Below are 46,976 nucleotides of genomic sequence, written 5' to 3' on the forward strand. Positions count from 1 at the left end.
ACTGGTGCAGCAGGAGCAACAGGAGCGGTAGGAGCAACTGGTGCACAGGAGTAACAGGAGCGGTAGGAGCAACTGGTGTGGCAGGAGCAACTGGAGCAACCGGAGTCGGGCTTGATGGACAAATTGCATTCAATCCCTTGTCTGCGTCGACGTATGTCACAGGGCAAATAGTTACCTATGCGGGCAGCATCTACATTGTTACGGCTAGCAATCCAACCGGTTTACCCTCCGATTTGACCAGCTACACATTGATTGTTTCTAAAGGAGCCACCGGAGCCACGGGAGCAATGGGAGCAATGGGATTCACCGGAGCTACTGGAGCACAAGGAGCTACCGGAGCACAAGGAGTTACAGGAACTACCGGAATGCAAGGAGCAACAGGAGCGGTAGGAGCACAAGGGGCTACCGGAGCACAAGGAATACAAGGAATACAAGGAGCCACAGGAGCAGCAGGAACTGGAGGTGCAGCAAGTATTATTCCATTCTCTTCAGGGTTGCCGATTAGCATGACTACCACTGCAGGAGGATTAACCGGCGACATTGCACTGCTCGGATTTGGTAATTCATCTATCACTACAAGCTCAGGTGGAATAATAGATACTAAGGGTGGTCCAGGAGTTTCAATTAACCAGGCGTTTGTCGTTCCGCGTTCAGGTACTGTTACTTCAGTAAGCGGATTTTTCAGTACAGCTTCAAGCTTATCCCTGCTTGGCTCATCTATAACCGTTTATGCACAACTCTATAAAGCGAGTGTAGGTAGTAACTCTTTTGAATTTGCTCCGGGATCGCAAGTCAACTTATCTCCTGGTTTTGCTGGGGGAATTTCAACTGGAACAACAGCTTATGGCACAATCTCCGGACTAAGTATCCCGGTTGCTGCCGGTGAACGTCTGTTGTTAGTATTTTCTTCGACGGCTACAGGTCTTACTCTAGTAAACACAGTGAGCGGCTATGCGAGTGCGGGAATTAGCATTCAATAAATACAGAGAAGAAGTATGAACATACCATTTTGTTCGAAAAGGAAGTGATTGAATATGGCAAGGAATTTAGTTCCAATAGGGAAAAAATGTTTAATCGTCGTGTTGGCTGTTACACTTCAAACGGTTAGTCCGTTCATTGTTTCGAGTTATGCGGAAGGCGTCTACACTGAAGGACATGCACTGGTGGAAGCGCCTGATCAGTTAGCGGTCAGCGGTACTACCTCCTCGAGCATCAGTCTGACCTGGCATGCAGTAGCGGGATCATCTGATTCAAATGTCAGTTATAAGATAAACATGAGCGATACAGTAGGCTCCAGTGTATACGGATATGTCTACAGCTTTGACTCAGCCGGATTAACGCAATATACAGTTGATGGGTTAATTGCTGACCAAAGCTATACGTTCACGGTGCAGGCGATGAATGCATCGGGACCTTTGTCGAAGCCAAGCAGCCCGATAATCGTTAGCACGCTTCCCATTGAAGCAAGGCCTCCGGGAGCTGGGGTAGTGGTGCTGCCTCTAGTCGATCTCGAACCTCCGAGTACCCCTGAGCTAAATTTTGCCGATCGTGCATCGGACAGCATCAGCTTGGTATGGACTCCGTCCGTGGATAATGTCGGAGTAACCGAATATACGATCTACAAAGACTCTGCCGTTGTGACTGAAGTGACGTATGGCACAACAGCTTTTACTGTTCAAGGTTTGAATGCCGGACAGTTTTACACCTTTACGGTACAAGCCAAAGATAAGTCAGGGAACGTATCAAAAATTAGTAACGAGTTGAAGGTTCGTACGCTTGCTGAGCAAAAGATCAGCTCGACTATGAGTATGGGCACCGGACATGCCTTCCATACGCTAGAGGTTCAACCAGATGGCACAGTATGGGCTTGGGGAAATAATGAAAAAGGCCAATTAGGCGATAACACAGTGATTTATCGTAAGAAGCCTGTTCAAAGCAAGGGCTTGCCTGCGATTAGCGCCGTGTCGGTTGGTCAAGACCATTCCCTTGCCCTTGCCAAAGACGGAACGGTATGGACGTGGGGAGGCAATTCTGCTGGACAATTGGGCGATGGCACGTTAGACAAGAAGCTTGCTCCGGTACGTGTGCCTGGATTGACCCATGTGGTAGCCGTTCAAGCGGGGGAACAACATTCGTTGGCTTTATTGGCTGACGGAACGGTATGGGCTTGGGGACTTAATGTATACGGCCAGCTCGGAGACGGATCGACTGAAAACCGAACGTTGCCCGTGCAGGTTGCAGGTTTGGATTCCATCGCAGCGATTTCAGCAGGAGTCTTCCATAATGTTGCGGTTAGCCGTGATGGCAAGGTATTTTCTTGGGGCTTTAATGCTTATGGTCAGTTAGGCGATAACACAACGACAAACCGCACGAGTCCTACGCTTGTTAAAGAGCTAAGCGGTGTAACCTCCGTTTCGGCCGGATTCTATCACAGCTTGGCTTTAAAGAACGATGGTACCGTATGGAGTTGGGGGACCAATGTGAAGGGGGTATTGGGCGACGGTACATCCGTTAACCAGTTTACGCCCATACAAGCGGCAAACCTTAGTTCAATTGTAAGTGTGTCCGCAGGCGCGCTACATAGTATGGCGCTGAAGGATGACGGTACCGTATGGGTTTGGGGAGCTAATAACGAAGGTCAACTTGGCGGCGGAGCGGAAGCTGAGAATTCATTCCCAGCTAAGCTGGCAATTAGCAGTCGTGTAGCCTTCATAAGTGCAGGTTATATGAGTGGCAGCGCGGTTAGCGAGGAAGGGAACCTCTTGACTTGGGGCTATAACGGGTATGGTCAGCTTGGCAATGGCACACAAACCAATGCTGTACATCCAGTTACGATTAAATTAGAAGAATCCAATTAAATCAGAAACTTGTTTTGAGGAGTAGAGAATTCCATGCCCAAGTGGCTGTGAATTCTCTATTTTCTTTTTTGACCCATGCCCTTTTTTAAATAAGAAGGATAAATGTCAGGTCGCCAATGCTTTCCTTAGCCATAAAATAATCAGGAGAATTGACAAGCATGGAGGTATGGAAGATTCCTAATTTTGCAACCTACTTTCTAGTATTTATGGGTAGTCAAATAGAAGTAATGAGAGGGAAAAAGCATCCAAGCTTTAACAGCTGGACGCCTTTTTAGATATGCAGATGAGATAGTTTAGTTTACGGCATGCTGGGTACTAATCGTTTTTGTTTCCTCTGTTCCTCTAAAAGATGGGCCATATAGGCCTGAATATCTCTCGTTTCCAGTGTGGCAAAAGCAGGATGTGCCAGGTTGTACGTTTCGAGCGGATCTGCCGTCAAGTTATACAGCTCATACTCATCAGGGACTGGCTCGGTTTTAACCGATTCGATGTAGTAGCTAGGCTGAGGAGAGTGCAGACCATCATTGGAATCTGCTAGAGGTTGAAGGGTAACATCTTTGTTGCCTGGATGGCTCCAAAACTGAACGTTATCAAAATAGCGGGAATATTTCCACAATTCTTTGGTGTTGTTCCTATAGAGGCTGACTATTACGGTTTCGATATGGTTAGGCTGCAAGACGGATGGATAGGGTATTCCCAGTAGATTGATCTGATTCTGTCCACGCGTAACATCGTCGTCGATCATAAAGTAGATCGGTTCCTCGATCGATTCGGTTGGTTGCTGCCCTAGAATAAAGGGAGAGAGGTCACGGCCTACGAAGGGATGGACTTCGCTAAAGCTATGTCGCAAGCGGTTTTGGATATCAGCTACATCGGCATTGGCAAGCCCCAAAAGGGTGGGAACTAGATCGAGATGGCTTGTAGGTATATCGACATGCTGATTCTGCGGAAAAAGCTTTTTGTTATGAATGAGAAAGGGAACATGCAGCATTTCTTCGTACGCACAATAAAATTTTTGATGAAGATCACCATGAGCCCCAAGCAATTCCCCGTGATCAGAAGTAAAGATAACAATTGTATTTTCATAGAAAGAAGAGCGGGTAAGTGCATCAAAAACTTTATGTACTTCCTGATCAGCATTTTTTTGCAGCTGATAGTAAAGCTTTCGGTAGTGGGATTGGTTGATGATGGGTTGCAGGGCTCTCGGATAGATGTGCTGATAGCTGGCTTGACAGCGCGGCTTGGAAGTTAGAGGTTCGTTGAAGGTAGGCGGAGGAGGGACCAGAGGCATGGGTTCCACATCAAAATTAAAAATAGGCAGATGTGCAGTAATTGCGCCGTACAACACAATATCATGCGGATTTACAAATGAAGCTACAACGAACCATGGTTTGGCATCTTGATCTAGGTCCTTCTGACGGTCGAGAGACTCGATAAGCTGGGCGACTTCCGAAGCATAGACGATATCTCGGCCACTTAATCCAACAGCAGCGGAGGATGCAGAGTTTCGCGGGTTTTTACCATGGGGTTCTGGACCTATCCAACTGGAAAACCCGAAGCTATATAAGGGGTCGGCATGCAGGTACAAATCTTCTTTTTGAGAATCAGGCACACCCGTCATGGGATGATAGCTAGGGACGCTATTGTGCGTACCGGGCATAGTGATATCGTCATTGGAGACATGCCACTTTCCTTTATAATAGGTTTGATAGCCTGCCTCACGAAAATAGTTTCCTACAGTAGGAACCGTGTTTCTATTCAACCAATACATATCGGAGTCAAAGGTTTCCTTCGCGATGCCGTTGGTTTGGCTGACTCCATGGAGAGAAGGATATTGACCGGTCATTAAGGTAGCTCGACTAGGACAGCAAGCGGCGCTACCAATGTAATGTCTGTGGAATTCCATACTATTCGATTTCAAAAGTTCGTGTGCAATGAGGTTTTGGCTGCGCCATTTTTTCATTTCTGTATTTTCATAAACCGGAGGATATCGTTCCTCATCTACGAGGATCACAAGGATATTTGGTTTTTCGCATTTGTTTGAAAGCTGTTCATCCTTCAATGCATGCACCTCCTGGTTAGCTTTTTTATCCTAGATTATGTGGCAAAATTTTAAAAAAGAAGCTTCCATGAAAAGTGTCTACAGCACAAGACAACGCATAATGGAAGCTGCTCTGACTAGCCCCCAAAAACAACACCCATTAAAAATGGAAACATTTCCCAATTGGTGTTGTTTTTTTATTTTTTCAATAATAAATACATAAAATATGGAGCACCGATTAGCGCCACCATAATGCCTGCCGGGATGCCATTGGGTTCTACGATATTGCGTCCAATGGTGTCTGCCAATACCAATAACCAACCGCCAATAAGAATGGCGACGGGAATAAATAGTTGATGACGAGGTCCTACCAAGGCTATTGCAGTTAAAAGTAATACAACGCGTTCCTTTTCAACCAAGACGCCCACGCTGATAGCTATAGGATCACCCATGCCAAGGAGGTTCAGACGGTTTGCTTTGTATAGACTAAATGGAATGAGAACGACTAACCACGTAAGGATGGCCCAAATAAAAGGCCATTCATCCCCCATATATTCCCCGCTAACCATTTAGCGATGAAATCGACCTTCGAGCGCTCTGCCGATGAGATAATGACAATCATGATGCCCAAAGTGCCATAGAGAACCCAACCCCAATGAGAACTAATCTTAAGGGTTGAAGGTCTACTGTTCGTCCCTATGATACCGGGGTCAGCCAGTGTCAAAATCGGGAATGTGATCAAGTTCTTGTCATTGAGTTTTGCCAAGAACTTGATCACATAAAATTATCCTTGATAAGTTTAATCGTATTTCCAAATTAATTGTCCCTTTCTCTTTTTTGCTATGTAATTTATTAGCCCTATGCGATAATGATTTCTCTTACCATCTGTATCATCAGGTTTAGTGCTGTTGTCTGATTATTTAGAGCAATATAAGCTAGCTGAGGCATATCAGCAAACGGTTGAGATAATAACAACTCCGTATGAGATTTTAAGTGTTCAAGGTACGAAATAAATTTCAAACGCTTCAGTAGATATCAGTCAGGAACCTTCTGGGGTCGTCCAAACTTCACGCCTTCATGTTTGGTAACTTCGATTCCTTCTGCTTGGCATTGCCGATTTTTTTTGGCGTTCCTGCCGGCTACATCGGAAATCAGGCATTATCACAATTGGGCGTCTATCATGTTCCAAATACAGGGCTTTTATCATAATGTAATAGTGCCTAATTAAATATTGAAACCAAATATAAAGGAGTGTTTATTTTGTCCGTAACTTCTACCCGCGATATATATGAGTACCCTAATCCAATGCATCAAGCTGGACAACATTTTGTGATGGCAGAACACTTTGAGCGAATGAAAATGGCATGCGCCGGTAATCCGGCACTATTTTATCAATATGCCGAACACGAATACTATCACAAAGCACTTGCGCACCGATATAAAGGGATAGCCGCAGCAGGAGGTATGTAGTCCACAGAGGCTTTAAATTGCTGCAAGCGGAATTGCAAGAAAATGATAGTTCTATTAACCACCGCCTCATAATAAGGCGTTTTTCGTGCGCCTCACAGTCGTACAATCTAAGTGGTTCAAATCCACTCGGTAACTTTACCCTTTAAAGTGCCGTAGCCGAACATGAGTAATAACTTTCCTTTCAAACGTGAAAGCAGCATCAGGAGCAATTGAACCAATTAATAAATCTCCCTTGTTTTTTACATCAAGACTAGAAGCGACCATCTCACCCATTATTAAATGCATGAACCGAGAACCCATAAAATCCCTACTTATTGATCCGATTAATTAAAAAGCCCGCGATTTACGCGGACTTGATTCGGACTATGTTCTAGTCATCCGACACCAATCCATGTTGTAAAAAAATAAAAAAAGACGTATATTTAATTGAGAATGATAATCAATAACATTCATCGATGAAGGAGTGAACGGAATATGGAGCAGCAGGAATTGTTTGATGTGACAATAATCGGAGGAGGACCGGCGGGTCTTTACTCAGCTTTTTATAGCGGACTTAGAGAAATGAAGACAAAGCTAATTGAGTTCCAAAAACAACTGGGCGGTAAGATCCATGTATACCCCGAGAAGATGATTTGGGATGTTGGCGGACATACGCCCCTTCCGGGAGCGGCACTTATTGAAAAGCTCGTAGAGCAAGGTTTAACGTTTGATCCGGAAGTGGTGCTGAATGAAAAAATAGAGTCGATCACACGGAATGAAGAAGGCATTTTTGTATTAAAAGCTGCCTCCGGCCAAACGCATTTTTCAAAAACGGTCATCGTTGCAGTGGGAGGGGGGATATTAAATCCACAGAAGCTGGAGATCGAGGGAGCAGAGAGGTATGAAGTATCCAATTTAAATTATACCGTGAAGTCTTTACAGCGCTTCAAAGATAAAACGGTGATTATTTCTGGTGGGGGCAATTCTGCCATAGATTGGGCAAACGAACTAGAGCCAGTCGCCAAAACTGTTTATTTAACCCATAGGAAAGAGGCCCTAACCGGTCATGAATCACAAGTAAAGCAACTATTGAACAGCTCTGTCGTTTGTTTTCTTCGTACATCGATTACAAAGCTAATTGCCTGTGAGAACCATGAAACCATTGAGCGTGTGGCATTGACGAATCATGAAACAGGTGAGGTTTCCTATTTGCTAATCGATGAAGTGATTATTAATCATGGCTACGAGCGTGATAAGACTTTACTTGAAAATAGCATGCTGGATATTACGATAGCTGATAACTACAATATTGCAGGTAGTGCCGCTAGCGAGTCTTCGATAGAGGGACTTTATGCTGCGGGAGATATTCTGAAACATGATGGGAAATTACATTTAATCGCGGGCGCTTTTCAAGATGCTGCTAATGCGGTTAACAAGGCCAAGCAATATATCCAGCCTGATGCGGATAAGAATGGCATGGTATCCTCGCATAATGAGGTCTTTAAAAAGCTCAATCGCGAATTAGTTAAACAGATGATGAGCTAGGTTGATCTATGAAACATTTTTTTTGCGGAAATGAATTCCGCCTATTCCTAAAGAAATAAAAATAATGAACAGGGATAATATATCTAACGAAGTTAAATGCTCATTTAGAAAAAAAGTTCCCAGAATGACCCCGAAAAGGGGAACTAAGTAGTTGTTGAGTGAGGCAAATACAGCGCCGGATCTATGAATAAGCATGTTATAAAGCATGTACACCACACCGGCGTGAAACACCCCCAGAACAATCAGAGCAATGGATTGTTGACCACGCACATGCACGTCCACAGGATTTTCAAATATAAAGGCCAGAGGAATTAATAAAGCGGCAGCGATGGCTAACACATTCCTCATAGCGAGCAGAGGTGAGACGGCAGGAAGCCGGTTTATTAAGATTAACGATCCCGCAAAGCTAAGCGCAGCTCCTAGAAGAGCTAAAGCCCCCCATATATTGGATTCCACTGCCGAAAAAGAAAGATCCGGTACGATGAGAACCAGAATACCGATAAACCCGCATACTACACTGATCCATTTTAAAGTGTTTATTTTTTCTTTCGGGACGAAAATAGCTGCCAGTATAATGGTGAAAATCGGCACAGTTCCCATGAGAATTGCTGAAAGACTGCTATTGATCCGCAGCTGCCCCCAACCAATTAAGAAAAAGGGAATCACCGCTTCGAATAAAGCTATCCAAAAATAAGACAGCCATAGCTTACTTGACGTGCGTGGCAGGGATTGACGTGAATTGCCCTTGATGAAAAAGAATATAACACCTAATGAGCCTGCGCCGAGCAAGGCTTTGCATGCAGCTAACGTAAGTGGAGGCACGTCAGCAATGACGATTTCCACAAAGAAGAATTGAGAACCCCAGATGACGCCTATGGCAAGTAATAAAGCATAATTTATCCAGCGCATATAAGTCAGTCTCCTTTTCGCATGATTTTATTATTTGTAGAGGGCTTATTCTTCTTGACATAGAGTTGGGCGCAAAGAATACCGCCAATTATCAAGATGGCTCCAATGATATGATAATAATGAAGCTGCTCGTTCAAAAATACTACCCCCGCAGCTATCGTCATTAAAGTGGCTAAATTACTGAATACGCTCATTTGTGAAGCCTTCATAATCGATAAAGCATAGTTAGAAAGCAATGTGGTTCCCAAGGATGAAAGAACGCCTAAATATAAAATGGCAAGTAAGAAATGATAATTTGCAAAGGGCTGGAAATACTGGGTTAGTGTATGCGCAGCCTGATGCTGAACCAGAGCTGTTGAATTAAATACAAGAAAGCCAAAGAACAGCATGACGTAGGTTAGGTCGAACAAGGAATAAGACTTGGTAAGCTTTTTGGCAAGCACATTGTACCCCGCGGCTGATAAAGCGGATAGAAGAATAAGAATAGCGCCCAGAAAGCTTGAACTCGTCAGATTGAAGCCTTTCATGGCAAATATATAGATGACGCCGCCTGTTGAGATGCATGTAGCCAATTTTTGTTGGAACGTTGATGTCTCGCCTAATACGAAAGCGGCTAACACGAGCGTGAAAACAGGAATACTGGCCTGAATAATTCCTGCCTCAGAGGATGAGGAATAAGCGAGTCCGAAAACTTGAAATACGAAGAAACTTGTCGGATAGAGGAGAGCAAGTGGTACTATAGTCAATAAATGTTTCGGTTTAATGGTTAATTTTATTTTCTTCATCGCGATCGGGATTGAGGCGGCAAGTAACGATAGGGTAAAGCGATGCGCCAAGGTATCGATCGGACTTGCCGCTGTCAGGGCTATTTTGACAAACATGAATGAAAACCCAATGATGCAAGTATAGAGCAGCGCCGCGGCGTATGCTTTTTGTGTTGTTGACATAAGTATTCCTCCATTTGCTGTTGTTCGACTGTACAGCTATCGTAAACGTCTAAGCGAACTGGTACAATGAGAAAAAACAGCATCTGTACCGGTACAAAGGGGGAGAAAACATCTATAAATTTGTAAAGATTGCCCATGATGTAGAGCAAAACATTCGAACAGCCGTCTACAAAGAAGGTGAAAAGCTCCCGTCGATTCGCGCCTTTTGCAAGCAATATCAATGCAATAAAAGTACGGTCATTCAGGCACTTCAAGACCTTGAGAATCGACAAGTCATATACGCGGTTCCGCGCAGTGGTTATTATGTGTTAAAACGAACGTTGAAGCCATTATCTGCGGAAAAAGGCGTATATGATTTTGCGAATGCGGCCCCAGACTGGAATGAGTTTCCCTATGCAGATTTTCAGCACTGTATCCGTAAAGCCATTGATGCATATCAGCAGGACTTATTTCTATATGGAACGTCGAAGGGGTTGCTATCTTTGGTTAGGGTGGTCCAGCGACAGCTGGAGAATACTCAAGTATTCGCCAAAGAAGAACAGATTATCGTGACATCCGGTGTCCAGCAGGCGCTCTTTATCCTGCAAGCGATTGCCTTTCCGAATGGCAAAGAAAAGATCGTGGTGGAGCAGCCAGGCTACCATATATTGATTGATTACATCAATCAATATGGACGCAATGCCGTCGGCATCGAGCGAACGGCTCAAGGCATTGATTTGAATCGGCTTGAGCAGATTTTCCAACAGGGAGATATTAAATTTTTTTATACGATGCCGCGATTTCATAATCCACTGGGAACGTCGTTTTCCAAGGAAGAAAAGCTGGCTATCGTTAAGCTTGCCGAGAAATACGATGTTTATTTGGTCGAGGATGATTTCTTGGCGGATTTTGAGCAGAATACAAAAGCAGACCCCTTGTATGCTTATGACGAGCATGATCGGGTGATCTATTTAAAGAGTTACTCCAAAATCATGTTTCCCGGCCTGCGAATTGGGATAGCGGTTGTTCCGCAAGCATTAACGGAGGCTTTTCATCAATATAAAAAATATATCGATATTGACAGCTCTATGATTTCGCAGGCTGCTTTAGAGATTTATATAAAAAGCGGTATGTTCGATCACCATAAGTTCAAAATTCAAGCACCGTATATCAAACGTTCCCAAGCCCTTAATGATGCGATAAAGACATATATCGGGGAAACGTTGCAGGCAGCCGGCTATATTCATCAACCAACCTTATGCATGCATACGCACATTGTGCTGGATAAAAGGGTGAATTTGAATCAACTGCTCTTACATGCGAAAAAACGGAAGGTAATCATCGAGACGGCGGATCGCAATTATTTGACGGGGTTCCCTAGGAGAAAGATAGTCAAGCTTAATGTATCCCACATTGCAGAGGAACAGATCAGTGTCGGTGTAGAGAAAGTTGCAGAAGTCATTAAGGCCAGCATATTCACGTGAAGAAACGTGCTAGTCGGATTAGAGTCACAGAATAGATTTGTAGCTTTTGCTATCCGGTTCATGTTGATGCTAGACTAAATAGTAGAATCCACTGCACTTAGCTGCAGCGCGCAAGAGGCTAGCCAATTCGTATGAGGCAAGGAGGTCATGTGTATGTCGATCGTCCCAAGTTTATTGGAGTTTAATAAAAATTTCGTAGAAGAGAAGCGATATGAGGATTATTTAACGGGCAAATACCCGGACAAGAAGGTAGCGGTACTGACTTGTATGGATACGCGATTAAGCGAACTGCTTCCGAAGGCAATGGGCTTTAAGAACGGCGACGCCAAATTTATCAAAAATGCGGGAGCCATCTTAACCCAACCGTTTGGGAGCGCCATGCGTAGTATTTTGGTAGCTGTCTATGAACTGGAAACACGCGAAGTCATTGTAATCGGACATTACGGCTGCGGGATGACAGAGATTGATCCGAAGGGGATGGTCAGTAAATTCACTGAGCATGGGATCGATCCGTTAGTGATAGAGACGCTAGAAAATTCCGGAATTCGTATGGATAGATTTCTGCGCGGCTTTGATTGCGCGGAGGAAGGCGTTATGCACAGCGTTAAGATGATCCGCAGGCATCCGCTTTTTCCGCAGGCGATTCCTGTCCATGGTTTTGTAATGGACCCTGAAACGGGAGCCATCGATGTCATTGTCGAGGACTACAGAGACGAAACATAGATTTGTTTACATGCTAAGTTCAAGATCAGTAACAAAGTTAGAGCCGATGTCCTCATTTGAGAAAATCGGCTCTTTGTGATTTTCCATCAAGCTTTGAGATATTCCATAAAGAAGATCTTTTTGAGAATGGCGAGCCAAAGGTCAATCCGAGCATCGCCGATTTCAACAACTTTATGGCTCAGGCTCATGCTAAACAATAAGGTGGCAGAAGAAGCAGCTGCATAGGAACTGACTAGTGTACGGTCAAATAAAAAATCCAGCAACGACCCTAGCCCAAAGGCTCAGGTTGTATGCTGGATTTTGTTTTAAAACCTATTTCAGAAGGGTATAAAGAATAAATTAAATGATGCCATGTGCGATCATGGAGTCAGCTACCTTAATAAATCCGGCGATATTAGCGCCTACAACAAGGTTACCGGAATGACCATATTCTTCAGCGGCTTGAACGGAATTTTTGTAAATGTTTTTCATGATTTCGTGGAGTTTATCGTCAACTTCATGGAATCTCCAGGAATAGCGCATGCTGTTTTGTGACATTTCGAGCGCAGAGACAGCAACGCCTCCCGCATTTGCCGCTTTGGCAGGTCCGAATAAAACATCTGCTTGCAGGAACACTTCAATTGCTTCTAGCGTTGAAGGCATATTCGCACCTTCACCAATCGCTTTGACACCATTGGCTACAAGAAGCTTGGCCGAAGTTTCGTCGATTTCATTTTGCGTTGCACAAGGAAGTGCAATATCGCAAGGGATGGACCAAATGTGTTGGCAGCCTTCCACGTAGATCGCTTCAGGATGCTCAGTTACATATTCTTGGATCCGTTTTCTTTCGACTTCCTTCAATCTTTTTACGGTTTCAAGGTTAATGCCGTTAGGGTCGTAAACATAGCCATTGGAATCGCTGCAAGCGACAACCGTAGCGCCGAATTGTGTCGCCTTTTGCATCGCATAGATGGACACATTGCCGGAGCCTGAAACGACAACCGTGCTGCCTTCAAAGCTTAAGCCTTTGGATGCCAGCATCTCATTAACGAAGTAAACAGCACCGTAACCAGTAGCTTCTGTACGAGCCAAGCTGCCGCCGTATAGAATGCCTTTCCCTGTCAAAACGCCGGATTCATAGGAACCGCGGATTCTTTTGTATTGGCCAAACATGTAGCCGATTTCTCTGGCGCCCACACCAATATCACCAGCAGGTACGTCAGTGTCGGGGCCGATATATTTGTAAAGTTCAGTCATGAAGCTTTGCGTGAAACGCATAACCTCGCCGTCGGATTTCCCCTTCGGATCAAAATCAGATCCACCTTTTCCTCCACCAATCGGTTGTCCCGTCAAGGAGTTTTTGAAGGTTTGCTCAAATCCGAGGAACTTGATAATGCTGGCAGTTACGGAAGGATGGAATCTTAAGCCACCTTTGAAAGGCCCAATTGCACTATTGAATTGAACGCGGAAGCCACGGTTAACTTGTACTTTTCCGTGATCGTCCACCCAAGGTACCCGAAATGTAATCAATCGTTCAGGTTCGACCATGCGTTCCAAAATACCGTGTTCTCTGTATTTCGGATGCTTGGCAATAACAGGAACTAACGATTCCAGAATTTCTTTGACAGCCTGATGAAACTCGCTTTCGTGCGGATTACGCTGAACAACGGTCTCGTATACGTGCTGCACATAGGCGTGCGCAGACGTTTCCTCGGCATTTAAAGTTTGAAGTTGACTCACTTCTTTCATCATCCTTTTCGTGTAGTATGGATAGCTTATCATGCAGGTAAATCCCCTTTCTATTTTTACACAGGATGAATCAAGTGGCAACAATTATTAACAAAGGATGTTAGGATTTATTTGACTTAAATGGGATGTTTTTTACAAAAAATCAGTCTAGCAAGGAATTTTAAAACTGGTAGCAGAGAGATGATGCTTTCCTTTTAAACGGCTATTTGATACGATAAAATGGTATCTCAAGATTAACTAAAATGCTGCTGAAACGGATGTCCTATAATGAAGCATAGTTATTTGAAGATTAAAGAAGAGCTAGAGAGACAGATGCATACGGGAGAGCTGGCTGCAGGCGAGAAACTGCCTCCTGAAATCGAAATGGCCAAGACGTTCGGCGTCAGCCGGGAAACGTTCCGCGCAGCAGCCAAACAGCTGGAACGTGAAGGCAAGCTGCGGGTACGCCACGGAGTTGGTCGTTATGTGATGCGTCCTCAGGATGCTATTCCAAGCAGCATAGAATATCTAAGCTCGACCTCAGAAATGATTCGCTCCTCCGGTGTAAAGGAAGGAGAGCATCAAGAATCGATTCGAACGGTTCCGGCCAAAGAAGAATGGGCCTATTTCTTAAACGTGGCGCCAGGAGAACCTGTTATCGTAAGCGAGCGAATACGCACAGCTAACGGTGAGCCAGTTTCGTTCAACATCAACATATTGCCGTATACGCTAGCAGGGGAAGCCTTTGAGAAGAACAGACTGCGCGGGTCGCTGATTAAGTTTCTGGAAAAGGAATGCGGTATTCGTATCGTTAGCGCAAACACGGAGCTGATTGTGCCGCTTCCTTCCGATGAATATGCCAATAAGCTGAGGGTAGCCGAGCATACACCTGTGCTTCTGCTGAAACAAACGCATTATGATGAGGACAGCCTGCCCATATTATTTTCTTACGATTATTTTCGCAATGATATATTCAAGTTCTGGGTCAAACGGATGCGTTGACCCACGTAATAGGAAGTTCTGGATCGCTTGCCGATGCCAGGACTTTTTTATATTTCTGCCTAATTTATTTACCATTTTTTCACACGTGGATGATACTAGCTTAATAGTCCACATCCATAATAAGGGTATTGATGTCTAGACAACATCAATACAAATAGGGAATAAGGGTGGGAAAAAATGAATAAAACATTGAAAGTTTCTACAATTTGCCTTATTGCTGCAACACTTTTAGCTGGCTGCGCAACTACGCCTACAGCATCGACCAAGCCTGCTGAAACTCAGAATGCTAGTCAACCAGTGACAGAGACGAAGAAAGAAAAACAACCGCTGCAAATCAATGTTGTGACAGCAGGCGATACGAATATGACAGAGCTTCAAGAGAAATCCATTGTGGATGACTTTAAAAAGGCAAACGGAACATCAGAAATTAATGTGGTAGGCACGGGGCCTGGCGATGCAGGCTCATTGAAAATTTTTGAAAAGCTGAAAGCACAGAAGGAAGCCGGTAAAAAGGAATGGGATATCGACGTAGCCGTTGTGCATCAAAATGTCATGAAGGATTTAATCGATAACGATCTCTTGGAAAAATGGGTGCCGAACTCGGCTAACAAGGCATTTGTCACTTCGCCGGACAGCAAAAACAGCTTGGGTACTAACGTAGACGGTTACGTCATTCCATTGTTCCATAGCCAAGTTGCCGTCGCTTACAACCCCGATAAAGTCAAACAAGCTCCGGGTAAATTTGATGATGTGGTTGCGTGGATAAAGGCTAATCCCAAAAGATTTGGTTATAACGGCATGAAGAACGGCATGAGCGGCGTTGCTTTTGCTACAGCCTATGCGTACTGGAAAACGAACGATTACAAGGCACTCACAGAAGGTCCGTATAATGCCGATCTTGAGAAAAAATGGCCTGATGTTATGAAAGAGCTAAAGGCGCTTCCTGCAACGATCACAAATGGAAATAACGGTACATTGGATATGTTGAACCGTGGAGAAATCGACATGGGGCCCGTTTGGGTAGATATGTTTTACCTCTGGATAGACGAAGGTCGGATGAATCCGAATATGAAGTTGAAAGTGGTCGATCCGGGATTACCGGGTCAACCGATGTACGTGGTCATCCCGAAAAACGCTAAAAATAAAGAAGCAGCATTGAAATATGCGGATTTCTTAACTTCACCGGAAACGCAAGCCAAGGTTATTGTAGAGAAAAATAGCTGGTACCCAGGTATTGATGCAAATGCCGTGCTGCCTAAAGCTAGCGATAAAGCCAAAGGCAAACTGTTCAAAGATATTACAGCTGAGGATTTAAATAAGCGCGGATTATCGTTCCCAGTTTCCCAATTCTTCACCAATCTGCAAGCATCTTACGAAAAAAACTGATTTCATTGGAAAGTGGATGGTGAAGCCATATGCGGATAGTCCGCAATAAGGAAGTAAAGATCATTCATCCGGCGACTTTGAAATGGCTGGCAGGTGCGGCATTAGCTGCTCCTGCCGTTTTCTTGGTCGTCGTGCTGTTCGTTGTGCCGTTTGGTCATTCGGTGATGACCAGTTTACAAGCCGCTAATGGCGAGTGGACGTTAGTCAATTATATGACCGCCTTTGAGCTCTACACAAAGGATATCTGGTATACGCTTTGGGTTTCTGCTTTGAGTTTAGCTGTTTTGCTCCTGCTTTCCGTTCTGATCGGAGGATTGCTGCGGCTTAAGGGGCGGCCAGTGATTGAATTTATATTTAAAATTCCATTGTTTGTGCCTTTCGTCGTGGTTGGACATGCCATGCGTGTTTTCCTTGCGCCTCACGGCACGTTGAATTCGACATTGCTCTCTATCATACCGTTTGATCCGGATGCTGTTCCTTCGATCGCTTTTACGACGGCGGGCTTGGTTATTTCATTAGTTTGGAAAAATATCGGGTTCTCGCTGCTGCTTATTCTCGGGTCCTTTCGTTCGGTCAATCAAAGCTACCTAGACGCGGCACGTAACGTAGGCGCAGGAAATCTGCGATTAATTAAAGATATTATGCTGCCGATGAGCTACGGTTCTATTGCCGTTGTTTCGGTGCTGACGTTTACATCCATGATGGGCAGCTTCTCCATTCCGGCCATGCTTGGGAACGGGGACGGCAGTCAAATGATTATGATTGATTTGTATTATCAGATGGTGTATCAGCATAACAATGGGGTGGCGAATGCACTGGGTGTCATATCCTATCTCATCTCTATGGGAGCTGCTATCTATTATGTGAGGAGGGTATCCAGCGTATGAATTCAACGCCGTCGGTTACAGTGCGGGAGCTCCCTGCCGCTGGGACAAAGCAGAATCAATTCCGTTGGGGGCGTATTACGCTTCGCTTAGTGGCGTATACGGCCACCTTGTTTTTTGTTTTCGGACCGTTAGCCAGCTTGCTGCTCTGGTCGTTAGCTGAGAAATGGTTCTGGCCTCACCCTTTTCCAAGTCAATGGGGGCCCCGCTATTGGTTGAAAGTATTTGAAGGTAAAATGATGCATTCTCTCACGCTAAGCTTTGAGGTAGCTATCATGGTGACTCTATTATGCATAGTAGTTACTGTGCCTCTGTCTTACATGATAGCCCGGTATCGTATTCCGGGCAGATCGCTGCTGCTGCTTTTATTTTTGCTGCCGCAGGCATTTCCTCAACTGCCAGTATTTACGAATGCGATGGTTTTGATGTACAAGTGGGATTTGGTCGGCACGCTAACGGGTGTTGTGCTGATTCATCTTGTGGGTGCGGTCGTCTTCTCGGTATGGACCATGGTATCGGTCTTTCAGTCCATTTCTCCTGCGTTGGAGGAAGCGGCTGTCATGCTGGGAGCTTCAAGGGTCCAAACGTTTTTTCATATTGCACTGCCTTTGGCGCTGCCGGGCATGATTGCCTCCTCGCTGCTCGTGTTTCTATACTCGCTCGATGAATTTACAGGCAGTCTTCTGATGGGAGCGCCGTTCAAAATAACAATGCCCGTCTTTATGTACAACGCCGCGATGGGCTATGAAATGCAGGTAGCGTCTGTAACGGCCATTTTATTGATGATTCCGGGTATGCTCTTGCTGCTGCTGCTCCAAAAGTTTATGAAGTCCGAATATTTAAGTGCCTTCGGGAGGGTGTAACGAACGATGCAGATACATATAGAGGAATTGACAAAAAGCTACGCCAACAGCCGCGGCATTACAGGCATTAACCTTTGCTTGCCCGAACGCGGGCTTACTGCCATAGTTGGCCCCAGCGGCTGCGGCAAAACGACGCTGCTGCGCACACTGGCAGGCTTCCTTCAACCTGATTCTGGCCGGATTCGCTTCGGAGAAAGAGAGGTTACCTACGCGACACCGCAGCAGCGCGGAGCTACGATGGTTTTCCAAAACTACGCGCTTTGGCCGCACATGTCCGTTTTCGATAATGTGGCCTACGGCTTGAAGCTGCGCAAAGTTCCTGCTCAGGAAAGAGAACGCCTCGTGCTGGAGGTATTGGCGCGTGTGGAAATCGATCTGAGCGATATCAAAAAGCGGCGCCCGCAGCAGTATTCCGGCGGACAGCAGCAGCGTATCGCCTTGGCGAGAGCGCTTGTGGTTCAACCGGACCTGCTGCTGATGGATGAGCCCTTATCCAATCTCGATGCCAAGGTCAGGCAAAGGCTGCGGGTGGAGATAAGGCGCATTCAGCAATCGTTCGGCATTACAGCCCTGTACGTTACCCACGATCAGGAAGAAGCCTTGTCGATGGCAGACTACGTGGTCGTGATGAACGAAGGGCGAGTTGAGCAAGCGGGTACGCCTGAAGAGGTCTATCGGCAGCCTATCAGTTATTTCGCTGCCCACTTTCTGGGCGAAAGTCATACGCTGCAGGTGAGTCGTGGAGGGGAACCGCAGCGGCTCGTCCTTCGCTCTAATGATGCGCGTATTGGAGAGCGGTTGGAGGCGGCGGAACGGGACAAGGGCGAAACAGAAACAGTAGGCAAGAGCGTTGAGGATTTAGAGGCGTACGCTATGCAAGCGGAAGGAGGACTTCCGCAAGTTTATGAAGACAGCGAAGGCTGGTATCTATATGGTGAAGTACAGAACCATCTATTCGTAGGAGCTGTATACCGTCATTTGGTATCGGCATTTGGGCAATCTTGGTTCGTGGATGCAGAGTCTGCAAAACCATTTGGCACGTATTGTATCCGCATTCCGCGGGAGAAAGCATACTGGTTCGCAGTAGATCTGATGCAGCCGGATGGGGAGGCTGGGATGAAGGCAACTGCGGGTACAGCAACGAACAGAGAGGAGCAGGCAGTATGAAGGCGAGCGTCCACTTTTTAAATGTAGGTTGGGGGGATGCTCACTTCATACGTCTCCCCTCTGGCGCATTGACACTAATTGACGGAGGAGAGGAGGATTTACCTGAATCATGCGTTCCTCCAGAAGCTTGGATGGAGCGGCAGGGAGCGACCGAGTTAGCGTGGATGCTGTTAACGCATTTGCATGGCGACCATGTAAACGGGCTTTTGGAGGTTGCTAGGCGTTTTAAGGTTAGGCGAGCTGTACTTCCCTATGAGCCATTCGTACTTCCCATTGTATCGGCACAGCGGTTAGAAAACGATAGAAAGCTAGCTATTGTGTTCAAGCTGTTAAATCGTTACCTAGAGCTCGTTCAACTGCTTGAGCAAGCAGGAACGATCATCACATGGCGGCATCAACTCGGAAGCGAGGGACATGACTGCGTATGGTCAGAGGAAGGCTTCACGCTTAAACACCTGTATCCTTGGCACGACGATCCGCTTCCTGCCCATGTAGAATTAGGGAAGGCCTTAGAGGCTCTTACGCTTTCGGAAGAAGAGGGCTGCGTACGTTTAAAAGAATTCTACGAGCTGTCGAATCACGATAGCTCTGTGTATCGTCTTACTGCGGATAAGCAGCAGGGGCAGACCGAAGGGCTTGGCAGCGTGCTCTTCGGAGCCGATCAGCTTGAACCGGGCTGGCGCACGCTAGCGGCGCGTCAAGATATTCGCAGCCATGTATGGAAGGCTTCGCATCACGGCATGACCGATGGCGTGAACCCTCAACTGCTTCAGTTGATCCAGCCGCAGCATACGGTTATCCCGATCAGCTTGGAGCGAGCGGAATCGGAATCCCTCTATCCTCACTGGGAGCGGCTGAAGGAGCAAGGGGTGCTTCCAAGTTATTTTCTCACAGGCGCAATAAAGCCCGGAGAAGCTTTGGAAATCCCGGATCAACAGGGGATTGAAGTGTGGGTGGAGGGCCGGCTCACAACCTAATAAAGATAGCACCAGGTTATTAGCCGGGTGCTATCTTTATTGTAATTAAAAATCAAAATGATCCGGATCCGGGCCAACTCGCAGATTCTGATTCAGGTTATCGATTCGGTTCATATCAGCTTGGGTTAATTCAAAGTCGAAGACAGCGACATTCTCCACGATCCGATGTTCTTTGGTAGATTTCGGAATCGTGACGATGCCATGCTGCAAATCCCAACGGACAATCACTTGCGATATCGATTTGCCATATTGATCTGCGATTTCCTGTAAAACAGGGTTATCCAGCAATTTGCCTTGCATAAAAGGCGACCAAGCTTCCAGTTGAATGTTTTGTTCTTTGCAGAAGGGCATTAGCTCTGGCTGTATGAGATAGGGGTGTAATTCCACTTGGTTGACCATAGGCTTAAATTCAGCATCTTTCATCAGGTCCTCTAGGTGATGGATTTGGAAATTGCTTACCCCAATGGCTTTTACTCTTTTTTCTCTATAAAGTGTTTCAAGTGCTCGCCAAGCTTCTTTATATTTGCCTTTGACAGGCCAGTGAATGAGATATAAATCCAAATAGTCTAAACCCAGTTTATCTAGACTGGCTTCATAGGCAGCAAGTGTGGATTCATAGCCAAGATCAGCATTCCAAACTTTAGAGGTTACAAAAAGATCCTCTCTAGCGATATTATTTTCCGCCATAGCTTCTTGTAAACCTTGGCCCACACCTTTTTCGTTCCCATAAATGGCCGCTGTGTCGATACTCCGATAACCATGTTGAATGGCTGTTTTTACAGCATCCACTAGTTCAGAGCCTTCCTCGACTTTAAATACGCCAAGCCCCAACCAAGGCATTTGAATCCCATTGTGTAAGGTAGTTGTATCTTGTAAATGTTTCGCTGTCATCATGAATAGCCTCCAATAAAATGTTTAATAAATTACAAAGCAGCAGCCTGATCAGAGATGGACTGATCGGTCACGCCTTTTTTCTCTAAAGCGCGGCTCCAGCCTGTTAATAACACGGCCCCGAATACCATGAGAGCACCAACCCACGTTGTGTGTATAAGACCCATCTTGTCCATAATGAGACCACCCAAATAGGCACCAATGGCTATGCCCGCATTAAACGCGGCAATATTGACGGCAGAAGCCACATCTACTGCCTTTGGCGCATAGCGCTCCGCTAATGTCACTACATATACTTGTAAGCCAGGGACGTTCATGAAGGCGAATAAGCCCATAAAAAATATTGTGATTAAGCCAGCAACTGTATAAGGTGCAGTAAATGTCAAAATAAGAAGAACAATGGCTTGTATAGCAAACATATAGAACAAAGCTGTCAGCGGATTGCGGTTGGCCAATTTCCCTCCAATCACGTTTCCAATGGCTATAGCGATACCGTACAAAAGAAGAATGGCTGCTACGGTAGATTCCTTAAAACCTGTGATGTCGTGAAGTAGCGGGGATAAATAGGTGAACACGACAAACGTACCGCCGTAACCCAAGGCTGTAATGGCGAAGGCTAGCAGCAACCGACCATTCGTAATAATTTGCAATTGGTTGCGAAGCGGCGTTTGCGCAGCCTTTCGCAAGTTGGAAGGGACCAAAAACAGATTCGAGATGAGCGCGATAATACCGACAATAACAATCGCGATAAAAGCAGCGCGCCAACCCAAATGTTGACCCATATAGGTGCCTAAAGGCACCCCTGTTACTGTTGCGACGGTGAGCCCGGAGAACATGATCGAGATAGCACTTGCTCTGCGGTTCTCGGGTACGATATCCGCGGCGATGGTTGAACCGATGGACATGAAAACACCGTGTGCGAACGCGGAGATAACGCGAGCGATCAGCAGCAGAACAATCCCATCAGACAATGCTGCGAGTGTATTACCAATAATAAAAATAAGCATGATCCAGAGCAGCAAGGTCTTGCGAGAGACCCTCGATGTCAAGGATGTCAGAATCGGGGCTCCTAGTGTAACCCCTAGTGCGTACAAAGTGACGGTTAATCCGGATGTGGTAACAGATATGTGTAAGTCGTCAGCAATAAGGGGTAACAATCCCACGCTGATGAACTCCGTTGTCCCAATGGCAAAGGCACTTATGGCTAACGCAAGGAGGGCTAAAGTGCTTCTTTTTTTATCCAATAGCATTGTTTCACCCCTCAAGTATGGTAATGACCGGCCGGTAAATGCTATTATGAGGTATTCGATTATAAATGCATAGTACGTACTTTAAAGTACTATAGGTACTAAAAAGTACTGTAGGTAAGGTATTGAATATGTACGGGAGGAACAAATGATGATCAAAAAGAAATACAATATTTCCGTGGAAGCGACATTGGAAGTCATCGGTGGCAAATGGAAGTGCGTCATTCTTTGTCATTTGACACATGGCAAGAAACGTACGAGTGACCTAAAACGTATTATGCCCGCGATTACGCAAAAAATGTTAACGCAGCAGCTGAGGGAATTGGAACAGGCTGATATTGTGAATCGCATCAGTTATAATCAAGTTCCTCCCAAAGTAGAATACGAACTAAGTGAATATGGCTGGAGTTTAAAGCCGATATTGGATTCTCTTTGCGCTTGGGGCGAAACACATATTATCAAGGAATACGGCGATAAGTTTGCCGTTCTGGAAAATAACGGATTAAATAATCACGACACCGAAATATGGGCAGAAGAGGAGTCCAATGTGCTGGTGTAGCTACTGTTAAAACCGTGAAGTTGCCTTGCTTTCATAAAAAGAATCTGGGACAATGTAGAATAAGAATGTGTAAGCTGCGGCTGATTTATGAAGTCATCATTTTAAAGATTTGAAAAGAGGATAGCTAATGAAGAAGGAATCCATTTATGGATTGACGTTTGAGCAACTGGTAGCATGGCTGGGGGAACGCGGACACAGAAAATTCCGTGCCTCACAAGTGTGGGATTGGCTGTACAAGAAGCGGGTCAAGGATTTTTCCGCAATGATCGATGTAAATATAGACTGTATACAACTATTAGCTGATCACTTCGTTTTTCATACTATGAATGAACATGTGAAGCAGGAATCTGCGGACGGCACAATTAAATTTTTGTTCAAGCTGCAGGATGGTAATTTAATTGAAACCGTCCTGATGAGACATAAGTACGGCTTGTCCGTTTGTGTGACGACTCAAGTCGGTTGTAACATTGGCTGCAGCTTCTGTGCAAGTGGGCTATTGGCCAAAAAACGTGATTTATCCAGTGGCGAAATTGTCGAACAAATTATGAAAGCACAGCAGCATCTTGATGCTAAAGAGCTGGATGAACATGTGAGTCATATTGTTGTCATGGGGATTGGGGAACCGTTCGATAATTTCGAGAATATGGTCAGCTTCATCCAAGTTGTTGTGGATCAGAAAGGCTTAGCTTTAGCAGCCAGACATATCACAGTTTCGACAAGTGGTCTTGCTGATAAAATTATTGAATTCGCCGACATTAATTTGAAAGTTAACTTAGCGATTTCCTTACATGCGCCCAATAATGAACTTCGAACGCGGATTATGAAAATAAACCGTGGCATTCCTATCGAGAAATTAATGCAAGCGATCGATTACTATCTGGAGAAAACAAACCGAAGAATTACGCTGGAATACATTCTGTTGAAGGATGTTAATGATCAAAAGGAGCACGCGCTGGAACTCGCCGAACTTGTGGGACATAGACGGCAGCTGGCTAATGTGAACTTGATTCCGTACAATCCGGTGGATGAACATAGCCAATACCAAAGAAGCGAACGGGAATCCGTGCGAGCCTTCTATGACACTTTGAAAAAGCAAGGGGTCAGTTGCAGTGTTCGTCTTGAGCATGGAACAGATATAGATGCGGCTTGTGGGCAATTGCGAAGCAAGCAAATCAAAGAGTCCAAGGATCAGGCTGTCGTCGGGTAAAAGAAATACCTTACGAAGGATACCAACCAAGGACGCCAACTTTTTGATAGAAACAGATTTGGATGCTAATCCAGGTCTGTTTTTTCGTGTGCGTAGGCGTCGCAAGGGTGTTGCTCAAGCGTTAATGGCAGAGCTTGAGCGATTAGCGACTGAATTTGGATATACTAGTATCAAGCTGCAGACGGGTCCAGCTCAACCGGAAGCAGCAGCGCTCTACGAACGAGTGGGATACTACAGGATTCCTCGCTTTAGCGGGGATTGGGAGCTTGTGTTAGCTTTTCAGAAAGATTTGAAATAAGCAGTCCTTCCCTACAAGGCCTTCCTGAAAATTGGTTCATTTCTCTCCGTATGCGTTACTACCTAGATAGATGGATCAATGGGAAGGAAGGCAGCTTATGAAAGATGTGCACACACTTAAAAAGAAGCGAAAGAAGCGATGGCTGCTAGTTATTATAGCTTTTATCATGTTGTATGCAGCTGTCATTGTGTATCAAACGCATAAGCCTTTGCCTGCAGGTCTTTCGATGGAAGGCCCCATACATCGTGTGACAGATGCGGATATAGAATTCCTTTCGGATCTGACTTATAAAGGAAAATTGCAGGACCGAATCAATCAGGAACAAATGATTTTCGATCATATCTATCAAGCGATTGAAGCTGCGCGGCAATTTGTCGTTATCGATATGTTTTTAATCAATGGCTACTACAAAACAGGACAATCGTTCCCTCCACTTAGTCGTATGTTTATCGATAAGCTCATCGCCCAAAAAGAGAAGTATCCAGATCTGGACATGGTAGTTATTACAGATGAAATCAACACCTCTTACGGTTCACATGCCTCACCGGAGCTTGAACGCTTAAAAGGCGCCGGTATCCGCACTGTGATTACGAATGTAGATGCACTGCGTGACTCCAATCCGCTGTATTCGGCCGGGTGGCGTATCTTCGTGCAATGGTTTGGACAGTCAGGTCGAGGTTGGCTGCCGAATTCGATGTCCGACAAAGCCCCGGATATGACACTGCGTTCATATATGAAGCTGCTGAACGCCAAAGCCAATCATCGTAAGGTCATCGCCACGGAGAAGACACTGATCGTACCTAGTGGCAATGCGCATGATGCCAGCTCCTATAACTCGAACAGCGGCTTTGAAATCAAAGGGAACATCATTGGCGACGCTTTGGAGAGTGAGCAGGCTGTTATGAACTTGTCGGACTCGCCGATGCAATTGCCCACATACAACCGAATAGGCCAAGAAAATGGGGACATAGAGGTACGTCTTTTAACTGAGGGGAAAATTTTGAACCATTTGCGGAATGAAATAACAGAGGCCAAATTAGGAGATACGTTGTGGATGGGTATGTTCTATCTGGCGGATCGAGAAGTGATTCAGCTGCTTTTGCAAGCAGCCGATCGTGGCGTTCAAGTCAAACTCATTCTGGATCCGAATGAAAGCGCGTTTGGCAACGGTAAAATCGGTATCCCCAATCGACCTGTAGCTTCCGAGTTATTAGAGAAATCCCATAACCGAATTGAAATTCGCTGGTATCATACGACGCAGGAACAATATCATACGAAGTTGATGTTGGTTGAGCATGAAGGACGTGCCGTCATACAAAATGGATCAGCGAACTTTACAACGCGTAATCTGGCCGATCTAAATTTGGAAACGAATATCGAGGTGTCTGCTCCTCTCACAAGTAAGCTAGCGCAGGATGTTCAACGGTATTTTTTGAAAATTTGGCGTAATGATGGAGCAGAGTACACCTTGGATGCCAGCTCCTATAAAGATAAATCGATAGGGGTGAAACGTGTCCTCTATAAGCTGCAGGACTGGCTCGATTTTACTACGTTCTAGATGTATAAAAAAAGAAAAGCACCCAGACCTGATGTCTAGATGCTTCTTTTTGGTTGACTAACCTAGAAAAACTTAACCAATTGCTCTTTAATTTCATCATTCGAACCGCCTACGACGGTTTGGAACTGTTTTTTATCGAATAAGGCCTGAATTTGTTCGGGGTAAGTCTGTTCAATATCGCGTAGACGAATGGATTCGTCGAATTTAGCCGGATGGGCTGTCGAGAGTGCAACCATGACCTCGCCATCAACCGCAAGCTTGTCGGCCGCGGCTACACCGCAAGCGGTATGCGGATCAAGGAGATAGTTATAGTTCTCATAGTAGGTACTAATTGTATCTAGGCACTCTTCGTTCTGTACGCCATACGCCGCGAAGTCCGCTTGCACAGTCTGAAGCTTGTCGGCAGGAATCGTGACCCGACCCTCAGCTTTGAATTGTTCCATGATTGCTGTAACGGCCTCCGCGTCTTCACCATACAGGTAAAACAAGTAACGTTCGAAATTGCTGGCAACCTGAATGTCCATAGAGGGACTGTGGGTTCCCCGGAAAGCGCCTGGTTGGTAGACACCTTCATGAACGAAGCGCTCCAGAATGTTGTTCTCGTTCGTTGCCAAGATGAGCTTATTAATCGGAAGTCCCATCTTCTGAGCAAGGTAACCGGCGAAAATATCCCCAAAGTTGCCTGTCGGCACACTAAAGTTAACTTTTCCGACTTGTTCTTGATCAGCCAACCGGAAGTAGGCATAGAAGTAATAGACGGTTTGCGCCAAAATACGGGCGATATTGATTGAGTTAATAGCACGCAAGTGGTAGTGGTGCTTGAACGCTACATCGGCGAATAGCTCTTTGATGATGCGCTGACAGTCATCGAAAGTACCTTCAACGGCAAGATTCAAGACATTTGCGTCTTCTACGGTTGTCATCTGGAGCTCTTGCACCTTGCTAACCTTCTGGTGAGGATGCAGGATGCAGATACGAATTCCTTCTTTACCGCGCACACCTTCAATCGCTGAGGCTCCTGTATCTCCGGAAGTTGCTCCGAGAATATGGATGATCGAATTGGTCTTGCGGGATACGTAGGAATAGAGGTTGCCTAGGAATTGCAGGGCAATGTCTTTGAAAGCAAACGTTGGTCCGTGGAACAATTCCAGTACATACATGCCGTCATGCAGGCGACGTACAGGTGTTACGGCCTCATCACGAAACGTCGCATAGCTGTCGTCCACCAACTGCTTCAGATCCTCACGCGGGATTTCGTTGTTCACGTAGAGAGAGAAGATTTCTAGCGCTAGCTCTGAATAGGAGAGCTTCTGCCAGGCTTGAAGCGTATCTGCTGATAGTTGCGGAATATGCTTGGGAACAAGCAAACCGCCGTCGTCAGCCAATCCCATCAGGATGGCATCGATGAAGCCAATGGCTTCTACTTTTCCTCGTGTGCTAATGTAGTCCATATCCATTAAGTCCCCTTATAAGCGAGTGAATTTTCAGTTATTGTAACAAAAATAAGGCCATTTGGACAGTAAAGGAGAAATTCTTTTCCTGCTAAATCATAAAATAAGACCTTGTTCCATGTCTACCCAGGTAGATGGAACAAGGTCTTTCATGCATGACTACTCGGCTTTATCGCCAACGACGATTTTCCAAGCGTGCCGATAGGCGGCAAGCTTTTGGTTAATACAGGTTTGTAGAAACCTATGACTTGCGCTCCCTTAATTAACGCGCTTTTCTCCAGAACTTCACCATCTTTGTTAATCAGGGAAGTATCTTTGTTCAGGTGAAGGACAACTTCGTTAGGCGTCTGCTCATTTAATCCTGCCCCTTTGATGTGGACACTCACATTACCTTGATCATCTTGCTGTACTTCTTCGATCAGTCCAGATGTGCCCAGCATATCGGTTTGTCTGTTGGTGTCCAGCACTGTAATTCGGTACGTTGGTGTTTGTGGCGGCAAGCTGAGTGTGGCGATTTCAGAATGCTCGGCAGAAACAGTTAAGCCTACATGAAGATCGGAGAGCTTCAAGGCTGTGTCATCCAACATGCGGTACGTCGTATCTTTGCCCACATTAAGGACGATTCCTTCAGTTCCCACGCCTTGAATGTGAATGGAGGCATAGTCAACTGATTGATTGATGGAGGTTATCACGCCCGTAGTTTGAACATGCTTGACCTGCTCGGCAAGCTCGATGGAAACGGCGCTTCCTTTAGCAGCAACAGATCCATGCAGCACTTCGCTGACGAAGGAGGCAGGCACGTAAAGCTTGTTATCGACCAGTTCAGGAGCCACCCCGAGTGAAGTAAACATTTTATTGATGACATAGCGATCTTCGCCAGTCTTGACGGTTGTAAAGGTGTTATTTTTCTTCAGATCGACAGACATCGTTTCTTGATTCCAAGTAAGGTCGAAGCCAAGGGTTTCTGTCACAGCTCGCAAAGGAAGCATGGGCTCTTTACCGGCTGGTTTCTGATAGCCATGCTCGGCAATCGATTGACCATTGACTTGAATGGTAATCGCTTGTGAAGAGGCTTGAGTAACGACAGGCAATACGGAATTTGTTGGGACTGCTACAGCATCATTGGTTGCGGCGTAAGCTGCCCCGGTTGTCATCATGCTAGAAAGGGCTAGAACGACTAGGCTTTTTTTCATTGTGGGTTTCATTGGTGTATGTCCTCTCTGTATGTAAATTGGATTTGTGTTTGTTTCCTATTCTCTTTAACGAAATGAAGTTGAATAATGTTGCAGCAATTGTACATGGATCGTTGATCTAAAACGCGGATCCTTCCGTAGTGATCGGGTCTTCTTTTTGTCCGGAAGCATGGCGCATGAGGATTTTGCTGAATCTTGTCAGATTTAACAAATCGTTTACATGCCACTAATACTGGTCATAAAGTCCAGACGTATAATGATGACAAACCCATGCTGAGATGAGGAGAAAATATGACATCCGATCAAATTTCCCAATTTGAAAAGAAAATGATTATTCGTACCATTGAAGCAGCCGATATTCCCAAAATTATAGCCTTGCAGGACATTTGCTTTCCCAATATGAATCCTTGGAAAATAGATCAAATGGAAAGCCATATCCGTATTTTTCCGGAAGGGCAAATCTGTGTGGAGTTGGATGGCGATATCATTGGCTCTTGTTCCAGTCTGATCGTAAACTTCGATGACTATTTGGAACAACACACTTACTCGGAGATTACCGATAAAGGTTACATTCGCAATCATAATCCCCGTGGTGAAAGCTTATACGGGATGGAAGTGATGGTGCATCCTGACTATCGACGAATGAAAATTGGCCGAAGGCTGTATGAAGCACGCAAGCGTCTGTCCGAAAAGCTCAACTTAAAAAGCATCATCGTTGGTGGTCGTATTCCCGGCTATCACAAATATAATGACAAAATGTCACCACGAGAATATGCGGAAGAAGTGCTTCAGCAAAATATTTACGATCCGGTGCTTACCTTTCAAATGATGAATGGTTTCACGTTGAAGCGGATTATCACCAATTATTTATCCGATGACGAAGATTCGATGAACTTCGCGGCTTTGCTCGAATGGAACAATATCGACTACAAACCAAGCAATAGTAAGACGCATTATAAGCTCTCTTTTCCCGTGCGTATTTGTGTCATTCAATACATGATGAAGAAAATCGATTCCTTTGAAGAATTTGCCACACAATGCGAGCATTATGTGGATGTATCGGCCGATTATAAGTCGGACTTCGCCGTCTTTCCGGAAATGTTACGATGCAGCTGCTCTCGTTTCTAGAAGAGCGTTCCCCAAGCTTGGCAGTGCGGAAACTAAGCACATTTACGACCCAATATATGGAGCTTTTCACGGAATTAGCGGTCAAATATAATGTAAATATTATCGGAGGTTCGCATTTCGTCGAGAAAAACAATCGCATTTATAATGTCGGTCACCTCTTCCGACGGGATGGTACAATTGCGCAGCAATATAAGCTTCATATTTCTCCGAATGAACGGAAATGGTGGGGAATTAACGGCGGTTCGAAGCTGGAAGTCTTCGATACCGATTGCGGCAAAATTTCGATCCAGCTGAGCAGTGACATCGAGTATCCGGAGATCTCGCGTATTGTAGCCGAAGAAGGGGCACAAATCATTTTCGTGCCTTTCTGTGCGGAGGATCGTCAAGCCTTTCTGCGCGTGAAATATTGCGCGCAAGCGCGGGCGATCGAGAATCAGGTGTTTACCGTCACCTCAGGCACCGTTGGGAATTTGACTCATGTGGATAATGTCGATATTCAATATGCCCAGTCCGGTGTCTATACGCCAACGGAGTTCTCGTTTCCACGTGATGGAATCGCCGGAGAATGCAGTGAAAACACAGAAACGGTCATTATGGCCGAGGTCGATATGGAAATTTTACAGCGTCATCGTAAGTCCAAGGATGTGTTGACGTTTCGGGACCGCCGAACGGATATTTACTCTCTGCAAATTCGTTCGTAGAAAAGGGAGCTGCTCATGAACCATCTTATCGTTGCCACTGTCCAGTACGGACTTTCAGACATACAGTCAGAAGAACAATTCTGGGCGGGACTAGCCGCCAAACTGCACGAGGCAAAAGAGCACGGGGCGAATCTTATCGTCTTTCCTGAATATGTCACGGCGCATATGCTCAGCTATGAACCGGTTATGACACATGAAGCCGCATGCAGGCAATTGGATGGTCATACGGAGGCCTATATCTCATTTTTTCAAACATATAGTCGTGAATTAAATATGATCATTCTCGGTGGTACTCACATTTGCAAGGAAAAGCAAGGGTTTGTTAATAAAGCTTTCCTGTTTTTTCCGGATGGTCGTATAGAGGTGCAAAACAAGCTGCATTTGACACCGGAGGAACGAAACCGCTGGTCACTCACGGAGGGAGACAAGCTGAATGTCATAGAAACCGAGTGGGGGCTTCTAGCTATTCTCACTTGCTATGATATTGAGTTTCCCGAACTTGCAAGAATGGCAGCTGTGCAGGGTGTGGAAATGATTTTATGCCCATCGTACACAGATACGTCATTTGGCTACCATCGCGTACGTCATTGCTGCCAAGCTCGAGCCATTGAAAATCAACTTTTTGTTGTACTCAGCGGTATGGTAGGATCTCTTCCCGAGGATCGTCCTCAGGTCGATGAAGGGTATTGCCAGGCGGGCGTTTTTACACCATGTGATCTACCTTTTAAAGAAGCGGGAATTCTGCAAACTGGCGAGCTAAACCAAGATATGGTTGTCATGGCGGAGCTGGATTTCTCCGAACTGGCTAACAATCGTAAACAGGGTGTTGTGTCGCCATTTTATGATCGCCGACCAGCCCTGTATGAGCAGGCAATGGAAAAAATGTTAATAGGGGAGCGCTGAAGCAATGGAATATTCAACGTACGGGCGTCATGTTGCTGTGGATGCATGGGGCGTTTGTTTTGATCGTCTGAATGATGCAGACCTGTTAAGCAAACAAATGGTTCAAGCAGCTGAGACGAGCGGAGCAACCATCCTTTCCATACAGGCTAAGCAATTCGAACCGCAAGGTGCGACGGTGCTCATTTTATTATCGGAGAGCCACATGTCGATTCATACGTATCCGGAAAAAGGCTTCGCAGCCCTGGATTGCTATACGTGCGGCGAAACCGTTGATCCGAATGTAGCGATTGATGCCATGCTCGCCTTCTTGCAACCGAAATCGACTGCTCAAGTTAAGATAACCAGAGGCATGGGGGCCCTGGACGTGACTATCTCTGAACCAGAGGCTGCTGAAGCTTCCAAGCTCATTTCAATCACGAAAAATGCTCGATAATAAAAAGGCGTTCTCCTCGTCACTTTGTGACAGAAGGGAACGCCTTTTTCATTAGAAAGTATATGTCTATCCACTTGCTGCGCATCTACCTCGACAAACTCGCTCGTCCTTGAAGGACGACGAAGTCGTATATCCCAGTGGGGATATAGACTATTCGTTAATGCTTAGAAGCTTACTGACTCCTGCCGCATAATCGGTTTTAAACACGGCTGCATCATCTTCGCTGACACTTCCAGCGGCTACGTAGGCATTGATATTTTCGTTCGCGTGAGCCAACAATTTATAGAGCAAGGAATCGGAATCGGTTTGAGCCGCTTTGGCCAAACTTTGACCTTGTGCTACAGATTTGGTCAAATCAGCAGCTTCGATATTCGAAACGGCAGCGGCATCATTAATGATACGGTCCAACCGTTCTGCCAAGTAGCTTTTCGTATCAATCGGGATCTTGTAGCCTCGTATGCCGATGGCATTACTCAGCTGAGCATAAGCATCTTGTTCCGTTGCCGTTTTATCAGCGGCATTCAACCAGCCATTTGTAACCGCAAGGTTTAAGTAGTTATCTACTCTTGATTGCAGCACGCTGAGCAGCTCGCCGTCTGCGAGGTTGGTTGCCTCTACCAGAGATTTTCCTGAATCTAACGCAGCCTGCAGATCACCTACAGAAGAACTGGTGTATCCGGCGCTGTCGCTAATGATGGATCGCAAGCTCTCAGCAGCGATGTCTTTGTTGCTGGTGCCGCTCACGCTCTGTCCGTATCCGCTTTGTGTAATGGCGGCATCCAGTTGTTTGGCAGCACTTTGTTCGAGCTCGGTGGCTAATTTAGCTGAAATATTGCCGGCTTGCCATTCGGTTTCAATCCCCTGGTTTACGTTGCTCGTTAATTGGGAGAGTAGGTCGTCATAGGTCAGCCCTGATGCTGAAACCAAGTCTTGCCCAGCGCTCAAAGCGTTGGTGATATCGCTAAGGTCTTTACTTGCGAAGATAGCGGTTGTTTGAATCGTCGTATCCAATTTATCAGCAAGAACGGACTGTCCGTATTTCTCCATCCAACTCGTTGTTGGTATATCGTAACCTTCCTCACTGACAATCTTTTGCACAGCTTCAGCCCCAGTTTGCTCGGTTTTATCGAGAAGGTCCGCTTGAAGCTGACCGGTTGTTACAGCCGCCTGCAGGTCACTATTCAGTAAGGCTGTCAAAGAGTCCGTTAATGTGCCGGCGTCAATCCCTGCAGCTTCCGCTAAGCTTTGCCCATTGCGAAGGGCTGCTCGCAGTTGAGAGGAGTTCGTATCTGTTGCGATCCCTACTGTGTCCGAGAGGATGTTTTGCAGGCGATGATGAATAATGGCAGATCCATTATCATTTATAGATGTTGTAAAGGCCGCTTTGCTCCAATTTCCAGAAACGAGATTATTGATTTGAGAAGTGGCAAGCTGTTGAAGTTGCGTGGATTCTTTCTGTGTGAGATCACCTTCTTGAACCTGAGAAGCAAGATCTTGGGCTAAGGAATCGGACAGCTTTGAGACCAAATCAGACTGATCTAGTCCAGAAGCGGCTGCCAGGCTTTGATTATTTTCAAGTGAATTACGCACATCGTCTGTCTCTTTGCCTGATGCATCGGCGGTATATTCGTCTAGTTTGCTAAACCAGTTGTTTAATACCAAGGTAGGATAATCAACAGTTACTGCTGAAGCCGCATCTAAAGTTGCTGCTGCCTCTTGTGCCTGACTGCCAGTCGTCTGAGCATCACTCGCGTACGCTGAATGTACCGGTAATACAAGGCCGCTTGTCGAAGTGGCCAGGACGGCTACCCCCATTAACACTACAAATTGCTTTTTCATAAAACACGCCTACCTTCCGAATAATTTTGCCAGTTTTTTCTTCTGGTCTCTACAAATTGAAGTATAGATTTCTCACCTGAATTTGGTATGAAGGAATCCTGAAAAGCAGCTTATTTTCAGCTGAATTATTTCTGAGTGAATGCTGAGGAAGTGCTGAATCTAAAATCGATGCTAATGGAGCGGAAATTTTCATTTTAAAATAAATTGGCGTAGACTTGATGACACGTAATCTATAGAATCAATTGTGCACACTATTGAACAGAAAGAGGTGGGAGTTTTGTCTTTTGTCATGAAGTTGCGGTGGTTTTTCAAATGGAGATGGGGACATTACGCGTTAGCCATCAGTTTACTGATTGCTGTTAACTTATTGTCAACCATACCACCCAAAATGATTGGGAATACGATTGATCAAATTCGTAAAGGTAATCTAACGGCAGAGAACCTAAGTCAGACGGTATTGCTGCTTGTAGGTCTTTCTCTTCTTCTATATGGAATGGCTTATGTGTGGATTACGACGTTATTCGGAAACTCGGCGTTAATCGAGAAGGTGCTTCGTGGACGGTTATTGGCACATCTGACGAAAATGTCACCTGGTTTCTTTCAGCGAAACAGTACGGGGCAATTAATGGCGCTTGCTACCAATGATGTGCTTGCTATTGGTCAAACATCCGGCTATGGTGTGATGACACTTGTCAGTACCCTAGTTGGAGCGTCGGTGGTCATTATTACGATGGTTTCTCTCATCAGCTTCAAATTGATGCTTGCCGCGTTAATTCCGCTGCCTTTTTTGGCCTTGGTCATTAGCAAGCTTGGTAAAAAAGTGCGAACTCGGTTTCTTGCGGCGCAAGCTTCCTTCGGACATATGAATGAACATGCGCTGGAATCTATTTCAGGAATTCGCGTCATTCGTTCCTATGTGCAGGAGGATGCTGATCTAGTGGCTTTTGATCGCGTAACTTCGGATGTAATGAATAAGAATAAACGGGTTTCTATGCTGAATGCTCTTTTTCAGCCACTCACTTCGCTGATCGTTGGGGTGAGCTATTCCATCGGGATCGGATACGGCTCGTATTTGGTTTTTCAAGGCGAAATTACGCTGGGCCAACTGATTTCTTTCAATATCTACTTAGGCATGCTGATCTGGCCGATGATTTCCTTCGGTGAATTTATTAATGTGCTTCAGCGTGGCAGCGCATCGGCGGATCGTTTGGACACCGCTTTAACACAGAAAGCAGATATTTTCGATGCTGAAGCGACGATTGCGGTGAAGGTGCCGGAACGTATCGAGATGAAGGGATTAACATTTACCTACCCGACTGCCAATCATGCGAGCTTAGTTAATGTTTCCTTTCAATTAGAGCGAGGTCAGACGCTAGGCATTGTAGGTAAAACGGGCAGTGGAAAGAGCACGCTGCTGAAGCAGCTTCTGAGGCAGTACCCGATTGATGCAGAGAAACTGCTGATCGCGAATGTGCCGATTGAGCACATCGCTTTGGATCAGGTGAAGCGTTGGGTGGCCTATGTTCCGCAGGAACACCTGCTGCTTTCGAAGTCCATTCGCGACAATGTGGCGCTAGGTAAGCACGATGCTTCGCCGGAAGAAATTGCGAGAGCCATCGAGATGGCCTCCTTCACCCAAGACGTGGAGCAAATGACGGAGGGTCTATCGACCATTGTCGGCGAGAATGGGGTCATGCTGTCGGGGGGGCAGAAGCAGCGTCTCGCAATTGCGCGTGCACTTCTTATCGATTCGGAAATTCTTCTTCTCGACGATTCTCTCTCTGCTGTAGATGCGCGTACCGAAAGTCGGATTCTCCAGCATATTCGCAAGGAACGAGCAGGGCGGACGACTTTAATTACTACGCATCGGTTATCTGCGGTAAGTCATGCCAATTGGATCCTTGTCCTGGATGAGGGACGGGTTGTAGAGGAAGGTACCCACGAAGAGCTGATGCTATTCGGCGGTTGGTACCGGGAGCAGTGGGAACGACAGCAAATGGAAGCTAGTTTGGAAGAATGAAGCGAGTAAAGGCGAAGGAGGATCCGATTATGCACAAACCGTCCACGACGAGAAGACTACTCGCGTATGCTCTCGTCTACAAGTTCAGAATCATCGGTGCGCTGCTCATTCTTTGTTGTGCGGTAGGCGCCGAGCTGGGCGGACCTTATATAACCAAAACGATTATCGATCAGCATCTGTCTCCTGACACGCGTGATCTAACGCCTGTCCTGCAATTGCTTGGTTTGTATATGGGCCTTCTCCTTACGGCTAGCATCTGCAATTATGCGCAGGCTTATTTACTTCAATCCACGGCATTGCAAATCATTAAAAATATGCGCATGGACTTGATGCGTCACATTCAACGCATATCGTTGCGCTATTTCGACAACACACCAATTGGGCAAGTGGTATCGAGAATTGCCAATGATACAGAAGCGGTGCGGGATTTATTCATGAGCTTCATGGCTACATTCGTCGTGAGCATGATGCAGTTAGCCGGTATATTTGTGGCCTTGTTCATCTTGGACTGGCATCTGGCTGCCTATTGTCTCGTGCTGCCGCCGATCTTTGCAGTTATCATGACGATTCATTTGAAATATTCGAAGATTTTCATTACCATCATGCGAGCACGGCTCAGCGATATGAACGCGATGATTAATGAATCGATTGTCGTGATGCCGATTATTCAGGCTTTTCGTCGGGAAAAAGTGACGCTGGAGGAATTCGAAGTACTCAATAAAGACCGGTATGTGAACCAAATTAAGCAATTTAGAATCTTTTCCTTATCCTCTCGTAACATTGTAGGTACGATTGGCAGCTTAGTCACAGCGATGGTCATTTGGTATTTTGGCCGCGAATCACTGCAAACCCTTATTTCCTTCGGAGTATTTTATGCATTTATCGATTATCTGGGCCGGATCTTTCAACCCATCATCGGAATTTTCGATCAGCTGACGAATGCGCAAAGAGCGTTTGTGTCCGCGGAGAAAGTGTTCACGATTCTTGATATGGAAGGTCAAGAGGTAGAAAAGACGGACCAAGTCAGCCGGCCGGAAGGTATTGTGAAATTCGATAACGTTACGTTTGCTTATAAAGAAGGAGAACCTGTGCTGAAGCACATTTCTTTCGAGGCTCGCAAGGGAGAGACGATAGCGCTCGTTGGTCACACAGGTTCAGGCAAAAGCTCGATTATGAACCTGCTGCTTGGTTTCTATGAAGCTAATGAAGGTTCCATTACGATTGATGGCCGCGATATTACAACGATGTCCAAACAAGCACTGCGCAAACATATGGGTATTGTTTTACAGGATCCATTCTTGTTCGCAGGGGATATTAAATTTAATGTAGGTCTGTACAATGAGGGAATTTCGCTGGATCGTGTAAAAAATGCGCTGAAAGACGTGGGCGCGGCGCCGTTCATCGAGCAACTGCCGAACGGTTACGATGAGCAGGTTGTGGAGCGGGGCAGCACGTTATCCTCCGGACAACGACAGCTTATCTCCTTTGCCAGAGCATTAGCCTTTGATCCTTCCATCCTGATTCTGGATGAAGCGACAGCCAGCATCGACAGCGAGACGGAAGGGCTGATCCAGAAAGCGCTGAAGGTAGTTAGCGAGGGTCGTACAACCTTGGTTATCGCGCATAGACTGTCTACCATTCGAGATGCGGATCAGATTCTGGTGCTGCATCGCGGCGAGATTGCTGAACGAGGTAATCATGAGGCGCTCATGGCGCTGGGAGGTCGATACGCAAAGATGTATCAGCTGCAAAAAGGGGATCCTGCTATTTCCAATGCAGCGGGCTGATTCAAGTCATCGGCATCGGCTTCCTGCACCATTTCCATTTTAGGTTTAACTTTAACAAAAGATCGTCTAAGCCTTAAATAGGCCCAAACGATCTTTTGTTCAATAAGGCACCTTTACCACGTACGTACGTACGCGTACGGTACGTACCACGAACTTTGTAGAAGATAGCAACCTCTTGAATCAAAAGTGATTAGAAGGGTGCACGGATATTTTTTTTATTTTAATTGTAACAATCGTTCAAGAACTATAGCCATTTGCGCACGAGTAACGAAATCGGAGACAGCAAGATAGGTCGTCCCCTTCTCATCCGATTTGCCGCGAATAAGGCCCATGTAAGCTACGGCAGCCCAGTCGTCGGTCCCCGTATCTTTATCAGCAAAAGCATCCAACGATTTCTTGACGTTGTCGCTCATCTGCGGGTATTTATCGACAGCAATAATAGCGTTAGACATCAGTATGGCCATTTGTGTACGCGTTAGCTTGGCGTTCGGATCAAGAACGCCTGCCGCGGAATCAACAGCCGCCGAAGCTGCCGATGACGTTAGACTTACCGCTTTGCTCAATGCTTTTGCGAATTCACGAACAGTGACAGTTTGATCAGGCTGGAACTGCTTGCTGCCGTCGGCAGCCCCCGCAATGTTCCTATACACCATATCCGTTATTGCATAGACGGCTTCGAACGATTGTCCGGATAAGTCGGAATAAAGGTTATTTGGGATATTTCCGGAAATTTGGATCCGTCCTTCTACTTTTGGAGCTACGGTTCCCTTTTGCTGGATATAATCGGCAACTACCTTGGAAAGAAGCGGACCTGCATCTTTATCCAATAACACCTTCGATCCTTTGAAAACATCATAGCCGTCACCACCCTCGGCGACAAAATCAACTACTGCAATCGTATAATGCGCTTTGCGGTCGAGCTGCTGACCATTTACCTTTACGTCAAGCAAACGAGCCCCGGGAAGGAGCTTTGGGTTATAGGAAAACTGAATGCCGCTCACTTGCGGGTAGCGCCCTGCGCCGCTTTCGATTAGGCTAACCCCATTCTCTAATGCTTGATACAGCTGATCTCCTGTAATATCCAGCTTTTCTACGTAATTCGCAAAAGGCATTGCATCCATGATATCCTTCTTGGTCAACGGCCCCGCTGGGAATACACGTTCGGCACGGATGCCTCCTCCGTTAATGATCGCCATGTCCGCTTTCGTATAATCTTTCATTGCATCCGCTACCAGATCGCCGATCGCCGTTTCCATTTTGCGCTGGGAGGCTTTCATGACGTCCATTTCGGTCTGACTCGTACCGATTTGCACTTCAAGCTCTTTGCTGAGCTTCGCATTATAGCTATCCATGACAGCTTTGACATTCGGATCAGGCTGATAGCCTTCCTTCGCCACATCGGTTTTCAAAGCATAGCGGTGATAATTGAAATCCGCTACTTTTCCATGATCAAAGTTGAAATTGATTTCCCCAAGATAAGTAAACTCATCACCGATAAACCAGAGTAACGTATTATGGATTTTTTCCGGGCTATCGAAGGCAAAAGCCGCATGGTCGCCGACGATCAAATCGATGCCATCCACTTTCTCTGCAACTATCCGAGCATCAGGGCTGGCGAGGTGAGAAGAAACGATGATGAATTGGGCGCCCGCAGCCTTCATTTCCGGAATAATCGTTTTCATGGCCTCCACTGGATTCAGAACGATGGCATCCGGTCCCATGGAAGTAATTTGGGGCGCTTCCTCGTTAATGAGCCCTGTGATCCCGATTTTCACACCGCCGACTTCTTTGATGATAAACCGTTTCGCACCGGCTTCCTTGGCGAAAACATCCCCTGTACGTTTGTCCACCGCATTGGCACTGACCCATGGGAATTGGCTCGCCTTCACTAACTTTGTCAGCTGATCGGGCCCCATATCAAAATCATGATTGCCGTATGTATCGACATCTAGCTTGCCAGCATTAAATGCATCAACGATAGGCTGTCCTTGAAATGAAGACGAAATTACGGAGGTCCCTAGATCGTCGCCATTACCGATGAATAACGAATTGGGGTTCGCGGCTTTAATCTTGTTCGCAATCCCAAAGTAATTAGCAATGTTATTGGGTTCTTTCGGATTGCCGAAGTTGCCGTGAAAGTGAGTATCATGAATGATGGTAAATGATACATGGGATAGCGGATGTTGAGATTTTTCAAAGGTTGGTCCTACAAATTGCGACTGAACGGGGCTAGAATCGGCAGATCCACTGTCATGGGCAAATCCTACTGTTGGAATAGAGAGCAAAAACGTACCGGCCAGCGCTGCGGCTACTCCAGTTTGCCGAATAAAAACCAAATTTTTCATGGTTTACCTTCCCTCCACATTTGAATAAGATCTTATATTATTATAACATTGGATTATTTTCCCATTATCTAAAAAATTGTAAAGTATCCGTAAAATAGTAATAGTTCAATTATGAAACTGCTGTTCAGTTTCTTTGGCTTTCTGTAAAATGCAAAATAAATTGCCCGCTTGACAAATATCTCAAAATCGTATATCTTTAAATTAAGATAATACGAATCAAGATGATGACGACGTCGGAAAACGAGGTGGATACATGAGCGCATCGCAAAATGATTCCTTAGATCTTTTTATTGCACTATCCAGAGCCAGTGAATGGGTGAATGCACATGCCGACCGCGATATTCGTCAGCGGGGGTTGAACCGGACAGAGTTCGGAGTGCTTGAATTGCTTTACCACAAAGGTGCGCAGCCTATTCAGCAGATTGGCAGCAAGGTGCTGATGAGCAGCGGCAACATTACTTATGTGGTTGATAAGCTCGCCAAGAAACAATTCGTTACGAGAAGGGCCTCTTTGGAGGATCGTCGTCTCATATACGCAGAGATTACGGATCAAGGCCAACAATTCATTGAAGAAGTATTTCCTCAGCATAAGACTGTGATTGAGGAATCGGTAGCAGGCCTTTCACCAGAGGAAAAGAAGCTAGCCAGTCAACTGCTAAAGAAGCTCGGCAAACATGCTCAACAACATTTTAAGTAGGCAATTCTTTTCAAGGGAAAGCTGCCTATTTTTTACCACATAAGAAAGTATAAATTTTCGGTTCCCGAAAATCGCTTTCTTATTGGCGATAAAACCAACATCTAAACGCGGTCGCTCATCATTGAATGGCCTCGATAGAGGTTTTCTCATCAAATATCTTAAAATAAAGATTCTTAATATACTTATACTCAGGGGGAGTTAACGATGAACCTTACTAACGAACTAAGCACACTTATCAAGGGGCGCAGATCTGCAAATAAATTTATGACCAATGTGAATCTACCGGATGAAGAACTGGATGACATTTTTAATCTTGTGAAATTTGCTCCATCCGCCTTTAACTTACAGCACGTTCATTATTTGGTTATTAAAGATCCGGCACAAAATGAAAAAGTTTATGAAGCAACTGGTAAACAATATAAAGTGAAAACCGCTTCTGCTTCGATAATCGTTCTAGGAAATTTGGAAGCTTACAAGGATGCTGCTCGGATTAACGAAGGTTTGCTTACACTAGGTGTCATAAACAAGCAGGAATACGATATGACAGTTGCTTCTGTGACTGATTTCTATGAGGGTAGAGGCGAAGCCTTTAAGCGGGATGAAGCCATACGGAACGCGAGTTTATCCGCGATGCTCTTCATGCTCATAGCGAAAGAAAAGGGCTGGGATACGTGCCCAATGATTGGCTTCGATCCGGAGACCCTGTGTTCTTCATTAAATATCCCAGATCACTACGTACCCGCAATGCTTATTACAATCGGTAAAGAGGATACCAGCAGTCAAAGACCCCGCGGCTACCGCAAACCGGTTCGTGAATTTGTAAGTTATAACTCGTTTTGATCCGTAAGTAAATCATATAACCAATAAGGGAGACGATGACGATGTCACAACAACAAACACAGGCATTCACCATATTACAGCTTTTGTTCAAAATGCACAGGAAACCGTTGATTTTTACGCCGGTATTTTAGGACTAAGAATGATCAAAAAAACAATTAACTTCGATGCTCCGGAAGTGTACCACCTTTACTTTGGCAACGAAATGGGGAGTCCGGGCACAATCATCACCTTTTTCCCATGGGCGAATTCACGTAAAGGCCGCATAGGCGGCGGACAAGTGGGCATAACCTCTTATGCAGTTCCAACTGGAACTTTGCCTTTCTGGGCCAAACGTTTAGAACAGTTCGCAATTTCCTATGAAAAAAGCGTTAGATTCGGTGAGACTTCTCTTCAATTTGAAGATCGGGATGGTTTAAAACTTGAAATTGTAGAGCGCGAAGACGGCCCGCTCAGTCAGTGGTCATTCGGCGGTGTTCCAGCGGATAAAGCCATTAAAGGTTTCGCCGGTGCCGTACTTTACAGCACAGCTCCGGATAAAACGGGGGAACTGCTGGTACAGGTGATGGGTCTTCAAAAAGTAGGTCAAGAGGGAGCTTATGCGCGCTTTAAATCCTCAGGTAATTTGGGGAATATTGTTGATATCAATGTCACTCCGATGCCTTATGGCGCTGGGGGAGCGGGTACTGTGCATCATATCGCATGGCGGGCCAAAGATGACGCGGAGCATGCGCTGTGGAGAAGCCATATCGAGAATAGTGGCTTTCACCCGACACCTATTGTCGATCGTCAGTATTTCAATGCTATCTATTTCCGCGAAGAAGGCGGCATTCTGTTTGAGATTGCAACAGATCCTCCGGGTTTTGCACGTGATGAGCAGCCGGAAGCGTTGGGTGAAAAGCTGATGCTGCCCGAATGGTTTGAAGAGCACCGTTCGCAAATCGTGAGCAATTTACCTCCTATCGAAGTACGCGTTTTGGAGGCTGATCACTCATGAAGCATATCTTTCAGCAAGGAACAGATGGGGAAGCGCCGGTACTTGTCCTCTTTCACGGAACGGGAGGAATGGAAAACGATTTGCTGCCATTGGCACAAATCATTTCACCGGCTTCCTCTGTGCTAAGTGTTAGAGGCAACGTCCTTGAGAACGGGATGCCACGGTTTTTCCGCCGCTTGGCCGAAGGTGTTTTTGATGAAGAGGATCTTATCTTCCGAACTAAAGAATTGTCAGATTTTCTGGATATTACAGCTGAGGAGCATGGATTTGATCGTCAAAATCTCGTAGCTATCGGCTATTCCAACGGTGCAAATATCGCCGGGAGTCTGTTGTTTCATTATCCTGGGGCTCTGCGAGGAGCGATTCTCCATCATCCGATGGTACCGCGGCGTGGTGTAGTGTTGCCGGATTTGTCGGGTGTGCCGATTTTCATAGGAGCCGGAGAAAATGATCCGATCTGCTCTCCGCAGGAGACGGAAGAGTTACAAACCTTGTTGCGCGAGGCTGGAGCGCCCGTGGAGGTGCATTGGGAACGTGCGGGGCATCAACTGACCCGTTCTGAGGTCGATGCGGCGGCAATGTGGTTTAAGCACAATTTTGCGTAAAAAGTTCCCTTCAAAGAAGAACAAAAAGCCAAAGTACGAACCGATTGTTATCGTCGGTAAGTCTTTGGCTTTTTGTTTATTAACATTGTGTTAATCAGCTTTTTTACATAAAAAATTATTTTAAAGTTTATTGGGCTCAACCTCGAAACTAGTGCTTAACGTTTGGCGCAACATCTTATGCGATTGCATTCGATGAGAAGGCCAGTCTTATATGGCTAAGCTGCTGCCTTATACACGCAACTGCTTTCGGATCTGGATTCGTAAATTGAGAAAATGAGAGATTAGGGTCCCCCCCGCTAATCACGTAGCCTTTTGTCGGAGTTTGTCATTTTGCTGTCATTGGGGTGTGCTATTATCGTTAAATTGGAAGATAAGATAGATGAATAGGCAGCAAGATATGACAAATTACGAGAAAGGTGTTGATGATTCATAGTTCTCCAGATCTAACTTTTATTCAAGGTGAAAAATAAAAACTAAAAAGGTAAGGTGCAAAAATGAAAACTAAAAATATTAAAAAGCTGATGTTGAAATTGGTCTTAATCGGTGTATTAAGTCAAGTGTTCCTGACGAGTACGGCATTTGCCAGCATGGATCCTTTTGTAGGAGAGATTGAGATTTTTCCTTATAATTTTGCTCCACGTGGATACTTGGAGTGCAGTGGACAAACCCTGTCTATTCAACAAAATGCGGCCTTGTTCGCCTTGATAGGCACACAATTTGGCGGTAATGGTCAAACAACTTTTCAATTACCTAATTTAACTGATGCTGCTCCGACGCCAAAAGTGAAGTATTACATTGCGGTTTATGGTGTTTTTCCTGCACGGGAATAGGTTCATAATAAACATTTTTGAGTGCGAAAGGAATTGTGAAAGTCATGAAGTTTAAAACATTCAAGTCACTTATTGTCGCCGTGATGCTTATTGGATCACTAAGTCAAATAGTTATGCCTAGTAAAGCCTCAGCAGGTCCTGAAACGCAAATAGGGAATATCACTATACTTCCGTATAACTTCCAACCGGTCGGTTTTATAAAATGTGATGGCAGACTCTTAAATATTTCAGATTACGAAATTCTTTATACACTTATAGGAACTCAGTATGGTGGTAACGGTCAAACTACCTTTGCAATACCGGATTTAAGAGGAGATTCCCCTACACCGATGGTTGATTATTATATTGCTACAGAGGGGATTTATCCTTCCAGAAATTAATGAATCTTTAAGAATGAAAGGTGCTTATGATGGCAAATATGCCTGTTTTTAAGAAAATATATGTTGCATTTCTATTTGTTGTTTTAACATGCATAGGCTTAGCTATATTTCCAGGGAAATCATTTATTTCTGTGGTTGATGCAGCAGGTTCCAATGTGGCATTGAACAAAAAAGCAACTGCTAGTTGTGAGAAAACTCCGTATTCATCTAGCAAAGCGGTTGATGGGTCTAAGAGTGCAGCGAGTCGCTGGTATTGCAATAAAGGTGAAACGGAGCCTATGTGGCTGGCCGTAGATCTTGGGGATGTTTATTCCATTAACGGTTATTCGGTTATAGGAATGGGAAGCGTGGGAGACGGGTGGAAAGATGGTCGTGATCCTAGAGACTTTCATTTTCAAAAAAGTGAAGATGGTATTAATTGGGTCAATGTAGATGCAGTTACTAATAACACCAATTCTCAATATCATCATGATTTGCCTAATTTTGTGACCAGATATGTACGACTCTTTGTCGATTACGGTAATGGAAAAAACTCCAACTGGACATCGATTATGGAGTTTGAAGTTTATTCAACGGGACGTGCAAACGCTAATTTAAGTGACTTAAAAGTAGATGGAACAAGCGTAGCAGGGTTTGCAGCAGGAACACTTTCCTACACGGTAAATGTGCCTAATACGACAACTGCTATTACAACAGTCGGAACGAAAGCTGATCCGGCCGCGAGTGTGGCTGTAGTGGGCGGAAGCAACCTCTTAGTTGGAAATAATACGGTAACGGTGAGCGTTACGGCGCAGGATGGAACGACGGTGAAGACGTATACGGTTACGGTGGTTCGTGCTGGAAGCGCGAACGCCAATCTGAGCGCCTTGACGGTAGACGGTACGAGCGTAGCGGATTTTGCAGCTGGTACGTTGGCGTATACGGTGAATGTACCGAACGGGAAAACGGCAGCTGTCGTAGCTGGGACGAAAGCTGATGCTAACGCTAATGTGAATGTGGTAGGCGGAAGCAACCTGACTGTAGGAAATAATACAGTGACGGTTACCGTTACGGCTCAGGATGGAACGACGGTTAAGGTATACACCATAACAGTGGTTCGTGCTGCAATAAGCAACAATGCGGATTTAAGTGATTTAAAGGTAGACGGAACGAGCGTAGCGAATTTTGCGGCTGGTACGCTTACATACACGGTGAATGTACCGAACGTGACCACGTCGGTGACGGCAGTGGGAACGAAAGCTGATCCAACTGCGACTGTAGCTGTAGTGGGCGGAAGCAGCCTAAACGTAGGAGATAATACGATCACGGTAACGGTAACCGCGCAAGATGGAACGACGATTAAGGCGTACACCATCAAAGTGGTGCGTGCAGCAAGCACGAATGCGAATTTAAGTGCATTGACGGTAGACGGAACGAGCGTAGCGAATTTTGCAGCTAGCACGTTGGCGTACACGGTCAATGTACCGAACACGACAACATCGGTGACGGCAGTTGGAACGAAAGCTGATACAACCGCGAACGTGGTTGTGACGGGCGGAAACAACCTAATCGTGGGAGATAACACGATCACGGTGACGGTAACTGCGCAAGATGGAACGACAGTGAAGGCGTATACCATCAAAGTGGCGCGTGCGGCAAGTGCGAATGCTGATCTAAGCGCATTGACGGTAGACGGAACAAGCGTAGCGAATTTTGCAGCTGGCACGTTGGCGTACACGGTCAATGTACCAAACGCGACCACGTCGGTGACGGCAGTTGGAACGAAAGCTGATACTAACGCTAGTGTGAATGTGGTAGGCGGAAGCAACCTAATCGTGGGAGATAATACGATCACGGTAACGGTAACCGCGCAAGATGGAACGACGATTAAAGCGTACACCATTAAAGTGGTGCGTGCGGCAAGTGCGAACGCGAATTTAAGTGCATTGACGGTAGACGGAACGAGCGTAGCGAATTTTGCAGCAGGCACGTTGGCGTACACGGTGAATGTACCGAATGCGACAACATCGGTGGCGGCAGCGGGAACGAAAGCTGATTCAACTGCGAACGTGGTTGTGACAGGCGGAAGCAGCCTAATCGTAGGAGATAACACGATTACGGTGACGGTAACGGCCCAAGATGGAACGACGGTGAAGGCGTATACCATCAAAGTGGTGCGTGCGGCAAGCACGAACGCGAATTTAAGTGCATTGACGGTAGATGGAACGAGCGTAACGAATTTTGCAGCAGGCACGTTGGCGTACACGGTGAATGTACCGAATGCGACAACATCGGTAACAGCAGTTGGAACGAAAGCTGATGCAACTGCGACTGTGGCTGTAGTGGGCGGAAGCAGCCTAATCGTGGGAGATAACACGATTACGGTAACGGTAACTGCGCAAGACGGAACGACAGTGAAGGCGTACACCATTAAAGTGGTGCGTGCGGCAAGTGCGAACGCGAATTTAAGTGCATTGACGGTAGACGGAACGAGCGTAGCGAATTTTGCGGCTGGTACGTTGGCGTACACGGTGAATGTACCGAATGCGACCACGTCGGTCACGACACTTGGAACGAAAGCTGATTCAACTGCGAACGTGGTTGTGACTGGCGGAAGCGGCCTAATCGTGGGAGATAATACGATCACGGTAACGGTAACTGCGCAAGATGGAACGACAATTAATGCGTACACCATCAAAGTGGTGCGTGCGGCAAGTGCGAACGCGAATTTAAGCGCATTGACGGTAGACGGAACAAGCGTAACGAATTTTGCAGCAGGCACGTTGGCGTACACGGTGAATGTACCGAATGCGACAACATCGGTGACGGCAGTGGGAACGAAAGCTGATACAAACGCAAACGTGGTTGTGCTGGGCGGAAGCAACCTTGTCGTGGGAGATAACACGATCACGGTGACGGTAACGGCACAAGATGGAACGACAGTTAAGGCGTATACGATTAAAGTGGTGCGTGCGGCAAGTGCGAACGCGAATCTAAGTGCATTGACGGTAGACGGAACGAGCGTAGCGAATTTTGCAGCAGGTACGTTGGCTTACACGGTGAATGTACCAAACGCGACCACGTCAGTAACGGCAGTGGGAACGAAAGCTGATACAACTGCGAGTGTGGTTGTGACGGGTGGAAGCAACCTAATCGTCGGAGATAATACG

General features: G+C 45.8%; 38 protein-coding genes and 2 pseudogenes. 28 read left to right on the top strand and 12 right to left on the bottom strand.

Features of this window, described 5'->3' with window-relative positions:
• On the top strand, positions 1-980 hold a 980-nt coding region (locus FU659_RS24430; protein WP_315971353.1), incomplete at its 5' end, for an exosporium glycoprotein BclB-related protein.
• A 54-nt stretch (positions 981-1,034) separates the two neighbouring features.
• On the top strand, positions 1,035-2,858 hold the full coding sequence (locus tag FU659_RS24435) for an RCC1 domain-containing protein (RefSeq protein ID WP_147949950.1): 1,824 nt from the start codon (positions 1,035-1,037) through the stop codon (positions 2,856-2,858).
• A 298-nt stretch (positions 2,859-3,156) separates the two neighbouring features.
• On the opposite strand, the gene FU659_RS24440 is transcribed toward FU659_RS24435, so the two are convergent.
• Positions 3,157-4,929: a sulfatase family protein gene (locus tag FU659_RS24440; RefSeq protein ID WP_483874513.1), complete on the bottom strand. Its 1,773-nt coding sequence runs from the start codon at positions 4,927-4,929 to the stop codon at positions 3,157-3,159.
• 167 nt (positions 4,930-5,096) lie between these two features.
• Positions 5,097-5,592, bottom strand: a pseudogene (locus tag FU659_RS24445) (FecCD family ABC transporter permease); the annotation flags it as partial.
• A gap of 558 nt (positions 5,593-6,150) precedes the next feature.
• Here FU659_RS24445 and FU659_RS24455 point away from each other — a divergent pair.
• Positions 6,151-6,369 carry a hypothetical protein gene (locus FU659_RS24455; protein ID WP_397356444.1) on the top strand — a complete coding sequence of 73 codons (219 nt, stop codon included), beginning with the start codon at positions 6,151-6,153 and terminating at the stop codon, positions 6,367-6,369.
• A gap of 474 nt (positions 6,370-6,843) precedes the next feature.
• Positions 6,844-7,893, top strand: coding sequence for an NAD(P)/FAD-dependent oxidoreductase (locus tag FU659_RS24460; protein WP_147949953.1), 1,050 nt, complete (start codon positions 6,844-6,846; stop codon positions 7,891-7,893).
• Between the two features lie 6 nt (positions 7,894-7,899).
• Here FU659_RS24460 and FU659_RS24465 read toward each other — a convergent pair whose 3' ends face one another.
• Both FU659_RS24465 and FU659_RS24470 read right to left on the bottom strand, forming a co-directional pair.
• Positions 7,900-8,802 (bottom strand): DMT family transporter, encoded by a 903-nt coding sequence (locus FU659_RS24465; protein ID WP_147949954.1) that lies wholly within the window; start codon positions 8,800-8,802, stop codon positions 7,900-7,902.
• A 5-nt stretch (positions 8,803-8,807) separates the two neighbouring features.
• Positions 8,808-9,749, bottom strand: a complete 942-nt coding sequence (locus FU659_RS24470) for a DMT family transporter (RefSeq protein WP_147949955.1) — start codon at positions 9,747-9,749, stop codon at positions 8,808-8,810.
• A 110-nt stretch (positions 9,750-9,859) separates the two neighbouring features.
• Here FU659_RS24470 and FU659_RS24475 point away from each other — a divergent pair, with 110 nt between their 5' ends.
• The gene (locus FU659_RS24475; protein ID WP_147949956.1) at positions 9,860-11,212 is read left to right on the top strand and encodes an aminotransferase-like domain-containing protein; all 1,353 of its coding nucleotides are present in this window, start codon (positions 9,860-9,862) and stop codon (positions 11,210-11,212) included.
• Positions 11,213-11,365: 153 nt separating this feature from the next.
• Complete coding sequence (locus FU659_RS24480; RefSeq protein WP_147949957.1) at positions 11,366-11,935, top strand: beta-class carbonic anhydrase; 570 nt, start codon at positions 11,366-11,368, stop codon at positions 11,933-11,935.
• 86 nt (positions 11,936-12,021) lie between these two features.
• Here the strand turns inward: FU659_RS24480 and FU659_RS36490 are convergent, their stop codons facing one another.
• Together FU659_RS36490 and gdhA are read right to left on the bottom strand one after the other, a co-directional pair.
• Positions 12,022-12,198, bottom strand: a complete 177-nt coding sequence (locus FU659_RS36490) for a hypothetical protein (RefSeq protein ID WP_222708627.1) — start codon at positions 12,196-12,198, stop codon at positions 12,022-12,024.
• A gap of 76 nt (positions 12,199-12,274) precedes the next feature.
• Positions 12,275-13,663, bottom strand: a complete 1,389-nt coding sequence (gene gdhA, locus FU659_RS24485; RefSeq protein ID WP_187274368.1) for an NADP-specific glutamate dehydrogenase — start codon at positions 13,661-13,663, stop codon at positions 12,275-12,277.
• 267 nt (positions 13,664-13,930) lie between these two features.
• Between gdhA and FU659_RS24490 the strand changes: the two genes are divergently transcribed.
• From FU659_RS24490 to FU659_RS24515, 6 genes are all read left to right on the top strand, one after another.
• Positions 13,931-14,644 (top strand): GntR family transcriptional regulator, encoded by a 714-nt coding sequence (locus tag FU659_RS24490; protein WP_147949959.1) that lies wholly within the window; start codon positions 13,931-13,933, stop codon positions 14,642-14,644.
• A gap of 177 nt (positions 14,645-14,821) precedes the next feature.
• A complete protein-coding gene (locus FU659_RS24495; protein ID WP_187274365.1) occupies positions 14,822-16,030 on the top strand; it encodes an extracellular solute-binding protein in 1,209 nt (402 codons plus the stop codon).
• Between the two features lie 29 nt (positions 16,031-16,059).
• Entirely contained in the window at positions 16,060-16,917 is an 858-nt protein-coding gene (locus tag FU659_RS24500) for an ABC transporter permease (protein ID WP_147949960.1), read from the top strand.
• Positions 16,914-17,777, top strand: a complete 864-nt coding sequence (locus FU659_RS24505) for an ABC transporter permease (RefSeq protein WP_147949961.1) — start codon at positions 16,914-16,916, stop codon at positions 17,775-17,777. Before FU659_RS24500 ends, FU659_RS24505 begins: the two co-directional genes overlap by 4 nt.
• Positions 17,778-17,783: 6 nt before the next feature.
• Positions 17,784-18,944, top strand: coding sequence for an ABC transporter ATP-binding protein (locus tag FU659_RS24510; protein WP_147949962.1), 1,161 nt, complete (start codon positions 17,784-17,786; stop codon positions 18,942-18,944).
• Entirely contained in the window at positions 18,941-19,921 is a 981-nt protein-coding gene (locus tag FU659_RS24515; protein ID WP_147949963.1) for a ComEC/Rec2 family competence protein, read from the top strand. The genes FU659_RS24510 and FU659_RS24515 overlap by 4 nt, the downstream gene beginning before the upstream one ends.
• Positions 19,922-19,966: 45 nt before the next feature.
• Here FU659_RS24515 and FU659_RS24520 read toward each other — a convergent pair whose 3' ends face one another.
• Positions 19,967-20,812: an aldo/keto reductase gene (locus FU659_RS24520; protein ID WP_147949983.1), complete on the bottom strand. Its 846-nt coding sequence runs from the start codon at positions 20,810-20,812 to the stop codon at positions 19,967-19,969.
• 32 nt (positions 20,813-20,844) lie between these two features.
• Positions 20,845-22,062, bottom strand: coding sequence for an MFS transporter (locus tag FU659_RS24525; RefSeq protein ID WP_147949964.1), 1,218 nt, complete (start codon positions 22,060-22,062; stop codon positions 20,845-20,847).
• A 148-nt stretch (positions 22,063-22,210) separates the two neighbouring features.
• Between FU659_RS24525 and FU659_RS24530 the strand changes: the two genes are divergently transcribed.
• The 4 genes from FU659_RS24530 to FU659_RS24545 all read left to right on the top strand — a co-directional run bounded on the left by FU659_RS24530 (position 22,211) and on the right by FU659_RS24545 (position 25,681).
• Entirely contained in the window at positions 22,211-22,618 is a 408-nt protein-coding gene (locus tag FU659_RS24530) for a winged helix-turn-helix transcriptional regulator (protein WP_147949984.1), read from the top strand.
• 127 nt (positions 22,619-22,745) lie between these two features.
• The gene (gene rlmN, locus FU659_RS24535) at positions 22,746-23,825 is read left to right on the top strand and encodes a dual-specificity RNA methyltransferase RlmN (RefSeq protein WP_147949965.1); all 1,080 of its coding nucleotides are present in this window, start codon (positions 22,746-22,748) and stop codon (positions 23,823-23,825) included.
• Between the two features lie 43 nt (positions 23,826-23,868).
• Positions 23,869-24,123: a GNAT family N-acetyltransferase gene (locus tag FU659_RS24540; RefSeq protein WP_222708628.1), complete on the top strand. Its 255-nt coding sequence runs from the start codon at positions 23,869-23,871 to the stop codon at positions 24,121-24,123.
• A gap of 97 nt (positions 24,124-24,220) precedes the next feature.
• Positions 24,221-25,681, top strand: a complete 1,461-nt coding sequence (locus FU659_RS24545; protein ID WP_147949967.1) for a phospholipase D family protein — start codon at positions 24,221-24,223, stop codon at positions 25,679-25,681.
• Positions 25,682-25,743: 62 nt separating this feature from the next.
• On the opposite strand, the gene thrC is transcribed toward FU659_RS24545, so the two are convergent.
• The gene (gene thrC, locus FU659_RS24550) at positions 25,744-27,132 is read right to left on the bottom strand and encodes a threonine synthase (RefSeq protein ID WP_147949968.1); all 1,389 of its coding nucleotides are present in this window, start codon (positions 27,130-27,132) and stop codon (positions 25,744-25,746) included.
• A 149-nt stretch (positions 27,133-27,281) separates the two neighbouring features.
• Positions 27,282-28,325, bottom strand: a complete 1,044-nt coding sequence (locus FU659_RS24555; protein WP_261808023.1) for a copper amine oxidase N-terminal domain-containing protein — start codon at positions 28,323-28,325, stop codon at positions 27,282-27,284.
• A 291-nt stretch (positions 28,326-28,616) separates the two neighbouring features.
• Between FU659_RS24555 and FU659_RS24560 the strand changes: the two are divergent.
• The 3 genes and pseudogenes from FU659_RS24560 (at position 28,617) to speD (ending at position 31,490) form a co-directional block, all read left to right on the top strand.
• Positions 28,617-30,154 (top strand): annotated as a pseudogene (locus FU659_RS24560) (GNAT family N-acetyltransferase).
• 15 nt (positions 30,155-30,169) lie between these two features.
• Entirely contained in the window at positions 30,170-31,057 is an 888-nt protein-coding gene (locus FU659_RS24565) for a carbon-nitrogen hydrolase family protein (protein WP_147949969.1), read from the top strand.
• Between the two features lie 4 nt (positions 31,058-31,061).
• Positions 31,062-31,490, top strand: a complete 429-nt coding sequence (gene speD, locus FU659_RS24570) for an adenosylmethionine decarboxylase (RefSeq protein ID WP_147949970.1) — start codon at positions 31,062-31,064, stop codon at positions 31,488-31,490.
• A gap of 150 nt (positions 31,491-31,640) precedes the next feature.
• Here the strand turns inward: speD and FU659_RS24575 are convergent, their stop codons facing one another.
• Positions 31,641-33,329 (bottom strand): hypothetical protein, encoded by a 1,689-nt coding sequence (locus FU659_RS24575; protein WP_147949971.1) that lies wholly within the window; start codon positions 33,327-33,329, stop codon positions 31,641-31,643.
• Between the two features lie 289 nt (positions 33,330-33,618).
• On the opposite strand from FU659_RS24575, the gene FU659_RS24580 reads away from it, so the two are divergent.
• Entirely contained in the window at positions 33,619-35,349 is a 1,731-nt protein-coding gene (locus FU659_RS24580; RefSeq protein ID WP_187274366.1) for an ABC transporter ATP-binding protein, read from the top strand.
• 29 nt (positions 35,350-35,378) lie between these two features.
• Positions 35,379-37,136 (top strand): ABC transporter ATP-binding protein, encoded by a 1,758-nt coding sequence (locus FU659_RS24585; RefSeq protein ID WP_147949973.1) that lies wholly within the window; start codon positions 35,379-35,381, stop codon positions 37,134-37,136.
• 215 nt (positions 37,137-37,351) lie between these two features.
• Here the strand turns inward: FU659_RS24585 and FU659_RS24590 are convergent, their stop codons facing one another.
• Complete coding sequence (locus FU659_RS24590) at positions 37,352-39,481, bottom strand: bifunctional metallophosphatase/5'-nucleotidase (RefSeq protein ID WP_147949974.1); 2,130 nt, start codon at positions 39,479-39,481, stop codon at positions 37,352-37,354.
• A gap of 253 nt (positions 39,482-39,734) precedes the next feature.
• On the opposite strand from FU659_RS24590, the gene FU659_RS24595 reads away from it, so the two are divergent.
• The 7 genes from FU659_RS24595 to FU659_RS24625 form a co-directional block, all read left to right on the top strand.
• Positions 39,735-40,178, top strand: a complete 444-nt coding sequence (locus FU659_RS24595; RefSeq protein WP_147949975.1) for a MarR family winged helix-turn-helix transcriptional regulator — start codon at positions 39,735-39,737, stop codon at positions 40,176-40,178.
• A gap of 204 nt (positions 40,179-40,382) precedes the next feature.
• Entirely contained in the window at positions 40,383-41,018 is a 636-nt protein-coding gene (locus tag FU659_RS24600) for a nitroreductase family protein (protein WP_147949976.1), read from the top strand.
• A gap of 16 nt (positions 41,019-41,034) precedes the next feature.
• The gene (locus FU659_RS24605) at positions 41,035-42,012 is read left to right on the top strand and encodes a ring-cleaving dioxygenase (protein ID WP_147949977.1); all 978 of its coding nucleotides are present in this window, start codon (positions 41,035-41,037) and stop codon (positions 42,010-42,012) included.
• On the top strand, positions 42,009-42,617 hold the full coding sequence (locus FU659_RS24610; protein WP_147949978.1) for an alpha/beta hydrolase: 609 nt from the start codon (positions 42,009-42,011) through the stop codon (positions 42,615-42,617). Before FU659_RS24605 ends, FU659_RS24610 begins: the two co-directional genes overlap by 4 nt.
• A 494-nt stretch (positions 42,618-43,111) precedes the next feature.
• Complete coding sequence (locus tag FU659_RS24615; RefSeq protein WP_261808024.1) at positions 43,112-43,447, top strand: phage tail protein; 336 nt, start codon at positions 43,112-43,114, stop codon at positions 43,445-43,447.
• A gap of 44 nt (positions 43,448-43,491) precedes the next feature.
• Positions 43,492-43,827, top strand: a complete 336-nt coding sequence (locus FU659_RS24620; RefSeq protein ID WP_147949979.1) for a phage tail protein — start codon at positions 43,492-43,494, stop codon at positions 43,825-43,827.
• Positions 43,828-43,982: 155 nt separating this feature from the next.
• The coding region (locus tag FU659_RS24625) for a cadherin-like beta sandwich domain-containing protein (protein ID WP_187274367.1) at positions 43,983-46,976 on the top strand (2,994 nt) is incomplete at its 3' end.

This window comes from Paenibacillus sp. N3.4, from assembly GCF_008017805.1.
GTDB lineage: Bacteria > Bacillota > Bacilli > Paenibacillales > NBRC-103111 > Paenibacillus_E.

Coding starts and splice junctions, on each gene's coding strand:
- FU659_RS24565 (WP_147949969.1), top strand. CDS start 30,170: ATGAACCATCTTATCGTTGCCACTGTCCAGTACGGACTTTCAGACATA.
- FU659_RS24520 (WP_147949983.1), bottom strand. CDS start 20,812: ATGACAGCGAAACATTTACAAGATACAACTACCTTACACAATGGGATT.
- FU659_RS24555 (WP_261808023.1), bottom strand. CDS start 28,325: ATGAAAAAAAGCCTAGTCGTTCTAGCCCTTTCTAGCATGATGACAACC.
- FU659_RS24615 (WP_261808024.1), top strand. CDS start 43,112: ATGAAAACTAAAAATATTAAAAAGCTGATGTTGAAATTGGTCTTAATC.
- FU659_RS24575 (WP_147949971.1), bottom strand. CDS start 33,329: ATGAAAAAGCAATTTGTAGTGTTAATGGGGGTAGCCGTCCTGGCCACT.
- FU659_RS24495 (WP_187274365.1), top strand. CDS start 14,822: ATGAATAAAACATTGAAAGTTTCTACAATTTGCCTTATTGCTGCAACA.
- FU659_RS24480 (WP_147949957.1), top strand. CDS start 11,366: ATGTCGATCGTCCCAAGTTTATTGGAGTTTAATAAAAATTTCGTAGAA.
- FU659_RS24490 (WP_147949959.1), top strand. CDS start 13,931: ATGAAGCATAGTTATTTGAAGATTAAAGAAGAGCTAGAGAGACAGATG.
- FU659_RS24580 (WP_187274366.1), top strand. CDS start 33,619: ATGAAGTTGCGGTGGTTTTTCAAATGGAGATGGGGACATTACGCGTTA.
- FU659_RS24545 (WP_147949967.1), top strand. CDS start 24,221: ATGAAAGATGTGCACACACTTAAAAAGAAGCGAAAGAAGCGATGGCTG.
- FU659_RS24525 (WP_147949964.1), bottom strand. CDS start 22,062: ATGCTATTGGATAAAAAAAGAAGCACTTTAGCCCTCCTTGCGTTAGCC.
- speD (WP_147949970.1), top strand. CDS start 31,062: ATGGAATATTCAACGTACGGGCGTCATGTTGCTGTGGATGCATGGGGC.
- thrC (WP_147949968.1), bottom strand. CDS start 27,132: ATGGACTACATTAGCACACGAGGAAAAGTAGAAGCCATTGGCTTCATC.
- FU659_RS24460 (WP_147949953.1), top strand. CDS start 6,844: ATGGAGCAGCAGGAATTGTTTGATGTGACAATAATCGGAGGAGGACCG.
- FU659_RS24505 (WP_147949961.1), top strand. CDS start 16,914: ATGAATTCAACGCCGTCGGTTACAGTGCGGGAGCTCCCTGCCGCTGGG.
- FU659_RS24515 (WP_147949963.1), top strand. CDS start 18,941: ATGAAGGCGAGCGTCCACTTTTTAAATGTAGGTTGGGGGGATGCTCAC.
- FU659_RS24590 (WP_147949974.1), bottom strand. CDS start 39,481: ATGAAAAATTTGGTTTTTATTCGGCAAACTGGAGTAGCCGCAGCGCTG.
- FU659_RS24435 (WP_147949950.1), top strand. CDS start 1,035: ATGGCAAGGAATTTAGTTCCAATAGGGAAAAAATGTTTAATCGTCGTG.
- FU659_RS24600 (WP_147949976.1), top strand. CDS start 40,383: ATGAACCTTACTAACGAACTAAGCACACTTATCAAGGGGCGCAGATCT.
- FU659_RS24510 (WP_147949962.1), top strand. CDS start 17,784: ATGCAGATACATATAGAGGAATTGACAAAAAGCTACGCCAACAGCCGC.
- FU659_RS24530 (WP_147949984.1), top strand. CDS start 22,211: ATGATCAAAAAGAAATACAATATTTCCGTGGAAGCGACATTGGAAGTC.
- FU659_RS24595 (WP_147949975.1), top strand. CDS start 39,735: ATGAGCGCATCGCAAAATGATTCCTTAGATCTTTTTATTGCACTATCC.
- FU659_RS24465 (WP_147949954.1), bottom strand. CDS start 8,802: ATGCGCTGGATAAATTATGCTTTATTACTTGCCATAGGCGTCATCTGG.
- rlmN (WP_147949965.1), top strand. CDS start 22,746: ATGAAGAAGGAATCCATTTATGGATTGACGTTTGAGCAACTGGTAGCA.
- FU659_RS24610 (WP_147949978.1), top strand. CDS start 42,009: ATGAAGCATATCTTTCAGCAAGGAACAGATGGGGAAGCGCCGGTACTT.
- FU659_RS24585 (WP_147949973.1), top strand. CDS start 35,379: ATGCACAAACCGTCCACGACGAGAAGACTACTCGCGTATGCTCTCGTC.
- FU659_RS24470 (WP_147949955.1), bottom strand. CDS start 9,749: ATGTCAACAACACAAAAAGCATACGCCGCGGCGCTGCTCTATACTTGC.
- FU659_RS24620 (WP_147949979.1), top strand. CDS start 43,492: ATGAAGTTTAAAACATTCAAGTCACTTATTGTCGCCGTGATGCTTATT.
- FU659_RS24500 (WP_147949960.1), top strand. CDS start 16,060: ATGCGGATAGTCCGCAATAAGGAAGTAAAGATCATTCATCCGGCGACT.
- gdhA (WP_187274368.1), bottom strand. CDS start 13,663: ATGAAAGAAGTGAGTCAACTTCAAACTTTAAATGCCGAGGAAACGTCT.